General features: G+C 45.2%; 27 protein-coding genes, 1 tRNA gene and 2 pseudogenes (1 of these 30 cut by a window edge). 12 read left to right on the top strand and 18 right to left on the bottom strand.

The features are described 5' to 3' along the window. Nucleotides 1-177: 177 nt before the first annotated feature. From ACMA1I_RS15075 to yiaA, 3 genes are all read left to right on the top strand, one after another. Nucleotides 178-564: an integrase core domain-containing protein gene (locus ACMA1I_RS15075; RefSeq protein WP_337069212.1), complete on the top strand. Its 387-nt coding sequence runs from the start codon at nucleotides 178-180 to the stop codon at nucleotides 562-564. A gap of 890 nt (nucleotides 565-1454) precedes the next feature. Then, complete coding sequence (locus ACMA1I_RS15070) at nucleotides 1455-2018, top strand: Crp/Fnr family transcriptional regulator (protein ID WP_337069211.1); 564 nt, start codon at nucleotides 1455-1457, stop codon at nucleotides 2016-2018. A gap of 82 nt (nucleotides 2019-2100) precedes the next feature. Continuing rightward, nucleotides 2101-2520, top strand: coding sequence for an inner membrane protein YiaA (yiaA, locus tag ACMA1I_RS15065; RefSeq protein WP_337069210.1), 420 nt, complete (start codon nucleotides 2101-2103; stop codon nucleotides 2518-2520). Nucleotides 2521-2838: 318 nt separating this feature from the next. Here yiaA and ACMA1I_RS15060 read toward each other — a convergent pair. The 3 genes and pseudogenes from ACMA1I_RS15060 to ACMA1I_RS15050 all read right to left on the bottom strand — a co-directional run bounded on the left by ACMA1I_RS15060 (nucleotide 2839) and on the right by ACMA1I_RS15050 (nucleotide 4242). After that, nucleotides 2839-3140, bottom strand: a pseudogene (locus ACMA1I_RS15060) (DsbA family protein). 88 nt (nucleotides 3141-3228) lie between these two features. Further along, nucleotides 3229-3489 carry a DsbA family protein gene (locus ACMA1I_RS15055; RefSeq protein WP_337069209.1) on the bottom strand — a complete coding sequence of 87 codons (261 nt, stop codon included), beginning with the start codon at nucleotides 3487-3489 and terminating at the stop codon, nucleotides 3229-3231. A 153-nt stretch (nucleotides 3490-3642) separates the two neighbouring features. After that, on the bottom strand, nucleotides 3643-4242 hold the full coding sequence (locus ACMA1I_RS15050) for an RNA polymerase sigma-70 factor (RefSeq protein ID WP_337069208.1): 600 nt from the start codon (nucleotides 4240-4242) through the stop codon (nucleotides 3643-3645). Nucleotides 4243-4401: 159 nt separating this feature from the next. On the opposite strand from ACMA1I_RS15050, the gene ACMA1I_RS15045 reads away from it, so the two are divergent. The 7 genes and pseudogenes from ACMA1I_RS15045 (at nucleotide 4402) to ACMA1I_RS15015 (ending at nucleotide 17218) form a co-directional block, all read left to right on the top strand. Next, the gene (locus ACMA1I_RS15045) at nucleotides 4402-5370 is read left to right on the top strand and encodes a FecR domain-containing protein (RefSeq protein WP_337069207.1); all 969 of its coding nucleotides are present in this window, start codon (nucleotides 4402-4404) and stop codon (nucleotides 5368-5370) included. A 146-nt stretch (nucleotides 5371-5516) separates the two neighbouring features. After that, the gene (locus ACMA1I_RS15040) at nucleotides 5517-6638 is read left to right on the top strand and encodes a carboxypeptidase-like regulatory domain-containing protein (protein ID WP_414703923.1); all 1122 of its coding nucleotides are present in this window, start codon (nucleotides 5517-5519) and stop codon (nucleotides 6636-6638) included. Between the two features lie 34 nt (nucleotides 6639-6672). After that, a pseudogene (locus ACMA1I_RS15035) lies at nucleotides 6673-9222 on the top strand (SusC/RagA family TonB-linked outer membrane protein); the annotation flags it as partial. 5 nt (nucleotides 9223-9227) lie between these two features. Then, on the top strand, nucleotides 9228-10634 hold the full coding sequence (locus ACMA1I_RS15030; RefSeq protein WP_337069201.1) for a RagB/SusD family nutrient uptake outer membrane protein: 1407 nt from the start codon (nucleotides 9228-9230) through the stop codon (nucleotides 10632-10634). Nucleotides 10635-10697: 63 nt separating this feature from the next. Beyond that, on the top strand, nucleotides 10698-12263 hold the full coding sequence (locus ACMA1I_RS15025) for a calcineurin-like phosphoesterase family protein (protein WP_337069200.1): 1566 nt from the start codon (nucleotides 10698-10700) through the stop codon (nucleotides 12261-12263). A gap of 159 nt (nucleotides 12264-12422) precedes the next feature. Next, entirely contained in the window at nucleotides 12423-13331 is a 909-nt protein-coding gene (locus tag ACMA1I_RS15020) for a glycerophosphodiester phosphodiesterase family protein (protein WP_337069199.1), read from the top strand. A gap of 134 nt (nucleotides 13332-13465) precedes the next feature. Further along, the gene (locus tag ACMA1I_RS15015) at nucleotides 13466-17218 is read left to right on the top strand and encodes a polysaccharide lyase family 8 super-sandwich domain-containing protein (protein WP_337069198.1); all 3753 of its coding nucleotides are present in this window, start codon (nucleotides 13466-13468) and stop codon (nucleotides 17216-17218) included. Between the two features lie 330 nt (nucleotides 17219-17548). Here the strand turns inward: ACMA1I_RS15015 and ACMA1I_RS15010 are convergent, their stop codons facing one another. The 13 genes from ACMA1I_RS15010 to ACMA1I_RS14950 all read right to left on the bottom strand — a co-directional run bounded on the left by ACMA1I_RS15010 (nucleotide 17549) and on the right by ACMA1I_RS14950 (nucleotide 41902). Continuing rightward, entirely contained in the window at nucleotides 17549-19129 is a 1581-nt protein-coding gene (locus ACMA1I_RS15010) for a calcineurin-like phosphoesterase family protein (RefSeq protein ID WP_337069197.1), read from the bottom strand. Nucleotides 19130-19258: 129 nt separating this feature from the next. Further along, a complete protein-coding gene (locus tag ACMA1I_RS15005; RefSeq protein ID WP_337069205.1) occupies nucleotides 19259-20074 on the bottom strand; it encodes an endonuclease/exonuclease/phosphatase family protein in 816 nt (271 codons plus the stop codon). Nucleotides 20075-20088: 14 nt separating this feature from the next. Further along, nucleotides 20089-21804: a RagB/SusD family nutrient uptake outer membrane protein gene (locus ACMA1I_RS15000; RefSeq protein ID WP_337069196.1), complete on the bottom strand. Its 1716-nt coding sequence runs from the start codon at nucleotides 21802-21804 to the stop codon at nucleotides 20089-20091. A 137-nt stretch (nucleotides 21805-21941) separates the two neighbouring features. Next, on the bottom strand, nucleotides 21942-25073 hold the full coding sequence (locus ACMA1I_RS14995; RefSeq protein WP_337069195.1) for a TonB-dependent receptor: 3132 nt from the start codon (nucleotides 25071-25073) through the stop codon (nucleotides 21942-21944). A gap of 1267 nt (nucleotides 25074-26340) precedes the next feature. Next, nucleotides 26341-26475, bottom strand: a complete 135-nt coding sequence (locus ACMA1I_RS14990; RefSeq protein ID WP_337069194.1) for a hypothetical protein — start codon at nucleotides 26473-26475, stop codon at nucleotides 26341-26343. 227 nt (nucleotides 26476-26702) lie between these two features. Beyond that, the gene (locus ACMA1I_RS14985) at nucleotides 26703-27416 is read right to left on the bottom strand and encodes a DUF3826 domain-containing protein (RefSeq protein ID WP_337069193.1); all 714 of its coding nucleotides are present in this window, start codon (nucleotides 27414-27416) and stop codon (nucleotides 26703-26705) included. Nucleotides 27417-28064: 648 nt separating this feature from the next. Continuing rightward, nucleotides 28065-29315: a DUF3826 domain-containing protein gene (locus ACMA1I_RS14980; RefSeq protein WP_337069192.1), complete on the bottom strand. Its 1251-nt coding sequence runs from the start codon at nucleotides 29313-29315 to the stop codon at nucleotides 28065-28067. A 224-nt stretch (nucleotides 29316-29539) separates the two neighbouring features. Beyond that, on the bottom strand, nucleotides 29540-31288 hold the full coding sequence (locus ACMA1I_RS14975) for a RagB/SusD family nutrient uptake outer membrane protein (protein WP_337069191.1): 1749 nt from the start codon (nucleotides 31286-31288) through the stop codon (nucleotides 29540-29542). A gap of 16 nt (nucleotides 31289-31304) precedes the next feature. Continuing rightward, entirely contained in the window at nucleotides 31305-34547 is a 3243-nt protein-coding gene (locus tag ACMA1I_RS14970; protein WP_337069190.1) for a TonB-dependent receptor, read from the bottom strand. A 1539-nt stretch (nucleotides 34548-36086) separates the two neighbouring features. Further along, nucleotides 36087-37655, bottom strand: coding sequence for a polysaccharide lyase (locus ACMA1I_RS14965; protein ID WP_337069189.1), 1569 nt, complete (start codon nucleotides 37653-37655; stop codon nucleotides 36087-36089). 252 nt (nucleotides 37656-37907) lie between these two features. Next, nucleotides 37908-38039: a hypothetical protein gene (locus ACMA1I_RS14960; protein WP_337069188.1), complete on the bottom strand. Its 132-nt coding sequence runs from the start codon at nucleotides 38037-38039 to the stop codon at nucleotides 37908-37910. Between the two features lie 343 nt (nucleotides 38040-38382). Continuing rightward, nucleotides 38383-40887, bottom strand: a complete 2505-nt coding sequence (locus ACMA1I_RS14955) for an Ig-like domain-containing protein (RefSeq protein WP_337069187.1) — start codon at nucleotides 40885-40887, stop codon at nucleotides 38383-38385. A 941-nt stretch (nucleotides 40888-41828) separates the two neighbouring features. Further along, a tRNA-Ile gene (locus ACMA1I_RS14950) sits at nucleotides 41829-41902 on the bottom strand. Nucleotides 41903-42005: 103 nt separating this feature from the next. Between ACMA1I_RS14950 and ACMA1I_RS14945 the strand changes: the two genes are divergently transcribed. Next, the gene (locus ACMA1I_RS14945) at nucleotides 42006-42638 is read left to right on the top strand and encodes an HAD family phosphatase (RefSeq protein WP_337069186.1); all 633 of its coding nucleotides are present in this window, start codon (nucleotides 42006-42008) and stop codon (nucleotides 42636-42638) included. Further along, on the top strand, nucleotides 42625-43917 hold the full coding sequence (locus ACMA1I_RS14940) for a site-2 protease family protein (protein ID WP_337069185.1): 1293 nt from the start codon (nucleotides 42625-42627) through the stop codon (nucleotides 43915-43917). The genes ACMA1I_RS14945 and ACMA1I_RS14940 overlap by 14 nt, the downstream gene beginning before the upstream one ends. A 124-nt stretch (nucleotides 43918-44041) precedes the next feature. Here ACMA1I_RS14940 and ACMA1I_RS14935 read toward each other — a convergent pair whose 3' ends face one another. Both ACMA1I_RS14935 and ACMA1I_RS14930 read right to left on the bottom strand, forming a co-directional pair. After that, nucleotides 44042-44344, bottom strand: a complete 303-nt coding sequence (locus ACMA1I_RS14935; protein ID WP_337069184.1) for a rhodanese-like domain-containing protein — start codon at nucleotides 44342-44344, stop codon at nucleotides 44042-44044. Then, nucleotides 44341-45660, bottom strand: partial view of a T9SS type A sorting domain-containing protein gene (locus tag ACMA1I_RS14930; RefSeq protein ID WP_337069183.1) — the 3' portion only. 507 nt of this gene lie beyond the right edge of the window; 1320 of the gene's 1827 nt are visible here — the last part of the coding sequence; the start codon falls outside the window, past its right edge — the gene reads right to left on this strand; it ends in the stop codon at nucleotides 44341-44343. Before ACMA1I_RS14930 ends, ACMA1I_RS14935 begins: the two co-directional genes overlap by 4 nt.

The following is a 45660-nucleotide window of genomic DNA, read 5'->3' as shown; positions in this document are numbered from 1 at the left end:
AGGAGAGGTCAATAGCCATCCGTTTAAAGGAGGTATCAAATACACGTCGTTCCATCATAGTCAAATTTAAGTTATTAAATCAAATCTGCCCTAAATAGGTCTCCAGTCAAAGGTAGCAACTCCAGGCTTTACCTAAGCCAGGATCTTACGGCCTGTGGATGCATCTGGGCTTTGGAGATGGCCCTTGCTAACTGCCCCACGCAGGGCTACCTTATCCATCACTCCGATAGGGGTATCCAGTACTGCAGCCAAGGGTATGTTAGGCTGCTGCAGGAGCGACGCATTGCTATCTCCATGACTCAAAGCGGCGACCCGCTGGAGAATGCGCTGGCTGAGCGGGTGAACGGTGTCCTCAAGCAGGAGCTCCTGGAGACGGTGTACCCTGACTTGGCGGCGGCCCGGCTAGCCGTGGCCACGGCAGTGAGCATCTACAACTATCAGCGCCCACACTCGAGCGTGGACATGCTCACGCCCGTGGAGGCGCACGGCAGGACCGGCGAGTTGAAGAGACACTGGAAAAACTATTATGCCGCCAAGAAGGGAAAGGAGGTGCCTATGCAGTAAGGTACAGGCCAAGAAGGCTTGTCATTGCCAGAACCCCTTGCCTATAGTGACGGTATAAGGTGTAAAGGACTGGCAGGATTAAGAAACAGCTGTCAACCTAGTATAGGATTAACAAGGTAAACTGTCAACTTTTTTCAGGACGAGAGTTCCGCTGTCGGGGTATACGACTACTATATTACCTTTATCTTTTATTATCTTCTCGCCTAAATCCCATTGAAACCTTGACTGATGAGAGTTGCTTATTCCAGTTAAACGGATATCGATTCCAGTTGGTACACTAATAGAATTATTTTCCCACGTTAAACCTGCAGGTTTATGGACAATAATATCATAATGATCATTCAAAACAATATCATCCTTTTTACAGCCGACAGCGCAGACCAATAATCCTAGAAAAACTATACGACTTGCATAAGATACTTTTTCTATATTAATATAAGATGCTGTTATAATTTTCTATAGCCCCTGTATAGTCCCCTTTAAACACCTCATGAAATGAAAGTATAGAAATTTTCCAGTTTCAATAGGGTTGCACCCCCACTGCTTAGTTAAAGCTAAATCATAAAACGGTAATGAATAATCATAGTAGAACTGTATACTAATGCGACTAGCCATTAATTAGTTTATGCTAAAGGTCTATGTTTTGTACTTTTTCTCTACAACAGGAGCAAACATAATAAATTTTTAACATCTGCAAAGTCTGGCAAATAGCTTTTACATTTACTATTAATTCCATTCTTTAAATGTAATAAGCAATAACAGCTCCTATTAGATGTTTTGGAATAAGGGAAATATTTCGATGTAAAGTTGTGATGCTTTCTTTTATCTTTAAAAATTCCATTTGTCTAGACAATAAACCTCAACTTTAACCAAGGGATAAGAGCTTTATAATGAACATCTTATTTGATTGCATATCGCAATATTATCCTGTTTCTATAGGAGCGTGGGAGGCGCTTTCTAAAGTTTTAACGAAGGTAGAGATTTCAAAAAATTCTTTCCTAATCCAGGAAGGGACGGTTTGCAACAATCTGTATTTTCTTGAGAAAGGCTGTCTACGTGGATATTATATCTTGGATGGAAAGGAAATCACTTATTGGTTTGGCTTCGAAAACAATTTTGTGACTTCCTTTTATAGCTTTATTTCCCGAAAGCCTGGTGTTGAAAACATCCAGATTCTTGAAGACTCGACCTTATGGGGAATACGTTCTGACGCCCTGAATCAGTTGTTTGATTCGCATAGAGACCTCGAGCGCCTTGTTCGGATTATAAATGAGCAGTATTATATAAGACTGGAGGAACGGTTAATGGCCATGCAGTTTAAAACGGCGCGGGAACGATATGAACAACTAGTAGAGAACTCACCACACATTCTTAAGCGGATTTCCCTCGGTCAAATTGCCTCTTACCTGGGCATCAGCCAGGAAACGTTGAGCAGGATACGAACCCAAGTGTAATGCTTTTATTTTTTTGATAATTGTCAAAAGAAAGTTATCATGGCTGGTATACCTTTGATTCATCACTTAGCAAAAAATAAAAATGAATCAGAAACCATCAAATGCATTTGTAGCAGCTTCCTGGGCAACTTTACTTACTGGCATTACAGCCTACATAATCGGGCTATGGAATGCTAACATGTTGCTAAACGAAAAAGGTTATTATTTTACCATACTCATGTATGGTTTATTCTCAGCTATCTCTCTTCAAAAAAGTGTGCGCGACCAACTGGAGGGTATTCCGGTTACCAATATTTATTATGGCCTTAGTTGGTTTTCTACCATTCTTGCTGTGGCGCTTTTGGTAATGGGTCTTTGGAATGCAGATTTGCTCCTTAGTGAGAAAGGGTTTTATGCCATGTCGTTTTTATTAAGCCTTTTTGCTGCTATTGCGGTTCAAAAGAACACCAGAGACAGCCTTGGAAAAGATGCGCCAGCTGTGGCTAATGTAGAAAAATTTTGAAACAGACCCTCTGCTGGATAGGCAATGGCAGAATGCTGAAAACGATGCAGTGAAAAGTCTAGGGCTCCAAATGCTGCATGTAAAAAAAGCTGACGTTGATTTCACGTCAGCCTTCGTTACTGTACTACCTCATTAATGGTGAGTACTCTCCAGCCTCCAGTTGGAGCCATTTTTTGTATCACGCTTTTCTAAAGTACTTATGTCCGAGAGCTTATTCAATAGTTTTTCACGTTCCTGCCTAGGCGTTCCTGATAGTTCCGAGAACTCCTTTGTAGTAAGGGAGCGATATTTAGAAAACAGCACTTTCCAATCTTTTCTTTATTCAGTCTTATTTGCAGCCAGATTTGTTTTTTTTAAGATCGCTTTTTCATAAAAAGAATATAGTTTTGTACCATACATAATATCTCTGTTGCCTGAGGTGTCAAAGAAGAACAACGTAGGAAAACCTCTTACCTCAAGTTCTCTAGATAGTTTCGAATTTTCTGCTTTGTTTTCAAAATCGGATTTAAATCGTTGCACATTTAACTCAACCTTTGTGGCAGCTGCTTCTAAGTGCTCCCACTTTAGAATATTTTTTTCTCCAAGAAAACCATCTCCCTTACCTCCCTTAAAAACGAAATAGCTTTTTTATTATCCTGAAGTTGAACAGTTTTAAAAGCAATAGAGGGCGGTTAGGAAGAATGCAAAGGGTCTTCCAACCAGATATCCCTATCCACTTACTTCATTCCAATGGTGTGCTACATCTGATGGCTTGCTGATGCCCCCACTGTTGTAGCTCCAATTAGGCAGAAACCGGCCCATGCGGTACTCTATTTTTATGCTGTTGCCGTATTCTAATTTCAGTTTTCGTAGCCGCGGCTCTATTCCCCAACAGGAAGAACAAATTGGATCTATGAAGTAGATTACTTTTACTGGCTCTTTTCCTGCTGAAACAGCCTGAACAGGTGAGGTTGAGCCTGAGTTAGGCATTTCGTATGTACCAGTTAGTTTCATCAACCTGTAATTCTGCTGAAGCATAAAAAGCAGGAGCTCATGAAGCAAATCAAGGACGTTAGTTTCTAAGTAAAAGCAGAGAGAAGTACAGGAAAGATCAGATAGCAATCAGGGTGATGGTAAGAAGGGCTACAATCGGTGTATTGCCAGGTATAAGGTTAATGCAATCAATAACGCACTATCGGTTCTGGCCAACTCTTTGCGAAGTGCAGCAAGCGCTTTACTGATGTGTTTTTCAACCGTGCCGACCGACACATGGAGTTGCTCTGCTATCATCTGGTAAGACATCTGCTCAAAACGGCTTAACCTAAATGCCTCCCTTGATTGCGGTGAAAGACCATCAATGACTGCATGAATCCTTTTCTCCAGTTCATTGGCAGCAATTATTTCAGAAATATCTACAGAGGACGAGAATTCATTGACGGGTTCAAAGTTTAGAGCCAGCGCTCGCTTTGAAATCCTGGTACGTATTTCGTATAAAACCTTGTTGCGAAGTGTGGCGAAAAGATAACTTCTAATATTATTACTAATGTCTAGCCTTTCTGCATTGTTCCATAAAGCAACAAAAACGTCCTGAACGATTTCCTCAACGACCGGTTCGTCAGGTACTTTTTTAAAAGCCGCCTTACAAAGCTCCGTGTAATACCGATTATAAAGCACAGTAAATGCACGCTCATTTTTCTGAGCAATCAATTGCAACAGATCATCGTCACTTATAACACTTTTCATGTAGCTGGGATTACCCCGCAAAGGTAGACCTGTAACATTAAGCCAGTGTCCCGGCTGAGTTAAGAAATAGAAAACTTAGTATTAAGTAATTAAAAAGTTTAATATATATATGGGGGTAGTCTGGCTGTTTTGCAATGAGTAAGATAGACAGATAAATGCATGAAAGAAGAAGAACTGGCAGAACTCATCGATAAATACCTAGGCGGAGACTGTAGCCCGGAGGAGGCGGCTATTGTAGAACGATGGTACGACTCTATGCAAGGAAGTAAAAGCGAATTCTATAGCAATGACAAAGAGGCTATTAGAGCCTCTGAACAGCGCTCATTGGATGCTATAAGGCGCATACTCAAGATTGAAGAGGGTTCTCAACCAGTCATTAGCCTTAACAGTAGAATGCGCAGTTGGAATTGGATGGCCGCCGCATGCATCGTGCTGCTGGTTTGCATCGGAAGCATATTCTTCATAACAGGGAACAGGCAACAAAACTTTACTGTGGTAAGAGCAGGAACGGGACAAGTTAGGAAACTTCTCCTGCCCGACAGTACACAAGTCTGGCTTAATGCAGGCAGCAGTCTGAAATATGCAGCAGACTATAATCAAAGCACACGCCATGTTTGGCTTGAGGGTGAAGGGTACTTTGACGTAAAGCATAACCCCGATAAACCTTTTGACGTGCAGACTGCAGGGCTGAAAACCCAAGTCCTAGGAACGGCATTCTCTATTTCAGCGTATCCGGGCTCCCTCATTAAGTCTGTTACCGTAACACGCGGTGAAGTGCAGGTAAGTGACAACAAAGTTATCCTCGGTAACCTGTTGCCCAACAATAGTCTTGAATATAGCTTAAAGACAGGAGAGAAGAAAATCATTCCGGTTGATGCCGATAAGGTCATATCATGGACAACAGGCAACCTGGTATTTATAGATATGCCTATGCAGGACATAGCACTTCACTTGCAACAGTGGTACGGCGTTAAAATCAAATTCAAAAACCAGCAGCTTAAGAACATCCGTTTAACAGCAAGTTTCAGCAACTCGATTCATCTAAAGGACTTATTGGCTATACTCTCAGAGGTGAGCCAGGTTCAATACATCCTGGATGAAAAAAACAATACTATTACTTACTTATAACAACTAATTCTTACTACTCAGATAATTGCCTATGTAAAAAGCCAGAAGTCAACACCCTCCTTAATGAAAAAAACCGCTTTGTGGTTCAGACAAAACGGTTAAAAGATCTCAACAACTGTTCACATCATTAAAATCAATACAAATATATGCAATTTCTTTTTAAAAGAGTGCAGCGGGTAGACTATTGTCTTTACCCGCGTAAAAATCTATTCATTCAATACGAGCCTTCATGCCGGAAAATTATGAGGATTTCAATTATGCTCTTCTTCATACTTACGGCAGGCACCCTTACTTTGTTTGCCGAAAGCACTAACGGGCAGAGCTTAAGAGAAACCAAAATATCGTTGTCGACCCAGGGCAAATCGCTGGATGCCGTCCTGGGCGATATCGAAAAGCTTTCGGGTTTTCACTTTGTCTACATCAGTGACAAGGTGAAGATGTATCAAGTAAAGCCCTATACGGCGAATATGTTAAGTGTTGAAGAGATACTTAGCGAACTGCTGCATCCAAGAGGACTCTCTTTTCGCCAGCGTGGCGACAATGTAATCATTGAACAAAAGAATCATCCGGTCAAGGAAGAAAGTAATAAGGAAACTACATCAAGGCGACCGGTAACAGCAATACCAATCAAGGGTACTGTGACAGACGAAAAGGGAGATCCGCTGCCTGGCGTTACTGTTATCGTTAAAGAAACACAGCAATCAACATCGACAAACGCTAATGGATCTTTTCATATTGAAGCTTCAGAAGGTCAGACACTTATATTCTCGTATTTAAGTTATAAGACCGTTGAAAGACCAGTAAGTACCCTTCAAACTGTTAACGTGCGAATGGAGGCCAATCACAACCAGCTTCATGAGGTGGTTGTGGTTGGATATGGTACGCAGCGCCGCGGCGATGTAACCACTGCTATCAGCTCGCTTAAGGCAAGTGACATCAACAACTTCCCTGGTGCAGGGGTAGATAAAGCCATGACAGGTAAACTGGCCGGTGTTCAGGTCCTAGAGCCGAGCGGTGCGCCAGGGGCAGGCATTGCCATCTCGATACGTGGCAAATCCACTGTTACCGCGGGCACCCAGCCTTTATATGTAATAGACGGTATCCCTTTGTCAGAGTCCAACTCAACAGGTCCGGGGCTTACAGTCAATCCGCTTAACAACATCAACATGGCTGATATAGAAACCATTGATGTGCTCAAGGATGCCTCGGCAGCGGCTATTNTCAGAGTCCAACTCAACAGGTCCGGGGCTTACAGTCAATCCGCTTAACAACATCAACATGGCTGATATAGAAACCATTGATGTGCTCAAGGATGCCTCGGCAGCGGCTATTTACGGATCAAGGGGAGCAAACGGCGTTATCCTTATCACGACAAAAAGAGGAAAAAAAGACAAGCCTACCATAAGCTATAACGGATACGCAGGTGTCCAGAAGGTAAACAAGAAGCTCGACATGCTGGACGCTTATCAATACTCACAGCTGCTGTACGATGCACACAATAGCACTTATTTTGACCTATTGGAAGACAAGGGCCTTACTGGAAGCATCAATGATGACAATGCTACAAGACTTGCTAAACTCGGAGGGCCTGCCGGGGCTACCAATCAGGCTTATCTATTACCTCCGGAAATAATGCCTTACCTGGAAGGCAGGCCGGGGCTCACTAATACAGACTGGCAGGAGGAAGTATTCCGTCAAGCTTCCACGCAAAACCATACCTTGTCTATGGCCGGAGGTTCGGACAACATCAGGTATTACGTTTCCGGAAACTACTTGGATCAGCAGGGCGTGGTGATCCAAACTGGCTTTAAAAGGTACGGGGGACGCGTTAACCTTGATGCTTCTTACAGAAACCTGAAGCTTGGGGCAACAGTTAATTATGGATACGAACAGTATCAGTTTCAACCATCGGAGGGCCGATATTTTAATCAGGAGACCATTGTTCCTGTTGCCCTTGCCATGTCTCCGTTTTTCCCGGTTTACAACCCTGACGGATCATACAATTACGCCCAGTACAATTACCAATATGCCACGACACAAATCGTTAACCCAGTGGCATTGGCTAATTTAAAAACAGACAATACCAACCAGGGTAAATTATTGGGGAATTTGTTTGCACAGTATGATCTTACTCCTGAGCTTTCCAATAAAATCTCCTTCGGCGTAAATATCAATAACGCAAACCGCAGTGCTTTCCGTCCTTCCGTATTGCCTCAGCTTTCACCTTCAAGCCCTACTTCCGTACCAACCGGATCCTATCGGAATGTTTCATTTGTCAACTGGATTGCTGAGAATACGCTTTCCTATAACAAATACTTCGGGGATCACAGCCTAAATGCGATTGCCGCAGTCAGCGCACAGAAAGAGACCATCTCCAGCTCGGTGATCAATGCGACCGGTTATGCCAATGACCTTATCAAAACGATCAACGGAGCAACCAGTATACAGAACTTCGGAGGTAGTACAGAGCAGTGGACATTACTCTCTGCGCTTACCCGTGTCCAGTATAGCTACAAAGATAAATATATGGCTTCAGCTGCCATTCGTGCCGATGGTTCATCACGCTTTGGGGCAAACTCAAAGTATGGCTACTTCCCGTCAGCCTCGATAGGCTGGAATGTAGACCGGGAGGATTTCATGCAAGACCTCCAGTCCATTAGCTCATTGAAGCTACGCGGCAGTTATGGTTTAACCGGGAACATGCAAATCGGCAACTATGCCTATTTACCCCAATTAACACAGGGTGACTATGTTTTTGGCACAGCAGGTTCCACTAAATTATATAATGGGCTTTACCAATCAACGGCAGGTAACAGTGATTTAGGATGGGAAAAAACATCTGCCTTTAACCTCGGTGCCGATATAGGCTTTTTTGACGAGCGCCTGCATTTGACAGTGGATGCCTATACTAACAACACCACGGACCTCCTGCTTCAGGTGCCGGTGGCGCACAGTTCCGGCTATAGAGACAATCTGCAAAACATTGGCAAGGTCCGTAATAATGGGCTGGAGCTGACACTTACAGGTAATAACGAGATTGGTAAGTTCCGGCTAACCAATAGCGCCAATATCTCCTTTAACCGAAATAAGGTATTGGATTTAGGTGGCGCCCAGTCTATTATTACGCAAGCACAAAGTGTTATCTTCTTTATTACCGAGGTTGGGAAACCTATTGGAAACTACTATACACTTGTGCACGATGGTGTCTATAAAAGCAAGGCCGAACTCGATGACCCTAATATCCCTAAAGTGCCGGGAGCCAACGTAGGTGATATGCGGTTCAAGGACATTAACGGAGATGGAGTGATAGATGCGACTAACGATAGAACAATTACTGGAAACTATATGCCAAAATTCACTTATGGTTTTTCGAGCCAGTTACAGTATAAAATTTTTGATCTTAACGTTGCCCTGCAAGGTGTTTACGGTAATAAGATCGCCAATATCAACTCAAGGTACATCAACGACTTTAACAGTTTTACAAACAATACCAGCGATGCCCTTGACCGTTTCTATTCTGAATCTGAACCAGGAACAGAAGGTTATCCCCGTGCAAACAGGAATCCTCGCGGTCTGAACGGCAGTATATCGACCTGGGCAATCCGCAGTGGGTCTTACATGAGGGTCAGAGACATTACGATGGGCATTACCTTACCTAACAGTTGGGCTATACGTGCAGGTCTTAGCAGGGCCCGGATCTATTTCACCGCAACCAATCCGCTGCTGCTTACAAAATACAATGCCTACAACCCGGAGATCAGTCAGGAAAGCAATCCATTAACCCCTGGTGTAGATTATGGCAGCTACCCTTTAAGTAAATCTTTTGTGTTGGGAATGAATTTAAGCTTTTAACTATCATGAAGAACAAAATTATACTTTTGCTGTTCAGTACGGCCTTTGTTACCGTCTCATGCGAAAAACCATTTTTGGAGCTGGACCCGCAGTCCACTGCAACTGCAAATAACTTTTACAAAACCACAGCAGACATCACCAATGCCGTAACAGCCGCTTATGCTCCGCTGAAAGGAGCAACAATGTATCATACAAATTTCACTATTATGTCTGAACTGCGCAGTGATAATGTGGAAGACCAGAACCCGGGAGCTGTGGCTGGCAGGCTATTTAACATAGACCGCTTTTTGGCAGGATCTGATAATACAATTTTTAGTGAAAGCTGGCTAGCTCTTTACAATGGCATTGCACGGTGCAACAATACCCTTGCCCACCTGGATGTTGTGACTGACGCACGTCTTAGAAATCAGTATGAAGGTGAAATGAGATTTCTGAGAGCCTTGCACTACTTCAACTTGGTAAGATTTTGGGGAGATGTTCCCCTTGTGCTTGAACCCATAACGACAGGGGAGGCAAAGAGTATTAGACGAAGTCCGGTAAAAGACGTTTATACAGCTATAGAAGACGATCTAACTAAAGCAGCCTCTCTCCTTCCTGCTACCTATACCTCCGTTGATAAAGGCAGGGCTACCGCCGGAGCAGCTAAAGGACTGCTTGGCAAAGTTTACCTGACAGAGAAGAAATACCAGCAAGCAGTAACCGTCCTGAAAGAACTTTTACCGGTAGGTTCAAATCCGTATCAATATACACTGCTGCCCAATATCGCTGAGGTATTCAGCGTAAGCAATAAACTTAACGCTGAAGTGTTGTTTGCCGTGCATTATGAAAAAAGCATTTCCGGACAAGGCCATGGTGTTGCTGAATACACTAACCGGCCAATTATTGATTCGAATCTTCTGAATGCATACGAGGCGACCGATACCAGGCGAGATATGCTTAATACGCAACCTTTAGATGCCAATACCGCCCTCATCAAAAAAAATTACGACACTTTTGACCCAACATTCAGGACTTTGGGCAACGACTATATTATTCTGCGTTACGCCGATGTACTACTGATGTATGCTGAAGCGTTGAACGAACTTGCTTACAGTAGCGATGCGAACAGCGAGCAGTTTGCCATGCTTAATGCAGTACGCACCCGAGCAAAGGCATCCCTCTACACGCCGGCACAGCTTAATAGCCAGCAGGCCTTCCGTGATGCGGTTCTGCATGAGAGAAGGCTGGAGCTGCCATTCGAAAATAGTCGCTGGTTTGACCTCATTAGAACAAATACTGCTGAAGAGGCATTGCAAAATTCGGCATTAACTAAAATCACTATCCAGCCTTCTCAGTATCTGTACCCGATTCCTCAAAGCCAAATTGAACTGATACGCGACCCTTCGGTTCTTCCGCAGAACCCAGGCTACTAGCTTTATATATTAACGGTGCCGTGAGTGTTTTTCACGGCACCATTGATCATTCAAACACAACCAATGAAAAAGACATATAAAGCACTGGTATGCTTGCTTTTCAGCAGTAGCATTGCCTTTGCACAAAATACTGTAACAGGTTATGTTTACCACGATGCTAACGGTAATCACAAAAAGGATAATAACGAGAAAGGAGTAGCCAAGGTAGCTGTAACCAATGGCATCCATGTTGTATTTACAGATGCGCGCGGAAAGTACAAACTTCCGATTTGGGATGATGCAATCATTGCGGTAATCAAGCCTGCCGAATATTCGGTGCCTTTAAACAGCAATAATGAGCCGCAGTTCTTTTACATTCATAATCCTGAAGGCTCTCCAAAATTAAAATATGCAGGTGTAGCCCCAACAGGACCACTTCCTGAATCAGTTGATTTTAGATTGATGCCTGCTAAACAGGAAGGAAACTTCCGCGCTCTTCTCTTTGGTGATCCGCAGGTATTGGATGAAAGAGAGGTTGAATACTTTGATATAGGAATTGTCTCAGAAGTAGAGGGCATCAAAGGTATAGCTTTTGGCCTTACTATGGGCGACCTGGTTCAGGATAACCTTGATCTCTATGATTCCTACAGTAAAGTCATCGGGAAGGTTAGCATTCCTTGGTACAATGTAGCGGGCAATCATGACCTGAATCTTGATGCCCCTGCCGACAGTCTTAGTGATGAAACCTTTACGGCACATTTTGGACCAGCCAATTATGCTTTCAATCATGGACTTGCTCATTTCATTGTCATCGAAGACACTGCATTACCTGACCCAGAGTCAAAAAGTTTTCGCGGCGGAATGACGGAAAGCCAGCTTAAGTTTATAGAAAACGACCTGCGCCTGGTTGATACTTCTCAATTGGTTGTACTGGCTATGCATGTGCCTTTTCGAAGCCCCTATCGAACAGAAGATCGTGATCGTGTTTTTCGGGCACTGGAGAGGTTTCCTCATGTGCTGATCGTATCTGCCCATACTCATAACCAGCGACAGAACTTCTACAGTGTAGAAGACGGATGGAACCGGAAAGAGCGACTGCATGAGTATAATATAGGCACAACTTGTGGCAACTGGTGGTCCGGAAAGATCAATGAGCATGGTGTGGCAGATGCTGAGATGAGCGACGGAACGCCAAAAGGTTATGCGTTTTTAAATACCAAGGGAAACCAGTACACCATCGATTATAAAGTTGCCGGAATGCCCGCTGATTACCAGATTAAGCTTTATCATCGCAAAGTAATGAGTGATATCTGGTGGGAAGGCCGGGGATTGATCTTTGCTAACTTTTTTATGGGGCACTCCGGCAGCAAAGTAGAATATCGCATTGATGAGCAGCCTTGGAAACCAATGGATTTTCACCAGGGGCCAGATCCCGCATTTGTGGCTAAAAACATTGAATGGGATTCGGCAGACTCCCTAATGCGCGGGCGTAGGCCAACGGATGCCGTTAATAGCTCGCATTTGTGGACTGCGCCACTTCCAGAAAACTTAGGTATAGGCGAACATAAAATTGAGGTAAGGGCAACCGATATGTATGGGCGTTCATTTTCTCAATCTAGTTCTTACCGCATCGAAAAACCGAGACTTTAGCTTTCGATTATATTTATTTCCCCTATAAACCATTTCCCCTTCGCGTCAGGAAAGATTTTTTCACTAAACATCTTTCCTAAGCATTCTATGGAGCTTATCTATTCCTCCTAACTCCTCTGAGGCTCTAATGCATTTAAGATAATTTAACTCATAGATTTTATGAAACACCTTAACTTATTTCTGGCTATCATTTTACTGCTAACGGGCAGCGTAATGGCTCAATCGCGAGACATTACCGCTATTATCCGTGAGTTTCATGACCCCAGCAGCAAAAATGTGCTAGTGGTAGCGCATCGGGGAGACTGGCGCAATAACCCTGAAAACTCAATCCTTAGCATTGAAGATGCCATTAAAATGGGCGTCGATATGGTTGAGATTGACCTCAAGAAAACCAAAGACGGTGTCCTGATACTGATGCACGATCAAACCCTTGATCGCACCACATCCGGGCATGGCAAGCCATCAGATTATACTTGGGACGAGCTTCAGCAATTGACTCTCAAAAACGGGCATGGTGGCCCTACTCGGCAGCGTATCCCCTCATTTGAACAATGCATGAATACCGTTAAAGGCAGGGTAATGGTCAACATAGATAAAGGTTACGACTACTACAAAGATGTCTACAAGATACTCGTCAAAACAGGCACTGTCGATCATGCTATTATCAAGTCAGCAAAGACATATGAGGAAGTTAAAGCAGAGAACGGAGACTTGCTCTCAAGCAAACTTATATACATGCCCGTGGTCTACTTGAACAAGGCTAATGCCGATGCCATCATTAAGTCCTTTGAATCAAATTTGAAACCGGCAGCTTATGAACTGCTCTTCGCAACCGATAGTGCTCTGATAAATACAAATTACCAAACCATTATAGGATCTGGCTCCAAGATATGGCTGGATGCATTGTGGCCGAGCCTGAATGCAGGCCATGATGATGAACTAAGTGTGGAGGAAGGTAAACCCGAAGCGGGATGGGGGTGGTTGATTGCGCATGGGGCAAGAATAATCCAGACAGACCGGCCCAAGGAGCTTGTTGCCTACCTGCGTGAACGTGGACTACATCGGTAAATGACTTTCATGCAGCTACCTAAAGAATACCTTATTAGCTAACCCTGCTTTAAAATAAGAATTGCTGGGTGTTAAGAGTAAAAACTGCCTATGTATTGACGGCAATATTAGTGATCCTTAAAAAACAGCTACTCATGAAATTTATCTTTATTTGCCTTCTATCCATTTTACTGGCTTTGCCTGCATTCGCTCAACCAACTGGCGAATTCAGGACGATCATGGACCAGATTTTCAATGAGCTTCAGTCTGGAGCAAATGTGAGTTCATTGGACAGTACCACGATCTCCCTTATATCATCCATTCAAGCAAACGGATCATGGCCAGATGTAGATTATCAAAATGCTTCTACTCCGGCTGGCTGGGCACCTCGGCTCCACTTTACCCGCATGGTTACATTGGCCCGAGCATTTTCAAATTCTGCCAGTGCTCATTACGGTAGCGAGACCGTTCGTCAGGCGGTAATCAGTACCATGAACTACTGGCTTAGCCTTAACCCGGCTCCTACCAGTAGCAACTGGTTTCACTATGCCATTTCCCTGCCGCGTGATATTGGGCAGGCCCTGATTTGTATGCGATACGGACCTTCCGAAGGAATATCGTCAACATTGGAGAGTCAAATGATTACTTGGATGACCAAAGGCGTCAATATCACGACTCCTCCTGGTAACACAGGATCCAATTTAACCGATATTGCCCAGCATTACATCATGCGTGCCTGCCTGACACAAAATGCGTCTTTGCTTAAGCTAGCAGTTACAGAAACAGCCAAAACAATTGCTGTTACAGCGAAGGAAGGCATTCAAGCCGACCAATCATATACTGCTCATGGGGCACAATTATACATTTATGGCTATGGTAGTGTCTTTATATCTGGTATAACTAACATTGGTGCATATGTTAAGGGCACATCTTACGCGTTTAATCCCGAACAGATTGCGATCATTTCTAATTTTGTTCGCAGAGGTTTTATCAAAGTATCCCGTGGCTCGTATACCGATTTCAATGTTTTTGGTCGAGGAATCTCTCGCCCAAATGCCGGTTTGGCAGGTATCAACCAGATAAAAAAAACCAAAGATATTGACATACCTACAAATTCCGCAGAATATGATGTGGCGCTGGCCCGGATGAATGGGCAGCAACCACCTTCTTTCCAAGTAAATCCTGAACACCTTCATTACTGGCGCACGGATTACACATTACATCATCGTGCAAATTACTTGTTTGGTCTTAGAAGCGTTTCCACCCGGACTGTCAAGTCAGAGAATGGAAATGGTGAAAATCTAAAAGGGTATTACCTTACCGAGGGCGTCAATTATATTGCCGTAAACGGAGACGAGTACCTTAATATTTATCCCGTCTGGGACTGGAATAAATTACCAGGAACCACCGTTCCTGAAATCACTACTTATCCGGTTAGAACCGGTTGGGGGGCAAACCCGGGTAAATCAGTTTTTGTAGGCGGGGTTTCGGATGGGACCTATGGTGCAAGTACTTATCGGATGAATGATTACGGCACCACTGCCCGCAAAGGTTGGTTCTTCTTTGATGACGAGATTGTATGTTTGGGGGCCGGTATCACTTCGTCTGCCTCGCAGTCCATCAACACGACATTGAACCAGTGTTTGCTTTCAGGGCCTGTAACGGTATCAAGCGGATCAGCGAGTTCAATATTATCCTCTGGCAACCATAATTTACCCTTGAAATGGGCATGGCATAATGAGGTGGGCTACTATTTCCCTGAGATTACAAATGCCAGATTAAGTAATCAGGCTCAATCAGGCAGCTGGAAAAGCATCAACTCAGGCGGTAGTGCTGATCCTGTCACGAGGAACGTTTTCAAACTGTGGATAAACCATGGCACAGCACCTTCTAATGGTAATTATTCTTACATCATATTGCCAGGAAAACCGACAGCGCAAGAGATGGCCTCTTACTCTGCAAGCCATCTGAGAGTACTTTCCAATACTGATACCGTGCAACTGGTCAGCAACAGTACTTTAGATCAGTGGCAAGCCATCTTCTACGCAGCAGGCTCATTTACCGCAGATGGCATTACACTTGAAGTTGATAGGCCCTGCGCTTTGATCATAAAAAACGTTACCCAACCAGAAGTTACGATAGCAGCGGCCGATCCGTCGCAGCTTCAATCAACAATCGGTCTACGGTTCAAGTCAGCAGCACTACCCGTCATGAAGGAGCTAACATTAGCGCTTCCTAGCGGGCAAATGGCTGGCAGCAGTGTTTCCGGCGTTATCAATTCGGCCTCTCCTGATTACATTGAGCCAGATCCATCCATGCCCATGAGTATCGAGCCCATTGCAGATTCGCACGTGCGTGATGGCGCCGCTTATCTGAATGTTAATTATGGACAGGATGCTTCCCTTGTCATCAAGAACGCTGCTGGAAGTGCCAGGCGGGAGGTATACTTAAAGTTTGATCTAAGTAATGTTCCTGCAGAGATTGACAGTGCAGTAATCAAGATGCGCGTTAATTACGCGGGTGCAACGGCAACTAGTACGCAGTGGGAGTTTTATGAAGTTGCGAGCAACTCATGGACAGAGAACGGTATTACATGGTCAAACCGGCCTGCTCCGGGTGCTAGGATTGGCAGTGTACCCGGGACCATATCCGGAACTACTGTCACTCTGAAAATCACCAATGCTATCCGCGCTCGTTTAACAAAGGACAAATTCCTCACCCTTCGGGTCGCTTCAGCTGTCCCCGGAGAGAAGACTGATGCCTCATTTGCATCCCGTGAAAATGTAAATGCTGCTTACAGGCCTCAACTTACAGTTTATCCTAAACAAGAGAACTCTTATCAAGAAATAGGACGAATCAGTCCGGTAGCTGATGCTTTCGTAAGAAATGGAACATATGCATCAAGCAATTACGGTACACAAACAATTCTGACGATCAAGAATGATGGCAGCACCAATTCAGTTCGAGAGGTTTTCATGAAATTCGATCTAGCTTCATGGCCATCTATACCCAAACAAACATTATTACAGCTATATGTTCCCTATGCTGGTTCCACTATTGAGAGTACTAACTGGGAATTGCATGACGTGACAAACCAAAGCTGGACAGAAACTGGGATCACTTGGGCAAACAGGCCCGCATCTACTTTAAAAATAGGAGAAATACCTGGGACAGTTTCGGGCAGATATGTCCTACTTGATATTTCGGACTGGATTCTTTCGAAGGTTAATTCCAACAATGCCGGCGTGCCAAATTATGTAACTATCAAAATATCAGCTATACTAGCAGGATCGACAACTGATGCAAATTTCTCCTCAAGGGAAAATGACAACCCGGACCTTAGACCCCAGATGATCGCGCTGGGTACCCAAGATGTCTTATCCAGCTCACTTCTTTCCTTCTCAGCAGAGCGTCTGTCGCAAGGAGTGGTCCAGCTTAATTGGACCACTTCTACCGAAAAAGAAGATAATATATTTCGGTTAGAGAAAAGTCTTGATGGGCACCGTTTTGAGACAATTCAAGTAATCACAGGAAGGGGTTCAGGTAAAAAGAAAATAAAGTACAATTTTCTTGATTCCACGGGAAATGGAACTGTTTATTATAGATTATGCCAGATTGGGCATAATAACAGTAGTAAATTAGAACGAGTTGTAACAGTTACAAATACAAAACCTAAATTAAGTGTTAGCCCAAATCCTACCTCAGGTCTGATACAACTGAACTTAAACTATGAGCCTGATACCCCGATATCGGTATATATCTATAGCATAAGTGGTCAGCAAGTATTGAGGAAAATTGCCCAAAAACAAATATTTGATATTGATCTATCTACGCTATCTAAAGGGGTTTATATTATAAAAACAATAGATAATAACTCTAGTCAGACACATCAGATAGTGGTTAATTGACCAGGCTTAGTCAGGCTTAAGCTTTTAATTAGATTCTATTTTGTTTTTTGGCCGTTGCAAGTAGCCTTGCAACGGCCTTCTTTCTTGACTATATGTCTCTTCCTGATATTGGATAAACAAATAATGTTGGAGTATATATGGGATAGTGCTAAAGGCTAAAATAAGACTCATGCTGCCATTGATCCTAAATTAGTTATCTCATTAGTGACCATAACTGCCGCTACCAGGCAGGGCAAAAGCAAGGTATACAATTCGTAAACATTTTAAATTACTATTTTTATAGGTTTACTATTGCATTGGTTATAGCCATTAATAAAATAATGGCAAACATTACTGCACTGTTTTTAATGCTTCAATTCTGTAGCTGCCTTTTTGTGTAAAAGTTCTGCCGAACATATCTGTGACCTTAACCTCTATGCTGTGCTCCCCAGGCTGTAAGTTTGTTGGTATGGTTCCCCGCCATAAGTGTGTAGAATGCGCTGCATTGGTAGGCCTTCTGCCTGGTATTAATTCCTCTGTGTAATCCCACTCCTGTAGGCTGTGCATAAAAACAGGATCATAATCCTTTTGATACTGCATTTCCTTCCACTCACCATTATCAATACGGTACATCATAATATCTTGCTTGCTGCCCATAAAAAAATTCGCAAAGATGCCAGCTGAAGTATTCTTGCCCTGCTCCACTACTTTAGGAGCAAATACTTCTATCTGATATTCCTTCGGACGGCCAGCTACTTTATAATCTATCATATAGTTATTACCTGTAAAATTGATAAAGGCATATCCTTTCGGAGTTCCATCACGCATGGTGGAAACAGGTATACCAGCCTCATCCAATCTGCCTTTGTACCAGTCGCCAGAGGTAGTGCCTACATTATAGTGGTGGTGTGGCTTCTCCTGTCCCCAACCATCTGCTTTGGTAAAGAAATCCTGCTTTTGCAAATGCGTATGGGCCGAAAGGGAAAGCGTATTTGGGAATTCCTTCAGCAGGTCAAAGAGCCGCTGCCGATCTTCATCTCGAAAATTATCTCCATCCGGTTCACTGAGAGGAATATGAAAAGCAAGTACCACCAGGTGGTCTTTTGGCACATATTTCAGGTCATTTTCTACGAACTCCAGTTGATCTTTACGGAACCCACCCCAGTAGCCTTTACCGCCCCTGGGATCTGGGTATAGCACATCATCCAGTACTATAAAATGCACCTTACCATAATTAAAGGCATAGTTAGCCGGACCAAAATGTGCTTCATATGTCTCATCAGACAGCGAATCAGCTTTGGCATCAAAGTTTAGATCATGGTTTCCAAGCAGGTTGTACCATGGAATACCGACTTTCTGTACTACCTGAATGTAAGGGTCGAACAGATTCAGGTCATTACCTACCAGGTCTCCCAAACTTAAGCCAAAAGACACCTCTCTTATCCCCTCCACCTCCGAGACAATGCCACGGGCAAAGAAATCCACTTCCTCTTTCGTATAGGGTTGAGGGTCTCCAAAGATAAGCGCAGTGAAGTCTTCTTTTTCCTCAGATGGTACCACCGCAAAATCAACTGATTTCGGCAATTTGCCTGTAGGTGACACTCCCTTATATTTCTGAATAGGTGATCCTTCAGGTTTATGGATATAGTAGAACTGCGGCAAATTTTGTTTGTTCAGCTTTACTTTATATCCTTTAGGTTTGATCAAAGTAATGATATTATCCCCTCCTACTGACAATTCGTATCTCCCCTTTTCATCTGTCAGGGTTACCTCCCGTCCGTTAGTAACAGCCGCTTTAAAAACACCTTTCTCATGGCGTTCTTTTTTACCGTTACCATTGGTATCTTCAAAAACATAACCACTTACGGTTGTCTGGGCCTGCACCGATAAGGCAAAGATCAAGCTGCCCACTAATAAAAATGGCTTTTTCATAAAAATATATTGGTTTTTGTTATTTCCGATGTATTAACTAAAGTATTTGAGTGAAATAAATTATAGATCCGGGACTTCAAGTAAACTAATGGAAAGAGAATAATGCTTTCAAAGAGTACTTCATCTGTGTTACTTTCTCATATTGATCAGAGCAACAACAGGCAAATGATCAGAGGCATACCGCTCCTGTATTACCTGATGGCTTGCTACACTGAACTTTACGGCTGGCTTGAAGGCAATAAAATCGATGGCTTTAGTTGGTTGAACAACAGGAATGGTAGGAGCACACGTTTGACAGGTACGCGTAAAGGATTTATCCAGCATCACCATTTCATCTGATTCAGGAGTAGCATTGAAGTCACCTGCTATAACAAAAGGAAGCTTTTCAGACGAGGCTATTCTCCTGATTTCCTCCACCTGCATTTTCCTGTTTAACGGGTCTTTCTGTGCATCCAGGTGAGTGCTGCCAAATCGAATTGCTGTGCCATCAGCAAGCATGATTTTAGCTGTCGCTAATACGCGTGGCTCCCCTTTTGTTTCTGCTTTGGATGGCAGCGGGTGTACAATAGCCTCCGATAAAGGAAATTTAGAAAGTATTGCTACGCCATACTCTCCACCTGCATAGTCTATGGCTTTGCCGAAGTAGTAATTCATCTCAAGCAGTTGGGCAATCTCTGCGGCCTGATTAACTTTTCCGGACCGCTCCGTATGCACATCTATCTCCTGCAGCGCCACGACATCCGGGTTCTGCGCACTGATGACGCGTACAATTGCCTCAATATCGATCTCCCCCGGCTTGGAAGGCGGGCTGCAATGATGCACGTTATAAGACATCACCTTCAGACTAGAGGCTTTTGTAGCGCTATCGGCAGGTGTAGCTGCCGACGTAGGCTTGTTAGAACAGGAAGCCACCCATAGGGCGGCTCCTGTTAATAAAATAAGCATCAAGTACCTCATGTTTACCATCCGGGGTTTTGCCCTAAAGCAGGGTTTTGCTGAAGCTGGTTAAAAGGAACAGGCCATAGGTAGTTCCTGCTCTCGTCGAACCTTCTTCCTGTGTTCACAATTAAATATCCATTCTCGTCTGTTGGGTAACTGGCTACATAGGTTTGGCTCCAACTTGGGATCAGGCTCTTTTTAACACCCTTTACATCCTGTGCCAGTAGCTCACCCTGTTTCCAGCGGAGAATATCAAAGTACCGTTGCCCTTCACGTGCCAGCTCCACCCGGCGCTCTCTCCTGACTTCATCTCTGAGGTTCAAACCATGAGCTGCCATATCAGCTACCGTCATAGGCACCATACCTACTCGTTCCCTTAGTTTATTAATGGTAATATCAATATCCTGCTGCGTGAGTGTTCCCTGCTCCAGGCGTGCCTCCGCATAAGTCAGCAGCACCTCGGCATAGCGAAGCAGATGAATATCATTGTCGTCCTTGTTGTAGGTTCCTACAGCAGGTATATCTACATATTTGGTGAAATAATAGCCTGTACCTGTCACACAACCTTTTTTATCAGCATTGAACTTTGGAAGGTTAAAGATTTCGTTCGGTTTATCATCCTGGTCGCCATCATCTTTCCCTCCCCACTCTGAGCCCGGCGCCAGAATTGTCTGTGTCATGCGTGGGTCCCTGTTCTTAAAAATTTCTTCATAGGAATTTTCGCTGTACAAGGGAGAAATTTCAATAGGCAAGCCATCGCTGGCCAGGTAAGCATCTACCAATGATTTTGTAGGGCAGAAGCGCGATGTCTGGTCAGGAACCTGGGTTTCCCGGCTCATGTTATGCATCGAGACATTCTCCAAATGAACTCTTGCCAGTATAGTCTCCTTGTTTCTTCCATTAGCAAGCTTGCCAGCATCTGTAAACAGCTCGTGGTAACTTGTAGCAGGATTGCCATTTGAGTACAATTCGTAAACCCCCAGGTCCATAACAGCTTTGGAGGCAGCCTCTGCAACATCATAACGGCCATAAAAGAGAGCTACCCGTGCTTTCCAGCCAAGTGCGGCACCTTTGGTTATTCTCCCTAAATCACTATTGCCGTAGGACACTGGTAAGCCCTGCGCCGCCTCATCCAGCTCATTCAGAATAAAGTCAACTATTTCCGCACGCGGGGTTCTCTCCCCATAAATTTCCGGGTCACCAATATTCAGTGTTTTCGTAATAAGCGGAACATCTCCGAAGAAGAAAGAAAGGTAACTATAGAGAAAAGCGCGCATAAACCTTACCTCTCCCACATATTGGCTCAAGGTCTCAGCATCTACAGTACCCTCTGCTTTTGAATAGTTTTCAAGAAAATGGTTACAGCGGCGTATACCGTTGTACTGGGCAGTCCACTCACTGTTAAGCGTACCTGCCGTAAAGTCGAAGTTGCCGCTGGAAATAGCCTGGTAATCTGATCGTGGAGGATAAATGGTATTGTCTGCCAAGTTCTCCATGTCCGCAAAGTTTTTTGCCTTCAGATAGGCATAGGTACCGTTCACCGCCAGCTCTAGTTGCTGTTGCGTTTTCCAGAAGGTAACATCTGTGATGGCATCGAGTGGCTGCCGGTCTAGAAAATCGTCTTTACAGCTGCTAAGCGAAGCTCCTAAAATTACAGGTATGGCGAGTGATGCAACTCCAAGAGCAGTTCTGCGGAGGAAAGGCTTTCGAAGGCTGGAAATATCTTTCTGTCTCATAATTTACTTGATTGGATAGTTTTGTAAAAAGGAGGCAAAGGCTCTGGAGGCTCATACATTGTTTTTTTGGCAACCGTAACTGTTAGCAGTAGCTGCCCTGGGTATGGCCTTAGCTCCTCAATCTACAAGAACGTATGTTATTTGAATTTAAGATTAAGTCCGAAAATAAAGGTCTTTACCTGGGGGTACATGCCGCCGTTTGTGGCTGTACCTCCTAAGCCAGCAGTTTCAGGATCGTAGGCGTAGAAATAGTTTGTTTTCGTAAGCAGGTTCTCTGCCGAAACATATACCCTTAACTGGTCAACTCTGAGTTTGCTTGTCAGCTGGTTTGGAATTGTGTATCCTACCTGTACATTTTTCAGGCGCAGGTAAGATGCATCCTGCAGCCAGTAATCGGACATGCGCATGGTGGAGTTGCGGGCATCGGAATAGGTGAACCGGGGATACCAGGCATCTGTATTTTCTGGTGTCCATCGGTCGCGGTGCACTTCCTGCGGGAAGGCTCCGTTAACGTGGAAAGTATGTATACCTGAACCTGTTAAATAGCCGTTTGCTTTGCCGACTCCTTGCAGAAAGAAAGAAAAATCAAAGCTCTTATAGGCAAAGTCGCCTCTCAGGGAGTATGTGTAGCGCGGAAAAGCATCGCCAATTACCATACGGTCTTTATCTGCCGTGATCTCGCCGTCTCCGTCTAAGTCCCTGAATTTAATATCTCCAGGGCCAACTTTACCTGCATCAGCTCTAAATATAGGGAAGTTAGGAATCAGGTTTCCATTTTCGTCTACTGTAAAATCCTCTATTTGCGCCAGTCCATCGGTTTTGTACCCATAATAGGCATCAATGGGGTAGCCTACTTGCCGCATTCTATCAGCAATTGTTGCCGGGGCTCCTCCCAGGTTAACTACTTTATTTCGAACATCAGATAACTGCGCCACAAAACCATAGCGGAAGTCCTTTTTCTGTTCGCGCCAGCCTAGACTAACTTCCCAGCCTTTGTTAGATACCTCTCCTGCATTCTGGTCAGGCACCTGCAGGCCCAGGATATCAGGTTGAGGTACTTTTAGCTGTATGTTCTTTGTTCTTCTGTCAAACAAATCACCTGAAAATGTAAGCCTGTTGCTTAAAAAAGCAAGATCAAGGCCGATATTCCCCATTCTTGCTGTTTCCCACTCAAGCAAAGGATTGGCAAGCACCTGTTGTGCAAGTCCATTCGTCAGTTGATTTCCAATAGGCATGGTGGTAACTGACGTAAGTACTGGAATGAAGGGATACCATTCGGAATAAGCTGGTCCGTTGGCTCCATACTGCCCACCCAAATCACCATACGATGCTCTGATTTTTCCTTCGCTCAACCAGGATAGTGCTGAACTATTCGCTATAAAGTTTTCCTGTGTAAACCTCCAACCCACAGAGGCAGAAGGGAAAAATCCATAGCGCCTGGACGGAAGATACCTGGATGAACCGTCATAACGGGCATTTACCTCAAGCAGGTATTTGTCGCTGAAGCTGTAGTTCACCCTTCCGAAATATGATCTTAACGCCCACTGGTAAGCATCCCCTGTTGCTCTGGGGTCAATGCTGCCCAGGTCAAATACAGGCACCTCGTCGCTTACAAACCCCATTATAGAGGCATACCAGGCATCATACCTGAACTCCTCCTGCTGATAACCAAGAAGCACTTTAATGTCGTGGGCACCTATCGTTGTGTTGTAGTTTAACTGACCTGATAATAATTCTTTCCTTTCATTGTAGTCTCGGTTTTCCAGTTGGTTCTGTGTTCGGTTGGTATACCAAAAATCACCAGACTCCGGATAGAAGTAATCAATCTTCCGCGAAAAAGTTGAGCGTAGCCTGTTAATCGCATTTAGGCCATACTGCCCTCGCAAACTTAAGTTTTTCAGGATATGAACCGTACCTGCTATGCTACCATATAATTCCTGTGAGGTAAAGTTATTGTATCCTCCGTCCGTAGCGATAGCTACCGGGTTGCTGGAGCCGCCTCCATAACCCCACGTTCCGTTCCCAAACCTGACAGGATCAAGTGGAGACATGGTTAAAGTTGTATAGATGGGGCCAGTGTTATGATCAGTGCCCCCGGCAGGCTGATTTTGCTCCCTGTCAATATAGTTCAGGTTAGCATCTAAGTCCAGTATGCCAAAAAGCTTCTGGGAATTCAGGCGTAGGCGGGCATTATTTCGTGTGGCCCAGTACTGTTCTCCAACCACAAGCCCCTTCTGGTCCAGGCGACCGTAAGAAGCATAATAATTTAAGTCGGAAGAACCTCCATTTAAACTTATATTATGGTTTTGCTGCGGGGCATACTTTTTAAGAAGAGCGTCAGACCAGTTGGTGTTTGCAAAATAATTCGGGTCAGATCCCTCTCTTGCTATCTGTATTTGTTCGTCGGTGTAAGTTATCGGCAAATCTACATTGCGCTGAGATTCGTTCAGCATTTCCATGTACTCTGCTGAGCCTAGCATTTTGGGCAGCGCTGTCGGCGCCTGCACACCATAGTAACCATTGTAACTTAAGGTGGGCTTCTGGTTAAAGCTACCACTCTTTGTTGTGATCAATATAACACCATTAGCCGCACGTGATCCATAAATGGAAGCCGAAGCAGCATCTTTAAGCACTGATACACTTTCAATATCATCGGGGTTCAGCGAATTGATGTCAACATCTGGAATTCCATCCACCACAACAAAAGGATCAGCATTATTGAGAGTTCCGATACCGCGGATGCGAAGGCTTGCTCCAGATGCGCCAGGAAAACCGGAGGCATTTACAGCTGTTAAACCAGGTGCTAAGCCTTGCAAAGCAGATGCAGCGTTAGTTACAGGTCTGCTCTCAAGATCCTTCGCCTCGATCATCTCCACAGCGCCTGTCACGTTTACTTTCTTCTGGGTGCCATAGCCCACAATAACTACTTCATTAAGGGCCTTGGAATCTTCCTGAAGCGAGATATTCACAGATGTTTTATTAGCTACGGCCAACTCTTGTGTTTCAAAACCAATGTAAGAAAACACAAGTACTGGCTGCGCAATACCTGATGTATTGATGATGAACCTGCCCTCTGCGTCGGTTACAGTTCCGATAGACGTTCCTTTTATAGACACTGAAACGCCCGGAAGCGGCTGACCGCTAGCGTCTGTAAGCTTACCCGATACAGGACCATCCTGCCTGCCACGGATAATTGAGTTTACAGCTCTATGAGTTGATGAGGCTCCATGCTCTATGGCAAAGCCCTCCGATGGGGCAAGGCCGAGCATAGCTAAAAATAACAGCGAGTACCCTCTACGTGAGCCTCTACTTTTTCCTGGTAACATTGACATCATTGAAAAGCTGGAATTTAAAGATTGTTTTGTTTCTCTTTTTGGAGCATGCGATTAGAAGAGTTAAGCACATGAGCAGCCTTGAACAGGAGGAATAAATTTTGGCAAACAGAACGAGGGTGAAGAAGGAGATTGGTAATCTTGTTTAAATACCAAGGCAACACAAATTTTTTTTGACTATAACACCTGCTATAGAAGCTCATTTCGGGGCTTTCCTCTCTTCGTTCCACGTGTGTAACTCTTGCTTATGCATTCAGAAAATACAAATGCAAAGGACGTAAGCTAGTTTTGCCTTAATGTTTAGCTAATGTTATTGAACCTTAAAGATAGAGGCCAATTTTAGAGCTAACCTTAACAGAATAATTACTTGTGATGAACAATATGCTACTGTTCCAGGATATAAATTTTAAGCTTTGTCAGATAGTAATACTGAGCTACAAAGGTCATTATATAACTTAGGTGCCATGCTTGAGTTAGTACATGTCTCTTTATGTTATTAAATATATCTAATGAGGCTTTGAATGTGCAGCATCTAGTAAGGGAAAACATAGAATTATTATGATCTGCAACCTAAACAGTAGTGCAACTATAGCTACACTTGTTTTTTTAAGTAAAAACTCAATAGAAATTCTACTCTTACACATGCTGTATTTAGAATAACAGAAATCAGGTAAAACACCTGATAAGAAATTTCCCTATTTAAAAAATACTATAGTAGAGCGAAGAATCAGGGAAAGCAGACTGCTTGGCTACAGTTCAATGCCCTTTTGGTTTGCCTCAAACAGCACATGCAGTTTTTGCTGGAGCAGCTCCTTTTTAGGCAGCTAGGTTCTGAACTTGGCCACCAAGGCTGGAGACAGTTTCCTCCTTAAGGCTTACTCGATTGGAATCGCAATGTTTTACTGGAGACTTTTTCAGGCAGCCACTGTTTGATTGCAAAATAAATTTTCATGCTGGCAAAGAGTCAGGTAGCCAAGAGCTGAATGCCTCCTTTTCCTGGTTTAGAAACCTTCGACATTTTATTCACGGTTCATCGGGCTTACTGCCTGGTGGCAAATTGGGAAAATAATCCATTTCTGTTTTCATGGTTTTAGAGAAGGTCTCTGCTACGGCATTGTCTCTGCAATTGCCCTTGTGGCTCATACTTTGCACGACCGACCCTATCCAACTGCTCCCCGAAGTAACTGCAGGCTTACTGCAGGCCTCAGTCAGAGTGAAACAATAGGGAATAAAATACAGGCTTCTGGTGGCCGGCCACCTGGAGGGCAGCCACCGCGGTTGCCTCCGCCTCCATCGTCTCATGCAGCGCCCAGCTTAAACCTACCTCTTCCGTTCTCATAGCTCATTAGGCGAAAAGACGCCGGAAGAGTGGCTGGAACATAACATAGTAGAACCTGAATTCCCTACTTTTCACATGTCCTAAAAATGAGAGGAGCTCAGTTATATAGGTTCTTCTAACTTTACAATGGCCGAAGTTCAGGAAAGTTTACAAACAAAACATCAAAAACAAATCTAACATGTAGTTAACCAAAAGGATACAAAAACACTACCTGCACTTTGCGATTTTTATTTTTGAGATGCTTTGGCGGCTTCTGCTTTTTTGGCTTTGGCGGCGTCGGTGAAGGTTTTATAGAGTTTTCTCCAGTCGCGGCCGTTAGAGTTCAGGTATTGCTCCGATTTCGTTTTGTAGATTTCGAAAATGGCAGATATCTGGTTCATGTTCTTATAATCAACTGCCTGCTCCCGCGCCTGCTTTAAAAAGCCTAAAATTTTGGCCTCTTCTTCCGGCGTTAAGTCTGGCACAATAGCACGATAACCGCCCATGGTGAAGTCAACCTTCCCAACGGTATATTTATCTAGTATCTTTTCCACCTGCTCTTCGCTCAAATCTTTCCGTAAACCCGACATCAGGTTTTCATGTACGGTTTTTGGCATAGCGGAATTAGCAATTATCTGGCGGTCGAGGTCGCTGAGGCGTTGGCCAGTTGTAGGATTGATGCCGGCTGGTACAGTAGAGAAAGGATGTTCGTTGTGCCAGTCACGAATGGTTTTAAGGTGAGTGGATACCACCTGCTGCAGGCGGGCCTCTTTCGCCTGGTCATTTAGATCAAGGGAACCCACCCATTCGGCTGCTTTCCTTTCCTGGTCTTCATCAGATTTCGATTTTACACCGGAAGCAGGTGCTTCCTTTTTGTTTTCCTTTTTCCCCTGGGCCAATGCAGGTTGAACACCATACAGGCCTGCCACCAGCGCCAGAGCAACTAAACCAGACTTTTTCATATTGATTTTTTATTTCGCTAAACCAGCCCTTAGAGCACAGTTATTTACAAGATCATTTAAACTAAAAAATTTTTATATACAAAACTATTATTCGTAAGTAAACAAACTTTCTTATTTCTGTTTTTGTATCTCAAAATACAAAGCAGCAGCCGTAATCTAAGAGCAAGAAGCACCTACCAGATCACCATGTGAAACACATTAAAAGGAGTTGGAGGTAGCTTGCTGAAAAATTCGTGAAGCATTCCAATGGGTAAAACCTGATAAACCAAGCCTCCTACGGACAGGTCGCCACCTATCCCCAATATCCCCAAGCAAATTTTTCTAATAAAAATACCATTTAGAAGGCAAAAAGGCATTTTATGTCTTAATCAGATCTAAGGCAGCCTCAAGTAAGTGGCTTCCAAAGACCAGAAAGAGTCTTTGCAGGACCTCAAGCCCCTCTACCAGGTTTAAAGCCGGAAGCTGGCCGAGCTGCGGCGACTGGAGCTGGAGGAGAAATGGGGCAAGAAGTATAAGTAAGTACTATTAACCAACGTAGTTATTTTATGATTGAGCCAAAAAACCCCTTATAGAATATTCTACTGTAGACACAGTATAATTTACACTCCCAAGATCTTAACCGATGGGTGTGATGTTTCTTAGAACGTTTTATTCATGTCCTTTCTTTTCAACTAGTAGTTTTCTTTCCAGATCCTCCGTGGCTTTTCGCAAATTGTAACCTTCTCTGGACAGGTAATTATTCGCTCGTCCTCTGAACTTTATGAACCATTTGAGCCTATCTTCTTCTTTCAGAACATTCATGGCATTGTCGCGGGCCTCCAGCAGATAGGCATACACCTGCTTTTTCTGTCCATCGTTAAGGTTGGGCAATAAAGCCATAAAATGAGAGTATTCCTGCTGCAGCCTGTTGTCTGTCATTTCATTTTTCACTGTTTCTACCTGGGAGGAGTCAGCAAAAGCGGAAAGCTGCTGGAAAAACATTTCTCTTTGGCTACCGAGTTGTACTTGATACTTCGCCCAGATGTCAGCGGCTTCCTTGTCAATTTCTTCTTTACTCTTTGACAACTGGCCTGTCGCTTTCATTTTAGCATCTCTTTCCTGCTGGATCTCCTGAATTGTCTGGTACTGATGGGCAATAAGATTCCGGAGATCTTCCTTTTTGGAATCGTCAGTGAGATTCAATGCCCCGACAACACGATTTGATTCTACAATTTCTAAGGCATCGGACTTTATGTTTCTGCGCTTAGCCCAGTTGTCACCCTCTTTCTTCAAATCATATCCTTGTGATGCTAAATAATTAGTGATTTTTCCTTTGTACTTCCCAAACCAAGCATGTTTTTCTTTGGAAGAGCCCCCATCCATGGCATGTTCCCTTGCCTCAACCAAAAAGGTTTTAATCTTAGTGCGCTGTTCGTTGGTTAAGTATGGTAGCATTAATAAATAGTTACGGTAAGTAAGTGGAACAACATTGTAAGTCATGCCATCTTTGACTTGCTCTATTTGATCTGCCGATAGCTGAGAAGATAACTTGATGATATATTCTTTATGAAGCTTACTTATCTTTTTATCAGCAGTACTTTTAATATCTTTGGCTCTGCTTTCCGCTTTCGAATTTGATTTTGTGTTTACAGAAGTTAGCTGCTCATCTCGCTTACTTTGAATAGTATTTAAAGTAAAATATTGCTCTGCTATCATGTCACGGACCTTGCTTAGTTTTTCTTCATCTGCAATGTTCAGAGTCTCTGCGATCTTGTCAGCCCGCTGTTTTACAACTTCTTTATAAGCTGCTTCTTCTTCTCTGCCTTTTTGTTTCTTCTGTGCCAAAGCAGGTAATGCAAAAAGGAGCAAGAGCCCTACCAAGCATACAAAGCCTTTTGAAGGCCGGTGCCATTTTTTCATCGTATCAGATTTGATTAAAATAAAATAAATGCTAAGTGCATGTGTCATAATCGTGCACTACAGATTAACAGGAAAGAAATCCAGTTAATCCCTCAGATGAGGATAAGACTACTAATTTTTTGACAAGGATGGCTTCACTAGAAAAGTCTTTGTAAGCTTTGCTAGTGAAGCCTTGGTAGCCATAAAGGGAGGTGTAGCTTCTCTCCCTTTATGGCTACTATGGCTTATTGAAGCGGGTCAAAGGATCCACTACCCCAGCCCATAGTTTGCTCTACTGCAGGACTTCTGTCTAAAATATTGCTCGGTATAGCAAAGAAGTTGTATTGCGGCTGTGGATAGTTTATGGCGGACTCCTCGTCTAACAGCCATTCCTCTATTGTGAAATAAGTGTCAAACTCCGTGTCCAGGTCAATGTTGTCCCTAATTTCTAGAAAATCATCATGGTCAAATTCAGGTTTTAATACTGTTCTGATTCCTAAGCGGCGCGTTCCATTTAAATCTTCCTCAAATAAATTACGGCGACGCAAATCCCAGTATCGCTTATTCTCAAAAGCAAACTCAACTTGTCGTTCCTGCATGATGGCATCCCGCATCTCCTCTTTGCTCATGCCAGCTTTTAAACCATATAATCCGTCACCTGCCTCTATACCAGCCCTTTCACGAATGGCAGACAATAAACTATAAGCTTCGTTTATTTGACCGATTTCGTTAGCAGCCTCTGCCAGATTCATTAAAACTTCAGCATACCGGATTTCTATCCAGTCGGTACCTGATTGTTTTACCAGCGTTTGAGCAATATTTGGATCTACCGCCTTGCGGGTATAAAAACCAGTGGTGGTTGGTGCTGTGGGCTCTACTGATCGCAAGGAACCATCGTTGTGGTAGTAATATTGCCACTGCTTTCGTCCTGCAGGAAATCCCTGCACCTCGTACTCCGCACCATTATAGACAATGGTGGAGTAGAAGCGCGGATCTCTGTCTTTCCAGTAGTAAACCGGGTCGTAACCCGAAGCAGGATCTGTTATAGGCAAACCGTTCTTCATCGGAAAGGCATCAACTAATTGCTTTGTAGGGTTGCTGCTCTGCCCCCCGTCGACACCAATTAGTCTTGGTCTTGCTGAGTTGTCCCAGGTGTGGGTCTTACCTGTGTTAAAGTCATACAACCTAACAAAGACAGCTTCCTTATTCTGTTGGCCCTCGACAAGAAACATGGTTCCAAAGTTATTATGAAGGCCTTTGCCATCCTGATCCACCAATTCTTTGGCTTCTTTACTTGCTGTGTAAGCTCTTTGCCAGCGCTGGGCTTCATCTGTAGGGTTAAATTGAGGGCTTGCCCAGTATAGTAAAATACGCGCCTTTAAGGCCGCCGCCGCACCTCTTGTAACGCGCCCTCTCTCCGAAGAACCCCATTGTGCCGGCAGCCCTGCAATTGCCTCATCTAAATCAGCGATTATTATATCGATGGCCTGAGAGGTCGTATGGCGGGGAGTCTGCATATCATCCATAAATGGATCAAACGCGGTGAGCACCATGGGGACCCCCCCATACAACCTTACTAACTCCCAGTACTCCCAGGCCCGCATAACCTGGGCCTGCCCTTTGATTCTGGCTTTGACTTCCGGTGAGAGCGTGCCTTTGTCAACATCTTCGATGGCAATATTAATATCCCGGATCCTTTGATAGGTGGCCAGGCTGTAGTTACCAACGGCGTCTATTCCCAGGCGGCCGTACATTGTGTCTGCACTATTAGGTGTCTCATTAGTTACCGAAGGTGCCTCATCAGATAAGTTAGAGTTGCCGCCAAAACCCTGTGTGGGCATACTTCTGTCGTACAACCTGTTTAAATACTGGGTGGCTGTTGCCTCGTTATTCCATAAAGCCGGGTTAATGGCGTTTAGATCAGGTTTGTCCAGCACGTCCTTGCATCCGCCTAAAAGCATGACACAAGCAACATAATATATATACTTTTTCATGGTAAGTAATTTTAAATTAGATCGTCACGTTTAAACCGAAATTAAAGGTTCGCACCATCGGGTAGCTGTTGAATCTTGAAAGTGATGGGTCTTTGTATTTGTAAGGGTTTATAAAGCTGTACATGTTTCTGCCGGAGAAGAACACACGTACATCCGGTAGCCCGATTTTAGAAGACAGGGACTGTGGAACGCTATAGGAAGCATTGATCATGTTCAGGTTCAGGAAAAGGCCATCACGCATCCAGAAGGTTGATCTCTGCTCGTTTTGACTGAAAGCCGGGCTAGGATACGCTGCATTGGGGTTTTCAGGGGTCCAGTGGTCCCTCCAGAACGAAGGGCCATTTAAGGTTGCCGTTGGCGCTCTATAGGCTTCCTGATCGTAGAAAACATAGGTACCAAAGCCGCCCATGCCTAAGTTCGTGCTCAACCTGAAGCTTTTGTAAGAAATACCTAGATTGATACCGAAATTAAGGGCATTTACAGCGGGCGCGATAATACGGCGGTCGTTACTGTCAATGATGCCATCCGGCTCATTCGACCGGTTTGGTCCACCCATATCCTGATAATTGATCATACCAACCTCCGGCACCCTTCCGAATATGGTTAAGTTAGGATTAGATTCTAATAAGGCATCTACTTCTTCCTGCGTACGAAGTATACCTAGTGCTATCAGGCCTGTCTCCCCATTAGGCATTTTGCCAATTTGGTCGTCCCAGGCCCCGTAAGCCATTGGGTTCTGAAAAATATCTATTACTTTACTTTTACCCCAATGGGTATTTAAACCAATATTATAACCAAAGTTCCTCCCAATGGTGCCATCGTATCCTATTGATGCATCTATTCCTCTGGCAGACATTTTGCCAAAGTTCTCACTTGGTGGTCTGTTTATGCCTGCTGAGGCAGGAAGCGTGGATCCTCTATTAGTCAGGATATCCCAGGTGTATCGGTAATAGGCATCAAGTTCTATGCGGATATTGTTGGTGAACCCCATTTCCAAACCAGCATTGTAGGCAGCTGATTTTTCCCAGGTTTGGCCAGTCAGTGCCATGCCTTCGTTCCTGTTCTGAATTGCATTCGTGAGGCCTGTGCCGCCTAAATAGGCTCCTGACGTTGTGGAAAAGCTACGCACCCATTGCATATCGGGAATGTTCGTGTCATTACCCATGATACCACCCGAGAATCTCAGCTTCAGGTTGTTCATGAACGACACATTGTCTTTGAAAAAGGATTCTTCTGAAATTCTCCAGCCTAAGGCAACAGCCGGAAATAAACCCCAGCGCGTTTCGGGAGGGAACTTAACAGAGCCTTCGTACCTGAAGCTGGCCTCCAGGAGGTATTTGGAAGCATAACCATAGTTCAGTCGCCCTACATAAGATAATCTGCCATTTTGACCCGAGCCACTGCTGTTAAAGATTTGATCAGCTGAAAGGCCTCCAAATTGTTCAAACTCAGGCACGGTGATGATGTTCCGGTAGGTGTTGAAGTTGGAGGATTCGGACTCGGCCTGTTCATACAGCACCATGGCGCTAATGTCATGCCGGCCGATTGTCTTATCATAGGCGATGCTGGCATTCAGCTGGTAATTTTTGTCTGAGTTGTTACTCATCGACAACCTTTCCCCGTTGTTAATGGTGCGGGTAGGATTATTTTCGTCCAGCTCATCGGTGATGATGTGGTTGTTGCCACCCGCTGTCTTGAAGTTATACAGGTCGTAATTTACCTGATACGACTTACCTGTTCCACTTCTTCTGCTTTGGTTGTAAGAGCCTCTAAGTTTAAGTCCGTCTATAAAAGGAACAGTGTACTCTAAGCCCGCATTGATGACTGTGTTGTCGCCCTCGTTCAAACCATAGCTGTTTATGTCGTTCACTGCCAGAGGGTGTTGCGACACAATACCATTTTGACCAACAGGAAGCCCATTTATGTAAGAAGGAACCCAGCGTGGCGTCTGTAGTAAAGTTTGAAACGTACTGTTCATCGCATTGTAATTACTACCATCCTGGCTCACAATGGGTCTTCTGTCCCAGTTATTATCAGAGCTAAGCTTAAAGGAGGCAACCAGGTTATTTGTAATATTGGCATCCAGACCGACTCTAATGGTGTACTTTTTGAATTGAGTGCCTTCCAGGTTACCTTTCTCATCATAAAAAGATCCTCCGGCGAAGTAACGAACTTTGTCGCTCCCTCCACTGATATTTAGCGTATGGCGGTGTGTAGGAGCGCTTTTAAATGATTCATCCAACCAGTTATGATTTACTGTTTTGAAATGCTCCAGTTCATCTTCTGTGTACCAACCTGGTTGGCTTGCATAGTTGGTTGGGTTGGTAATTCTTAACTTATTGTTGAGCAGTGTTGCATGATCATAGGCGCTTAGCATGTCGGTCATCTGGCGGGGTGTGGCCAGCCCGTAGGAACCTGAGTAACTGATTTTAGCTTTGCCTTCCCTACCCCGTTTGGTTGTTACAAGTACAACACCATTACTACCCCTTGCCCCATACACAGCGGCAGAAGCGTCTTTCAGCACCGAAATACTTTCTACTTCGGTAGGATCCAGAATCTCGAAAGCGGCTTGGTCACGAATAAAACCATCAATTACGTAAAGCGGCTGTTGCGCTGTGCCATAAGAAGGGTTTGTGCGAATGCTAAGCCCTGTACTTGCTCCAGGTCTACCCGAGGATTGCCCGATGCTGACGCCAGCCAGTCTTCCTTGCAGGAGCGTGCTTAAGTTCGCTGCCGGTATGTCTTCTACCTCCTTCGGTGTAATTGTTGCAACGGCTCCAAGCACATTGGCTCGCTTCTGCTCGCCATATCCTACCACCACTACTTCCTCCAGTTGATTATCAGAAGGTTTTAAGTTTACATTGATGGTAGCCCTACTGTTAATCTCAACTTCCTGTGCCCCATACCCGAGAAAGGAAAACACAAGTGTACTGGTAAGGTTCGGAACTGTTAGGGAATACACTCCATCTGCGTCTGTAATAGTTGCATTAGTGCTTCCTTTTACCAGAACTGTTACGCCTGGTAATGGCTCTCCCCTTTCGTCGGAAACTTTGCCCGATATAGTTTGAGCTTGCGGTGCTTGCTGGAGGGCGGTAGCAATGGCCATATTTCCTCCAGAGAGGGGCACAATTGAGTTTGTACCATTATCATGATTATTGGCGTGTGCACCTGCCACCAAGCCAAAGGTAATAGCGGCCTGTAAGAAGGTGGTGCGCCTGAACTGTCTTTTTAAGACATGGCTTACTAATTTTGATTCCATTCTTTAGTAAAAATTTGGTTCATAAAAAAAAACAGCAATGGATATCCTGTGTTACCTGAATAATCAGGCAACCGGAAATAGATGTATACAGAATAGAGAACCAGGCAAACGCCAGCTCTGGAAGTTATTTTATGAGGAGCGAGAATCTTTTATGTGCAAAATATCTTTATCAAAATCTATGGTGACCTTGCTCTCAGCCAGTGAATAATAATACCTGTGGGAAGTCATATTTTTATAACCTGAACAATTTTTATGAAATGTAGAAAGGCTAAAAGGTAAAATAAGCCGAGCATCCTGCAGCACACATTTAACTTACAAACATTCGTTATTTTATATCGATTGCTAAATTAATATTTCATCCTTCCTATTAATTTAGCATAGTTATTAAACAGTGATCTATAATTCGACGAATTATAACAAGTAGTATCCTTGAATATAAAAATATAGCATAACCGTATTTATTAGTTAACGGCATAGCTTATTTTTTGCTTTGGTTCCTGAGTTTACCGAGATATGGTTTTGCTCCTGCTTTACAAATTGGACAGAAAAATCCCAAACTGCATAATTAAGTTAACACTATGAATGTAAATCCATAAAAAATAGAAGCAAGTCTATCTTCATTTTAACTGCACATGCTATTAACATAGAGAAGATTACAATGTCTAAACTTACAAATGTTCATTACATCAAATATAAACAAACAATTTACATATAAAAACAAAATCTTTATTTATATGATTAAATAAATACCAAATAGCTTTAAAGGCCACAAATTACCCGTTTTTTAAAGTTAAATTCTTGAATGAAATTCCTGGCATGTAATTTATTTTAACTAATGTCTGATAAATTGACTATTATGTTTTTTTAATATGTTTTCAATAGTATGAGAAATGAAATCAATCTTATTGCTGTGAAGTTATAAAGGCTGCTAAGTTCAGTTGCAATTTCTAAGCTATACCTTCAACAATAATTATTCTGCCAGGATTATTGTTTTTTATACTTGAAGATGCACAAATGCGAGTTTAATATCCTGAATACTGCAAAAAGGTTTAATTATCGCACGCCTGCTGAATTATTTGAATGAATTTGGCCTTCGGAATAAAAAAACGGCTGCATCAACTTAGGCTTTAGCACTACAACCACACCTTTAGCTATACTAATTGCATGCAGGAAGAGTATATTGGATGAGCACTTGGGAATTTTTTATAAATAACCTTCTGGAGGCTATTTCATGTGAATAATTCTGTCTCCTATCGTCATAGAACAGGTCCAGAATAGTGCAAGAGCTCTTGACCGTTTTTTTAATCAAACTGATTTTGAAGCCCTATTTCATTAGAAAAATTCACTAGCCGGGATTTTGCACTGTCTCCTGTCTCTGAGCAATAAAACTGTTCAAGTACCTTTAGCCTTCACCACAACACCTGCTTTTAAAGCTTAGCAAGCCCAACCTCCTCCGAGATTGGGCTTTGCAAGCGGCTGGCTGCTTCAGACAAATCCTGTTTGACCGTTTTCGGACTTTATGTATGAATCAAACGGCCATTAACTGATCGTATCAACGTTATTGCCCAGGTTACGATAATTAACTTTCTCCTGGGGATTAGTTCCATTCAGGTATTCTTCAAGATTGGTATATCCATCGCCATCTGCATCCATCGCACCATCTGCCGGGTTTTTAGGATCAAGCTTGTGTTTGATTTCCCATTCGTCCGGCATACCATCCCCATCGCTGTCGACAGGTACCTTGGCAGGGTCGTAGGTCAGTTCCGGATATCCGCCAACTTCAGATACGGCCTTGATGATTCCGGTTTTCGTCATGGGTTTTCCTGTGCGCACCATCTCTGTAACACGGGTGTCAACAGCATCCCGTTTGGGCAGCGTAGCCCCAGCCTTCGCCAGTACAGATTCAAAAGCGTCTTCGGCTGTCTGGTGTGGTGCCACAGGCCACCCTACGAATGGCGTGTTGACACGGGCTATATTTTCGGACTCACGCTCGCTGGAAATAATAGATGCCTTTGTCTCTTTGCTACGCATACCAGCCCAGTTATTGTTAATTAGTTCTTTGTTGTTGTGCATGATATTGCCCGCAACATACCATTTGCCGGGACGATTTTGGGCTTTAGGGTACCAGTCCCCTTCTTTCCATGCGTTACCGGGAGAGTACATACTACGCTGTTCAATGCGGGCAAAAACCGTACGCATGTCTTCCCTTGTCGCAGGCCCCGGCTTGAAATAATTGTTGATCAGGTTGACCTCAGAGGTTTCATCTCCACCGTCTATAGTACGGTGCTGCCAGTTAAATAAAACATTGTAGCGGAAATCAAAAGGGCCTGACATGCCTATAGACGGGTTTCGAGCCGTGTTGCTGGCGAAGAGGTTATGATGGAAGGTAGAGGGGTTCCCTCCCCAGGTGCCCCCGAAGGCGTGCCCCCTGGCATCGAGTGCCTCGCTGGAGATAGTCCATTGAATGGTAATATGCTCTGAGGCATCTTTTATGCGGGTGCTGCCGTCCAACGACGGCCTCATGTGCCGGTAGAGCGAAATGTTCTCGTCCATCCCCCAACTGGTGGAACAATGATCGATGATAATGTGGTGGTGCGGATTCCCACCGATATTATCATCCCCCTGCCCTCCGGAAGGAACGCCACGGCGCACACGCAGGTGGCGGATGATCACGTTATGCGTGTTGATGTTTAGGGTCCCGGCAACACAAATTCCATCCCCAGGGGCAGACTGGCCTGCAATGGTAATATCAGGATGGTTGATGTTCAGGTCCCCGTTTACTTTGACCGTACCTGCCACACGAAATACCACCATCCGTGGGCCTTCCGCCTCTAATGCGGCACGCAAGCTACCCGGGCCGCTATCGTTTAAATTAGTGACTGCCATAACTTTGCCTCCACGTCCTCCAGTGCTGAACATACCTCCTCCCCATGCTCCCGGGAAAGCAGGAATAGCCCCTTCGGGCAATCTCACCGGATGTGGAGGTATCTGTCCGGGCTCCGGCTGCCCGGCGGCAATCTTGGCATTCTGTGCATTTGCGTCCACACCCGGACCTAGTAAAGCAAGCGAAAGCAGGCTTGAGGCGACAATTTGAAAGGGTCTCTTCATTTTAATTTAATTATTAACAGGATATTTTTATTAATCTATAATTTATTGTACCTGGACATGTAATAAAGTCATCTAAAATAGGTGCAGCAGTTAGGCTTGAAGGTAAATAGGCCGTAACCCCGGAAATGCAGAACTCATCGCGTAATCAGGCAGGTAGTTTATATGGCGGATACAGCTCACCAGAAGAGTTACCACACCCGAAATTTGGCACGTTCCCTGTTGCTGATTCCCCGAGCCAGCCCATTGAGCCGCTTACTGCGCTACGCTCCTGATCAGTGGAATTCGATTGCCCGGCCATCTGCCGTTCTCCATGGGATAAGTCTCCAGCTTGCTGTGATCAATGGCAAGGTGCTTTATCCGCTCCCGGCGCCAGGTGTAGACCATGTGGACCTAGTCCATCCGTTGTCTGGATGACAGCCGGATAGGCGTACTGCTTGCCCGGCTCGTCGAACTAATCTAGCACCAGCGCCGCCTCCCAACTCTTGCTATCCAAAAGTCCTCTACGAAGAGGAGATTGGCAGCCAACATGACACAAAGTAGCATGAAGTGTCGTATCGTCTTTTGCATTGATGGTTTCCTTAAGCTTATAATGACTTTTCTAATCAGGTCTAATAATAAAGGTTCAAGCAACTAGATGGGTGTAGAAGAAGACCATATAAAGCCTGAAGTCCGCTCTGCAGCATAAAAAGCCCTGACATCTACGCTAAGCGGCTCGCAGGTGAGATGCCTAACTACCCGGCTTCTGGCTGCCTAAGGCAGGCTTACCCTTCACATGGATGCCAATGGTCCGGGTCATGGTACTCCCTTCGGCATCGGTAACCGTAAAGCTGAAAGAGGCCAATCCGGAAGCCTCAGGCGTGAAGTGGGCGATGGCACGGCCAGCCTGAACCTTGACTTTTCCCTTCACCCCCTCTGAGACGGAGAAGGCTGGCTTGTCGGTGAAACCACGAGAAAGCTGCCCCAGGTTAATCTCCAAAGGCTGTCCCAGGGTAGTCGTAAAGTGGGGCTGCGCCATCCAGTCGAGATATAGATCAAGGTTAGTGAAACCATCTTTGTCCGTATCTGAATTCGAGTCCGAGAAGTCCCCGGCTTCAGATCTCACATTGAGCCCATGGACCTGCTCCCACCAGTCTGGCAAGCCGTCGTGGTCGGTGTCCCAGCCTTCCTGACGGCGCACTTCAGGGTAATGCTCCCAGCCCCCGACATCTTCTTGGGAGTCCGGTAAGCCCGGCTTCCCGCTGATGCTTCCTTTATATTTGTAGGTTCCGGTGAGTGTTTCCTGGACTATCCGCCTGTCATGCTCATCGAGTGCAGGTTGGTTGCACCCCACATCCGACAGCACGTGCTTGTAGGCCTCCCTGGCCGTATGCGTCGTGACATGCGAAGGGAAGAATGGCTTGTCCACAAAGGTTTCATAGTTTACGCGACCTGAGATCTTACGGCCAGCCTCCTGGCTGTCCTCATCAAAATGGCCGGGCATCACGTTCCCATCAAAGTAGTACCGCTGAGAACCACCGCCATACCGCTCATGCTGCGCGTTCAGGGCGTAGAAGAAAGTAGTGGCGGCTCCGGGCTTGTAGTAGTTATTTACAAAGTTCACCTCATGGGCACCTCCGTCGGTCGTGCGGTAATCCCAGTTATAGACCACGTTGTTACGGATATCCATTCTGCCTGTGTAGATACCGTTCCCGTCCAGGCCACCTCCCAGGCTCCAGTTGCGGCCAGCATTATGTGCCAGCAGGTTGTGGTGGAAGCTGCCCACATCCCCTCCGATCGTTGCCGCGTAGCCGTGCGGCTTGCCGGTAGTATATTTCTTGTGACCGGCCACGTTAAGTGCCTCGGAGATTAGCGTGCGCTGCAGGGTAATGTTCTTGCCCCCCCTAGAGCTGAAGGCCTCATCTATCGTCCAGCTGATAGAGCAGTGGTCGATGATACTGTTGTCTGCGCCTGTCAGACCCATGCCGTCAAAGGTTGTTCCCCCTCCAAGCCTGACCCTCAGGTGGCGGATTACTCCATCGTTCCCTGTTAGGCCGAAAGGCGCACTTCGGATCGTGATGCCTTTACCAGGCGCAGTCTGCCCGGCGATAGTCACGTATGGCTGGTTGAGCACAAGGCGGGACTTGAGCTCGATGATGCCGGAGACGGCAAAAACCACGGTGCGGGGTCCTATGTCCTTTGTGACCGCCTCGCGCAAACTGCCCGGGCCACTGTTGTTCAAGTTAGTCACCTCCACTACTTTGCCACCGCGGCCTCCGCGGGCAAAGCGCCCGTAGCCTTCGGCACCGGGGAAGGCCAACTGCCTGGGGCGAAAGAACCATAGGCGTCCTTTCGTGATCTTCCCAGAGGCGTCCACCTCATCGACTCGCCAGTAGTAGGTCAGCATGCTGTAGAGGTTTTCCACAGCATAGGCACTGCCATTCTGATTTCCCCTATACTCGCCCGAGGACCGGTCTGCCGCGGCCACAGCATTGGCACTCGTCCCGAAATATACATCATGGGAGTTGGCTCCCTTGGCAGGGGTCCAGCTCAGGGTAAGTTTTCCGGCACCGTCCACATGCTCGTCGCCATCGGCAGGCTGTGGTAGCTGTGCCTGTTTCCGCAGGTCCGGGGTATTCAACTCAAAGCCGTTTATAACTATCCTAGAGTGTCGTTCCGTCACAAAGCGCACGACAAGGTCCCTTCCAGGCTTCGCGTCCAGGGGCAGATAGGCCATTTGGGCTTCCACGGCGTTGTTTACCCGGTTGGAAGGCATTAGGTTTTCTATCACAGGCTCTCCATCTATATAAATAGCGATCGGGCTGACTGTGTTCGTTTCCGGGTTGGCGAAGGTGTTGTGCCAAGTAAGCAGGGAGTGTCTCCCCGCTGGCAGTCCGCTAAAGCGAATTTCCACCTGCCCCTCCGAAAAAAGGCCATCATTCGCGAGTTTGGCATTGATAGGAGACTGTACGCCTGCCTTGTACCAGTCGGAGGCTAGGTTCCCGTTGAGCCCCACCCTCACCCCGTCAAAGGTGCGGCTCTCGGTAGTGCCTCCTGCGACTGCCCATGGGTCATACCCGGGCGCATGCACCTCGGCCTCCTTCCGACCACTGAAGTTAAAATCAACTTTGATGACGGGCTTTTGCGCCAGAGTTACGAGAGGCTGCCACACGCACAAAAGCAGGCAGCCCCACAGGCCTCTGCTCAGTGACTTAAAAAATTGCTTGCATACTTTTGGCTGCTCATAATCTCTCATAGTTGCTCTTGATCACGTTAAATTTGTTCTTTGGCCGGTAGGGAATATTACCGGCAGCATCGGGAATAGCGTCAAGGGAAGAAAAAAGTCCGCTTAAGATTACTTGTTCCAGATTCTTGCAGAAGCTTTTACCTGATTCAAGCTACCGATTAGCTTGTAGAGAAGGAAGTAGAAGTTGTTCAACAGAGATTCGGCGTAGCTGAAATGGGATATTAGCTGGTTCAAATTAACAAATGAACGTTAGCCAACTACCGGAGATTATGCTACTTTTAATAAGGGGCGTCATTTGCAGGCGGAGGTAAACGATTGTGAGCTGCCATGCATGAACCATGATGTGCAGCATCCTATAAGCTACTCACTTTGCTGAAGGCGCAGAATATTTTTAAGTCTCTAGATGTCCAGCAGAGGATCTCCAGCCTGAAGTACTTTTCCCGCCCATTCGTAAATGGTATTCTGATGGATGAAGAGTTTTCACTCTCCTACAAGAAAAAGCTCAAAATATTTCTTTTTGCTACCAAAGTTAATTTCTCCTGCTGCTGGTTAAAAAGTAGGGTTTCTTTCTATAAAATACTCTACTACTAAATCCTCCTCATTAATTCTAATACATACAGTGCAGCTTCCTCACAATTTGTAATATAAGTAATCATTCTAAAGTTAAGAATAGAGCTGTACTGCTATTGTTCAGGAGGATAAGCTCCTATAGACTGCTTACATTCTGCATAAAGACAGGAAATCAATTTCAACATCTATCAGTTCATAACTGTAGACTAGAAGGATGATTTTCACTAGACCTACCATCTAATAAAGAGTAAGGACAAATTAAAATAAAGGCATCTTTAGTGCCTTCTTATCTGAGAGAGGAATTTCAAATTGGGTGCAAATGTTCTGCACATAAAAAAAGCACTTACAAGTTTTACCTCGTAAGTGCTTGCTTATCAACGTGGGCCCACCTGGAATCGAACCAGGCACCTACTGATTATGAGTCAGTTGCTCTAACCGAATGAGCTATAGGCCCCTTCCGATCTAAAAAACCGCTTTATCTGCTGCTTTCTTTGATTTCGGAGTGCAATTCTACATATTTGTATCGTAAATTTCAAATAGTAACGAAAAAAATTTCAGTGATTTTACAAAACATTAAAAACATCATATTTGATCTTGGCGGTGTTATCATAAACATCGATTACGGGAAGAGTATTCGTGAGCTGGAGAAATTTTGCCAGCCAGGACGCACCATTGAGTACAGCCAAAAAGCTCAATCGAAGTTGTTCGACCTTTTTGAAACGGGTGCTAGTTCAGCCGAAGTATTCCGGCAGCAGTTACGCGAAACCTACGCTCTGGAGGCCACCGACGAAGAAATAGACACCGCCTGGAACGCCATGTTGCTCGACATTCCGAAGGAGCGCATCGATCTGCTCCTGGAGCTAGGCAAGCGCTACCGCATTTTCCTGATGAGCAATACCAACGAAATTCACCTGAAGCGCTTTAACGAGATGGTAGAACATAGCTTTACCATTCCTAGCCTCGATTCGCTTTTCGAGAAAACATATTACTCGCACCTGATTGGCCAACGTAAGCCAGACGCCATTGTGTTTGAGCAGATTCTGGCGGAGAACGAGCTGCAGAAAGAAGAAACCCTTTTTATAGATGATAGCATTCAGCACATCGAAAGTGCAAACAAGGTTGGCATCAAAACCCTGCACCTACAGCCACCGCTTACTATAAACGAAGTTTTCCGGGATGCTAGCGTCTAGGCAACAACATAATTACCCCCTGCACCTCTTCCTCTTCCTGCTCACCCTGGCCACCACCACGCTGGCGGGTGCAGAGTGGCAGCTCGGCAAGCTTTTCTTCCTGAGTGCCGAGGGCTTTAGTGGCAGCGGCTCTATAAACTGGACTGAGTACCTGGGCGGTCTGTATTTCTCATTGCCCTTTCTGGGAGTGCTGACCGTGCATGAGTTCGGCCATTATTTTACAGCCCGGTACTATCGTACCCGCGTTTCATTGCCTTATTATATTCCGCTCTGGTTTGGGGTTACCTCCAGCATTGGCACCATGGGCGCCTTTATCCGGATTAAAAGCCGCATACAGTCGCGCAGACAATTCTTCGATATAGGAGTTGCCGGACCGCTGGCAGGTTTTGCTGTGGCAATTCCGCTGCTGTTCTACGCGTTCACGCACCTGCCCGAGCCTGAGCATATTTTTACCATTCACCCGGAGTACAGGCAGTTTGGGCTGGAGTATGCGGAGCATGTGTACAACAACAACTTTGGCAATTTTGCGCTGGGCAAAAACCTGCTTTTTATCTTTTTTGAAAAGTATGTAACACCGGCCGGAGCTACTGTACCAAACCAGTACGAAATTATACACTACCCATACTTGTTTGCCGGTTACCTGTCGTTGTTCTTTACTGCACTTAACCTGCTGCCAATCGGACAGCTGGATGGTGGCCACGTGCTCTACGGACTTATTGGGCATAAGCGGTATAACAGGTTGTCGCCCATATTCTTTACGCTTTTTATTTTATATGCCGGTTTAGGTGTGATCTCTCCGTACTCCAAGCCGGTTTGGGAAGAAGAATTGCTAATCGTGAACATCGGTTTCAGCTTCTGGGCTTTCTCTAAGCTGTTCGACGACCGCCGCTATGCCATGGGAGCTACTCTGGCTTTACTAATGCTTCAGTACAGCTTTGCCACTTCTTTTCCGGCACTTGCCGGGTATATCTGGTGGTGGCCGCTGTACTTGCTGTACCTGGTATTTGTGCTGGCGCCACTGGTTCCCAAACCGAAGTTTGCCGTGTACCTGATGCTGCTGGTTGTGGCGCTGCAGGTGCTTATTTCCATGGCTTTCCCGGAAACAGACGGTTACACAGGCTGGTTACTATTTGGCCTGCTTCTCTCGCGGATCATGGGAATATTTCATCCATCCTGCCCTGACGAAAGGCCGCTTACGCCCGGCCGTAAAGTGTTGGGCATTCTGGCCGTACTTATCTTTATTCTTTGCTTTACGCCATCTCCGTTCATCATTGAATAAGCCCATGAGCCTCTAAAGGCGATTTTGCCTCCGGAAGGCACTTTTCATTAGAAGAATTGCGTAAAAGCATAAAACCCGCCAGGCTAAATAGCTTGGCGGGTTTTATGCTTTTACGCAATTCTGATTAACCTTGGTAAGCCAGAATGCCGCCCAAGAGGTTTCTTACCTGGTTGAAGCCATTCTGCTGCAAAAAAGCTTTGGCATTAGCCGAGCGGGCGCCGGAGCGGCATTGCACAATCACTTCCTGATCTTTTAGGTCTTCCAGATCGTCGAGCTGCTGTGGCAGGCTGCCAAGCGGTATATTTTTGGCTCCTTCTATGCGAGACTCTTCGTACTCCCAAGGCTCCCGAACATCGATAATAACTGGTGTCTCTCCTTTGCTCAGGCGTTCTTTCAGTTCATCAGCAGTAATGTCAGTTGTTGTCATGATTTCGCTATGATTATTTTTTTCACAATAATTCCTTTGCCTGTTTCGATATGCATGGTATACATACCGTTTTTCAGTTGGCCCAAAGATACGGGTTTACCGGCAGGTGCCGCTACCTGGCTGTACACTTCTCTGCCCGTGATATCGTATACGCTGATTCTCCTGTAGATGCCATCGATAAAAACGTCGCCCTCCGAAGGGTTAGGGTACAGAAAGTATGGATCGGCTGCTATTTCTTCGGCCACGCTTAAAGCTTCTCCTGTCATAACGGGTCGCATCATTACGGCTCCTTCCGTAGATGTATCTTCTATCCAACCATTCAAGCCTCCCCACAGAAATCGCCTGCCGGCAGTGCTGGAGTTTCTGTCAAAGCCGATGTTAACAAAAAGCCGGCCGGGTTGGGTCCAGCCAATATAGAACCGCTCGTTTACGTTGATCGGCTTTGGCAGCACCACCTCATAAAACTGGTTCGCTACCTCAGTATAGGTAATCTGGAACGACTGCTGGTAAACAGACTCTCCCGGTACGCCATCTGCGTCGTTCCAAATCCTAAAAGTAAGCGGTGTGCCCTCCAGGCTGTTGCCAACTTGCGGAAAATAAACCCGAAATGCCCGTATCTGGTCTGGCCGGTTCAGGTCGAACCGCTGCGCTACCTGGCTGGAACTGGACGAGATATAGCTAAAGCCTGCTTCTGCTGTGCCGTCGTCGTAAGCGTAATAGTCTGCAAACTGTGTCTCGCGGCTTACGCTGTCGTTTGCGCGGTGCTGCGGGTTCTGTTCTCGGGTATCCAGAAAAATGCCGTGCACGAGCTTAAATGCCTCCTGTGGCAGTGGCTGCCCTGCGATGCGCGGTGTGCCCCGCACTTCAAACTGCCTTACCTCGCCTGGCACCAGGCCCGGCGCTCTTAGAAAAGTATCGACTGGCGCGCCTGCATCTGCCAACCGCAGATAGCCACGCCAGCTGATGGCACCCGGTATGGGCCCTAGGTTATTCAGCGTTACCAGTACCTCTTCCTGCAACTCTCCTTCCGGGTTCTCCAGAAACTGCGGCACGGGCATAGCAGCATAGTGTTTCAGCAGTGGCGTAATGGGGCGGCTTATGGCAATGTCGGTGGTGGTGTTCTGGCCTTTGCGGCGGTTACGATCCAGCTCTATGTAGTCTAGGTTCCAGACATCGACAAGCCCTGTTCTGCGGCCAATGTTCCTGAACCGAAACTGAAAAGAATCGTGAAAGTATCGGGCTTCTTTTACGGCAACAAATACTTGAGCAAACGGAGTAACCTGGCCAACAGCATTTTGCTGCCATACCGTTTGCCA

This window comes from Pontibacter sp. 13R65, assembly GCF_047525655.1.
Lineage (GTDB): Bacteria > Bacteroidota > Bacteroidia > Cytophagales > Hymenobacteraceae > Pontibacter.
Note: the sequence above shows the minus strand (reverse complement) of the source record. Positions and strands in the feature narration are given on the sequence as shown.

Excerpts from the sequence above, each read along its gene's own strand:
- yiaA (WP_337069210.1), top strand. The coding sequence starts at position 2,101 with ATGAATCAGAAACCATCAAATGCATTTGTAGCAGCTTCCTGGGCAACT.
- ACMA1I_RS14990 (WP_337069194.1), bottom strand. The coding sequence starts at position 26,475 with ATGAGAACGGAAGAGGTAGGTTTAAGCTGGGCGCTGCATGAGACGATG.
- ACMA1I_RS14935 (WP_337069184.1), bottom strand. The coding sequence starts at position 44,344 with ATGACAACAACTGACATTACTGCTGATGAACTGAAAGAACGCCTGAGC.
- ACMA1I_RS15020 (WP_337069199.1), top strand. The coding sequence starts at position 12,423 with ATGAAACACCTTAACTTATTTCTGGCTATCATTTTACTGCTAACGGGC.
- ACMA1I_RS14995 (WP_337069195.1), bottom strand. The coding sequence starts at position 25,073 with ATGCTCGGCCTTGCCCCATCGGAGGGCTTTGCCATAGAGCATGGAGCC.
- ACMA1I_RS14960 (WP_337069188.1), bottom strand. The coding sequence starts at position 38,039 with ATGGTCTACACCTGGCGCCGGGAGCGGATAAAGCACCTTGCCATTGAT.
- ACMA1I_RS15005 (WP_337069205.1), bottom strand. The coding sequence starts at position 20,074 with ATGCTTATTTTATTAACAGGAGCCGCCCTATGGGTGGCTTCCTGTTCT.
- ACMA1I_RS15025 (WP_337069200.1), top strand. The coding sequence starts at position 10,698 with ATGAAAAAGACATATAAAGCACTGGTATGCTTGCTTTTCAGCAGTAGC.
- ACMA1I_RS14975 (WP_337069191.1), bottom strand. The coding sequence starts at position 31,288 with ATGAAAAAGTATATATATTATGTTGCTTGTGTCATGCTTTTAGGCGGA.
- ACMA1I_RS14940 (WP_337069185.1), top strand. The coding sequence starts at position 42,625 with ATGCTAGCGTCTAGGCAACAACATAATTACCCCCTGCACCTCTTCCTC.
- ACMA1I_RS15075 (WP_337069212.1), top strand. The coding sequence starts at position 178 with ATGGCCCTTGCTAACTGCCCCACGCAGGGCTACCTTATCCATCACTCC.
- ACMA1I_RS15070 (WP_337069211.1), top strand. The coding sequence starts at position 1,455 with ATGAACATCTTATTTGATTGCATATCGCAATATTATCCTGTTTCTATA.
- ACMA1I_RS15050 (WP_337069208.1), bottom strand. The coding sequence starts at position 4,242 with ATGAAAAGTGTTATAAGTGACGATGATCTGTTGCAATTGATTGCTCAG.
- ACMA1I_RS15030 (WP_337069201.1), top strand. The coding sequence starts at position 9,228 with ATGAAGAACAAAATTATACTTTTGCTGTTCAGTACGGCCTTTGTTACC.
- ACMA1I_RS15010 (WP_337069197.1), bottom strand. The coding sequence starts at position 19,129 with ATGAAAAAGCCATTTTTATTAGTGGGCAGCTTGATCTTTGCCTTATCG.
- ACMA1I_RS15045 (WP_337069207.1), top strand. The coding sequence starts at position 4,402 with ATGAAAGAAGAAGAACTGGCAGAACTCATCGATAAATACCTAGGCGGA.
- ACMA1I_RS14965 (WP_337069189.1), bottom strand. The coding sequence starts at position 37,655 with ATGAAGAGACCCTTTCAAATTGTCGCCTCAAGCCTGCTTTCGCTTGCT.
- ACMA1I_RS15015 (WP_337069198.1), top strand. The coding sequence starts at position 13,466 with ATGAAATTTATCTTTATTTGCCTTCTATCCATTTTACTGGCTTTGCCT.
- ACMA1I_RS14955 (WP_337069187.1), bottom strand. The coding sequence starts at position 40,887 with ATGAGAGATTATGAGCAGCCAAAAGTATGCAAGCAATTTTTTAAGTCA.
- ACMA1I_RS14985 (WP_337069193.1), bottom strand. The coding sequence starts at position 27,416 with ATGAAAAAGTCTGGTTTAGTTGCTCTGGCGCTGGTGGCAGGCCTGTAT.
- ACMA1I_RS14980 (WP_337069192.1), bottom strand. The coding sequence starts at position 29,315 with ATGAAAAAATGGCACCGGCCTTCAAAAGGCTTTGTATGCTTGGTAGGG.
- ACMA1I_RS15055 (WP_337069209.1), bottom strand. The coding sequence starts at position 3,489 with ATGCCTAACTCAGGCTCAACCTCACCTGTTCAGGCTGTTTCAGCAGGA.
- ACMA1I_RS15000 (WP_337069196.1), bottom strand. The coding sequence starts at position 21,804 with ATGAGACAGAAAGATATTTCCAGCCTTCGAAAGCCTTTCCTCCGCAGA.
- ACMA1I_RS14970 (WP_337069190.1), bottom strand. The coding sequence starts at position 34,547 with ATGGAATCAAAATTAGTAAGCCATGTCTTAAAAAGACAGTTCAGGCGC.